Annotated in this window: 48 protein-coding genes (1 of these 48 cut by a window edge); 17 read left to right on the top strand and 31 right to left on the bottom strand. The window is 31.2% G+C overall.

The features are described 5' to 3' along the window. Nucleotides 1-471 precede the first annotated feature (471 nt). The 4 genes from HYG85_RS11170 to pgsA all read left to right on the top strand — a co-directional run bounded on the left by HYG85_RS11170 (nucleotide 472) and on the right by pgsA (nucleotide 3,255). Nucleotides 472-795, top strand: coding sequence for a PadR family transcriptional regulator (locus HYG85_RS11170; RefSeq protein WP_113673047.1), 324 nt, complete (start codon nucleotides 472-474; stop codon nucleotides 793-795). Then, nucleotides 788-1,408, top strand: a complete 621-nt coding sequence (locus tag HYG85_RS11165) for an HAAS signaling domain-containing protein (protein ID WP_212693510.1) — start codon at nucleotides 788-790, stop codon at nucleotides 1,406-1,408. The genes HYG85_RS11170 and HYG85_RS11165 overlap by 8 nt, the downstream gene beginning before the upstream one ends. Then, a complete protein-coding gene (locus HYG85_RS11160) occupies nucleotides 1,395-2,531 on the top strand; it encodes a DUF4097 family beta strand repeat-containing protein (RefSeq protein ID WP_212693509.1) in 1,137 nt (378 codons plus the stop codon). The genes HYG85_RS11165 and HYG85_RS11160 overlap by 14 nt, the downstream gene beginning before the upstream one ends. 181 nt (nucleotides 2,532-2,712) lie before the next feature. Continuing rightward, the gene (gene pgsA, locus HYG85_RS11155; RefSeq protein WP_113673044.1) at nucleotides 2,713-3,255 is read left to right on the top strand and encodes a CDP-diacylglycerol--glycerol-3-phosphate 3-phosphatidyltransferase; all 543 of its coding nucleotides are present in this window, start codon (nucleotides 2,713-2,715) and stop codon (nucleotides 3,253-3,255) included. Nucleotides 3,256-3,488: 233 nt separating this feature from the next. Here the strand turns inward: pgsA and HYG85_RS11150 are convergent, their stop codons facing one another. Next, nucleotides 3,489-4,637 (bottom strand): DUF6128 domain-containing protein, encoded by a 1,149-nt coding sequence (locus HYG85_RS11150; protein WP_212693508.1) that lies wholly within the window; start codon nucleotides 4,635-4,637, stop codon nucleotides 3,489-3,491. Between the two features lie 66 nt (nucleotides 4,638-4,703). Next, nucleotides 4,704-5,576 (bottom strand): 16S rRNA (adenine(1518)-N(6)/adenine(1519)-N(6))-dimethyltransferase RsmA, encoded by an 873-nt coding sequence (rsmA, locus tag HYG85_RS11145; RefSeq protein WP_212693742.1) that lies wholly within the window; start codon nucleotides 5,574-5,576, stop codon nucleotides 4,704-4,706. Nucleotides 5,577-6,083: 507 nt separating this feature from the next. Between rsmA and HYG85_RS11140 the strand changes: the two genes are divergently transcribed. Continuing rightward, nucleotides 6,084-6,245, top strand: coding sequence for a hypothetical protein (locus HYG85_RS11140; RefSeq protein WP_193774503.1), 162 nt, complete (start codon nucleotides 6,084-6,086; stop codon nucleotides 6,243-6,245). Nucleotides 6,246-6,294: 49 nt separating this feature from the next. Here the strand turns inward: HYG85_RS11140 and HYG85_RS11135 are convergent, their stop codons facing one another. From HYG85_RS11135 to HYG85_RS11125, 3 genes are all read right to left on the bottom strand, one after another. Continuing rightward, a complete protein-coding gene (locus HYG85_RS11135) occupies nucleotides 6,295-7,062 on the bottom strand; it encodes a TatD family hydrolase (RefSeq protein ID WP_212693507.1) in 768 nt (255 codons plus the stop codon). Between the two features lie 355 nt (nucleotides 7,063-7,417). Continuing rightward, on the bottom strand, nucleotides 7,418-9,349 hold the full coding sequence (gene metG / locus HYG85_RS11130) for a methionine--tRNA ligase (protein ID WP_212693506.1): 1,932 nt from the start codon (nucleotides 9,347-9,349) through the stop codon (nucleotides 7,418-7,420). A gap of 639 nt (nucleotides 9,350-9,988) precedes the next feature. After that, nucleotides 9,989-11,260, bottom strand: a complete 1,272-nt coding sequence (locus tag HYG85_RS11125; protein ID WP_212693505.1) for a glucose-6-phosphate isomerase — start codon at nucleotides 11,258-11,260, stop codon at nucleotides 9,989-9,991. Nucleotides 11,261-11,408: 148 nt separating this feature from the next. On the opposite strand from HYG85_RS11125, the gene HYG85_RS11120 reads away from it, so the two are divergent. Then, nucleotides 11,409-13,235, top strand: a complete 1,827-nt coding sequence (locus HYG85_RS11120) for a DUF885 domain-containing protein (RefSeq protein WP_212693504.1) — start codon at nucleotides 11,409-11,411, stop codon at nucleotides 13,233-13,235. A gap of 106 nt (nucleotides 13,236-13,341) precedes the next feature. Here HYG85_RS11120 and HYG85_RS11115 read toward each other — a convergent pair whose 3' ends face one another. The 3 genes from HYG85_RS11115 to HYG85_RS11105 all read right to left on the bottom strand — a co-directional run bounded on the left by HYG85_RS11115 (nucleotide 13,342) and on the right by HYG85_RS11105 (nucleotide 17,105). Beyond that, nucleotides 13,342-14,490: a class II fructose-bisphosphate aldolase gene (locus tag HYG85_RS11115; RefSeq protein ID WP_212693503.1), complete on the bottom strand. Its 1,149-nt coding sequence runs from the start codon at nucleotides 14,488-14,490 to the stop codon at nucleotides 13,342-13,344. A 140-nt stretch (nucleotides 14,491-14,630) separates the two neighbouring features. Further along, entirely contained in the window at nucleotides 14,631-16,073 is a 1,443-nt protein-coding gene (locus HYG85_RS11110; protein WP_212693502.1) for a lactate racemase domain-containing protein, read from the bottom strand. 120 nt (nucleotides 16,074-16,193) lie between these two features. Next, complete coding sequence (locus HYG85_RS11105) at nucleotides 16,194-17,105, bottom strand: triose-phosphate isomerase (protein ID WP_212693501.1); 912 nt, start codon at nucleotides 17,103-17,105, stop codon at nucleotides 16,194-16,196. Between the two features lie 175 nt (nucleotides 17,106-17,280). Here HYG85_RS11105 and HYG85_RS11100 point away from each other — a divergent pair, with 175 nt between their 5' ends. Then, the gene (locus HYG85_RS11100) at nucleotides 17,281-18,735 is read left to right on the top strand and encodes a DDE-type integrase/transposase/recombinase (protein WP_212693500.1); all 1,455 of its coding nucleotides are present in this window, start codon (nucleotides 17,281-17,283) and stop codon (nucleotides 18,733-18,735) included. 466 nt (nucleotides 18,736-19,201) lie between these two features. Here HYG85_RS11100 and HYG85_RS11095 read toward each other — a convergent pair whose 3' ends face one another. The 15 genes from HYG85_RS11095 to HYG85_RS11025 form a co-directional block, all read right to left on the bottom strand. Then, entirely contained in the window at nucleotides 19,202-20,383 is a 1,182-nt protein-coding gene (locus tag HYG85_RS11095) for a 6-phosphofructokinase (RefSeq protein ID WP_212693499.1), read from the bottom strand. Nucleotides 20,384-20,452: 69 nt separating this feature from the next. Beyond that, complete coding sequence (locus tag HYG85_RS11090) at nucleotides 20,453-21,508, bottom strand: LacI family DNA-binding transcriptional regulator (RefSeq protein WP_212693498.1); 1,056 nt, start codon at nucleotides 21,506-21,508, stop codon at nucleotides 20,453-20,455. Between the two features lie 457 nt (nucleotides 21,509-21,965). Continuing rightward, nucleotides 21,966-23,063 (bottom strand): type I phosphomannose isomerase catalytic subunit, encoded by a 1,098-nt coding sequence (locus HYG85_RS11085; protein WP_212693497.1) that lies wholly within the window; start codon nucleotides 23,061-23,063, stop codon nucleotides 21,966-21,968. 326 nt (nucleotides 23,064-23,389) lie between these two features. Next, a complete protein-coding gene (nagA, locus tag HYG85_RS11080; RefSeq protein WP_212693496.1) occupies nucleotides 23,390-24,535 on the bottom strand; it encodes an N-acetylglucosamine-6-phosphate deacetylase in 1,146 nt (381 codons plus the stop codon). A gap of 19 nt (nucleotides 24,536-24,554) precedes the next feature. Beyond that, a complete protein-coding gene (locus HYG85_RS11075; RefSeq protein WP_212693495.1) occupies nucleotides 24,555-25,613 on the bottom strand; it encodes an SIS domain-containing protein in 1,059 nt (352 codons plus the stop codon). 66 nt (nucleotides 25,614-25,679) lie between these two features. Then, nucleotides 25,680-26,507, bottom strand: coding sequence for a carbohydrate ABC transporter permease (locus HYG85_RS11070; protein ID WP_113673023.1), 828 nt, complete (start codon nucleotides 26,505-26,507; stop codon nucleotides 25,680-25,682). A gap of 11 nt (nucleotides 26,508-26,518) precedes the next feature. Further along, nucleotides 26,519-27,454 (bottom strand): carbohydrate ABC transporter permease, encoded by a 936-nt coding sequence (locus HYG85_RS11065; RefSeq protein ID WP_212693494.1) that lies wholly within the window; start codon nucleotides 27,452-27,454, stop codon nucleotides 26,519-26,521. A gap of 81 nt (nucleotides 27,455-27,535) precedes the next feature. Then, nucleotides 27,536-28,858: an ABC transporter substrate-binding protein gene (locus tag HYG85_RS11060; RefSeq protein ID WP_212693493.1), complete on the bottom strand. Its 1,323-nt coding sequence runs from the start codon at nucleotides 28,856-28,858 to the stop codon at nucleotides 27,536-27,538. A 171-nt stretch (nucleotides 28,859-29,029) separates the two neighbouring features. Then, nucleotides 29,030-30,049 carry a LacI family DNA-binding transcriptional regulator gene (locus HYG85_RS11055; RefSeq protein ID WP_212693492.1) on the bottom strand — a complete coding sequence of 340 codons (1,020 nt, stop codon included), beginning with the start codon at nucleotides 30,047-30,049 and terminating at the stop codon, nucleotides 29,030-29,032. 301 nt (nucleotides 30,050-30,350) lie between these two features. Further along, nucleotides 30,351-31,178 carry a 6-phosphogluconolactonase gene (locus HYG85_RS11050; protein ID WP_212693491.1) on the bottom strand — a complete coding sequence of 276 codons (828 nt, stop codon included), beginning with the start codon at nucleotides 31,176-31,178 and terminating at the stop codon, nucleotides 30,351-30,353. Between the two features lie 28 nt (nucleotides 31,179-31,206). Then, on the bottom strand, nucleotides 31,207-32,406 hold the full coding sequence (locus HYG85_RS11045; protein WP_212693490.1) for an ROK family transcriptional regulator: 1,200 nt from the start codon (nucleotides 32,404-32,406) through the stop codon (nucleotides 31,207-31,209). A gap of 313 nt (nucleotides 32,407-32,719) precedes the next feature. Beyond that, nucleotides 32,720-34,978 (bottom strand): glycoside hydrolase, encoded by a 2,259-nt coding sequence (locus HYG85_RS11040; protein WP_212693489.1) that lies wholly within the window; start codon nucleotides 34,976-34,978, stop codon nucleotides 32,720-32,722. A gap of 64 nt (nucleotides 34,979-35,042) precedes the next feature. Next, the gene (locus HYG85_RS11035; RefSeq protein WP_212693488.1) at nucleotides 35,043-35,876 is read right to left on the bottom strand and encodes a carbohydrate ABC transporter permease; all 834 of its coding nucleotides are present in this window, start codon (nucleotides 35,874-35,876) and stop codon (nucleotides 35,043-35,045) included. Nucleotide 35,877: 1 nt separating this feature from the next. Then, nucleotides 35,878-36,756: a carbohydrate ABC transporter permease gene (locus HYG85_RS11030; protein WP_212693487.1), complete on the bottom strand. Its 879-nt coding sequence runs from the start codon at nucleotides 36,754-36,756 to the stop codon at nucleotides 35,878-35,880. Between the two features lie 89 nt (nucleotides 36,757-36,845). Continuing rightward, the gene (locus HYG85_RS11025; protein ID WP_212693486.1) at nucleotides 36,846-38,159 is read right to left on the bottom strand and encodes an ABC transporter substrate-binding protein; all 1,314 of its coding nucleotides are present in this window, start codon (nucleotides 38,157-38,159) and stop codon (nucleotides 36,846-36,848) included. Nucleotides 38,160-38,433: 274 nt separating this feature from the next. On the opposite strand from HYG85_RS11025, the gene HYG85_RS11020 reads away from it, so the two are divergent. Beyond that, nucleotides 38,434-40,206 carry a sensor histidine kinase gene (locus tag HYG85_RS11020; RefSeq protein ID WP_212693485.1) on the top strand — a complete coding sequence of 591 codons (1,773 nt, stop codon included), beginning with the start codon at nucleotides 38,434-38,436 and terminating at the stop codon, nucleotides 40,204-40,206. Further along, nucleotides 40,199-41,800 carry a response regulator transcription factor gene (locus tag HYG85_RS11015; RefSeq protein ID WP_212693484.1) on the top strand — a complete coding sequence of 534 codons (1,602 nt, stop codon included), beginning with the start codon at nucleotides 40,199-40,201 and terminating at the stop codon, nucleotides 41,798-41,800. Before HYG85_RS11020 ends, HYG85_RS11015 begins: the two co-directional genes overlap by 8 nt. 98 nt (nucleotides 41,801-41,898) lie before the next feature. Here HYG85_RS11015 and HYG85_RS24765 read toward each other — a convergent pair whose 3' ends face one another. Both HYG85_RS24765 and HYG85_RS11005 read right to left on the bottom strand, forming a co-directional pair. Continuing rightward, complete coding sequence (locus HYG85_RS24765; RefSeq protein WP_212693483.1) at nucleotides 41,899-42,246, bottom strand: P-II family nitrogen regulator; 348 nt, start codon at nucleotides 42,244-42,246, stop codon at nucleotides 41,899-41,901. Between the two features lie 48 nt (nucleotides 42,247-42,294). After that, complete coding sequence (locus tag HYG85_RS11005; protein ID WP_244971311.1) at nucleotides 42,295-43,518, bottom strand: ammonium transporter; 1,224 nt, start codon at nucleotides 43,516-43,518, stop codon at nucleotides 42,295-42,297. A 1,058-nt stretch (nucleotides 43,519-44,576) separates the two neighbouring features. On the opposite strand from HYG85_RS11005, the gene typA reads away from it, so the two are divergent. Beyond that, nucleotides 44,577-46,397, top strand: coding sequence for a translational GTPase TypA (gene typA, locus HYG85_RS11000; protein WP_456300830.1), 1,821 nt, complete (start codon nucleotides 44,577-44,579; stop codon nucleotides 46,395-46,397). Nucleotides 46,398-46,919: 522 nt separating this feature from the next. Then, nucleotides 46,920-48,575, top strand: coding sequence for a phosphoenolpyruvate carboxykinase (ATP) (locus HYG85_RS10995; protein ID WP_212693482.1), 1,656 nt, complete (start codon nucleotides 46,920-46,922; stop codon nucleotides 48,573-48,575). A gap of 86 nt (nucleotides 48,576-48,661) precedes the next feature. On the opposite strand, the gene HYG85_RS10990 is transcribed toward HYG85_RS10995, so the two are convergent. Further along, a complete protein-coding gene (locus HYG85_RS10990) occupies nucleotides 48,662-49,144 on the bottom strand; it encodes a MarR family winged helix-turn-helix transcriptional regulator (protein WP_212693481.1) in 483 nt (160 codons plus the stop codon). A 337-nt stretch (nucleotides 49,145-49,481) separates the two neighbouring features. Between HYG85_RS10990 and HYG85_RS10985 the strand changes: the two genes are divergently transcribed. The 6 genes from HYG85_RS10985 (at nucleotide 49,482) to HYG85_RS10960 (ending at nucleotide 54,404) form a co-directional block, all read left to right on the top strand. Next, nucleotides 49,482-50,027 (top strand): RNA polymerase sigma factor, encoded by a 546-nt coding sequence (locus HYG85_RS10985; RefSeq protein WP_212693480.1) that lies wholly within the window; start codon nucleotides 49,482-49,484, stop codon nucleotides 50,025-50,027. Continuing rightward, entirely contained in the window at nucleotides 50,020-50,799 is a 780-nt protein-coding gene (locus HYG85_RS10980; protein ID WP_212693479.1) for a hypothetical protein, read from the top strand. Before HYG85_RS10985 ends, HYG85_RS10980 begins: the two co-directional genes overlap by 8 nt. Beyond that, nucleotides 50,789-51,658 (top strand): ATP-binding cassette domain-containing protein, encoded by an 870-nt coding sequence (locus tag HYG85_RS10975; protein ID WP_212693478.1) that lies wholly within the window; start codon nucleotides 50,789-50,791, stop codon nucleotides 51,656-51,658. Before HYG85_RS10980 ends, HYG85_RS10975 begins: the two co-directional genes overlap by 11 nt. Beyond that, nucleotides 51,659-52,774, top strand: coding sequence for a hypothetical protein (locus HYG85_RS10970; protein WP_212693477.1), 1,116 nt, complete (start codon nucleotides 51,659-51,661; stop codon nucleotides 52,772-52,774). It abuts the gene before it with no gap. A gap of 89 nt (nucleotides 52,775-52,863) precedes the next feature. Next, the gene (locus tag HYG85_RS10965; RefSeq protein WP_212693476.1) at nucleotides 52,864-53,862 is read left to right on the top strand and encodes a radical SAM/SPASM domain-containing protein; all 999 of its coding nucleotides are present in this window, start codon (nucleotides 52,864-52,866) and stop codon (nucleotides 53,860-53,862) included. Nucleotides 53,863-53,918: 56 nt separating this feature from the next. After that, complete coding sequence (locus tag HYG85_RS10960) at nucleotides 53,919-54,404, top strand: L,D-transpeptidase family protein (protein WP_212693475.1); 486 nt, start codon at nucleotides 53,919-53,921, stop codon at nucleotides 54,402-54,404. A gap of 8 nt (nucleotides 54,405-54,412) precedes the next feature. Here the strand turns inward: HYG85_RS10960 and HYG85_RS10955 are convergent, their stop codons facing one another. From HYG85_RS10955 to HYG85_RS10935, 5 genes are all read right to left on the bottom strand, one after another. Next, a complete protein-coding gene (locus HYG85_RS10955) occupies nucleotides 54,413-54,946 on the bottom strand; it encodes a spore maturation protein (protein ID WP_113673000.1) in 534 nt (177 codons plus the stop codon). Then, on the bottom strand, nucleotides 54,943-55,524 hold the full coding sequence (locus HYG85_RS10950) for a nucleoside recognition domain-containing protein (RefSeq protein ID WP_113672999.1): 582 nt from the start codon (nucleotides 55,522-55,524) through the stop codon (nucleotides 54,943-54,945). The genes HYG85_RS10955 and HYG85_RS10950 overlap by 4 nt, the downstream gene beginning before the upstream one ends. Nucleotides 55,525-55,613: 89 nt before the next feature. Next, nucleotides 55,614-56,243: a hypothetical protein gene (locus tag HYG85_RS10945; protein WP_212693474.1), complete on the bottom strand. Its 630-nt coding sequence runs from the start codon at nucleotides 56,241-56,243 to the stop codon at nucleotides 55,614-55,616. After that, a complete protein-coding gene (locus HYG85_RS10940; protein WP_212693473.1) occupies nucleotides 56,230-57,360 on the bottom strand; it encodes an ABC transporter permease in 1,131 nt (376 codons plus the stop codon). Before HYG85_RS10940 ends, HYG85_RS10945 begins: the two co-directional genes overlap by 14 nt. Continuing rightward, nucleotides 57,341-57,671, bottom strand: partial view of an ABC transporter ATP-binding protein gene (locus HYG85_RS10935; protein ID WP_212693472.1) — the final stretch only. The gene runs 545 nt beyond the window's last position; the window shows 331 of its 876 coding nt (coding positions 546-876); the start codon falls outside the window, past its right edge; it ends in the stop codon at nucleotides 57,341-57,343. Before HYG85_RS10935 ends, HYG85_RS10940 begins: the two co-directional genes overlap by 20 nt.

The raw sequence follows: 57,671 nt of genomic DNA, 5'->3' as shown, positions 1-57,671 counted from the left end.
CTCATTCATACCGACTCTGAAATTTTTATTTCCTAATATATACCAACACAAAAAGTTATCCAACGCGCTTCTAAGAAGAAAAGTGTTTTGTGATAATAACCAAGGTATAAGGAGCAAAATAGTATAAGTATATGTGAAGTAGTGAGGCAGGACGCCGAACCCAGCTTTTAATCTGACAGCCCTACTGGACTGTCAGAAATAATAATGGACTCGATGTGCATTATTATTTTATTGAGCTCAGGACGAGCAAGTAGCTGGCGAAACATATACATATACTATTTTGCAGAAACCACGTCAGAACAAAACACTTTTCTGACCTTCCAGCTATAAACACCTATAATACATAGCACACATGGAAGCTTTATTTAGTACCTTGCATTATTAGGTAGTGTGTGATATACTATAATCACAGCATTATACAAACTCGAAGTTATTACTTTTTGAGAGGTTAATGCCATGGGAGGTTAATATATGAATATACAGTTTAAGAAAGGCGTATTAGAGTTATGTGTATTATCTCTACTCTCAAGAGACGATTATTATGGTTATGAGTTAGTCAAAAAGATATCCAATAATGTAAGAATATCTGAAGGAACCATTTATCCTTTACTTAGAAGATTAACAAAAGAGAATTATTTTGAAACTTACCTCAAAGAATCTACAGAGGGACCACCCAGAAAATATTATACACTTACCAAAAAAGGCCATGAAGCCAAAGAGGAACTAAGTAATGAGTGGTATGATTTTGTTTCAAGAGTTAATTCTTTAATTGAGGAGGAAGATATAAGTGAATAAGAATGAGTATTTAAAAAAATTGGATATCCTGCTTGAATCTCTTCCATATGATGAACGTAGAGACATTATGTATGACTATGAAGAACACTTCAAATCGGGATTATCTGATGGAAAAACCGAAGAAGAGATATCTAAAGAACTTGGTAATCCAGAGACAATCGCAGCAGGGTACATTCCTAATTTACATACAAGAGAAAAGAATAATTATTCTACAAATACTACTAGAACTACTGACAATACAAGAAATGGAAGCCAGTATTCCATAGGCATACTGATTGGAATGATTTTTTTCAACTTAATAATGATAGGTCTCTATATAGCTTGTTGGGCTGTACTAGCATCATTTTTCATTGTTGGAATAGCATTAGTACTATCTAGCGTAGCTGTATTGATTGTTAGCGTTTTCCACTCACCTATGATGTATGTTTCAATACCTTATGATATAATAACTCATCCATTTTTAGGATTTCTATTATTCATATTTATAGCAAGTGCAGGAGGACTTATCATAATAGGAACCATCATGTTAATGAAACTCTATGCTAGTTTTACTACAAAATATATTGAATGGAACAAGCGAATTGTAAGGAGGGATAGCTATGAAAAAGCTTAAAAATATGGCTATAATATTATCAATAACATTAGTAGTATCTTTTTTTGGTATCATTGCATATGCTTCGACTAACAACATTAATACTATAGGGTATTTTGGATTTAATCCCTTTTATAGTAATAACAACAATCATGACGATACTACTGATAGTGATAAAAATGATTATGACTGGTTACAAAACTTGCCTTTTGTACCAAACCAAGTTAAAGATATAATTCAAGACTCCATAGACGAAAGTATACACGATTCTATGATTACTGATTATGATCATAGTATCTATAATAAGACAGAGGATACCATCGTAGATAATTTCCCTTGTGAAGACCTTGATAAAATATCTATAAACACAGATGTAGCAATAATTGTTTTTAAGAAAGAAGATAGAAAAGATATAAAAGTTGAGTATATCTACACAAAACCAAAAACTAATAGTTATTCTATCAACTATAATACAGATGTAAAGAATAATACTTTGGATATCACTCAAAGAATAGTTACCAAAAATTTCTTTGGGAGCATGAATAAGGGTAATTATACAAACGATATTACAGTCTATGTTCCTAATGATTTTGAAGTAGACACCTTATATATCAATAATAATCTTGGAGAAATTAATAATAGCGATTTTTTCTCTGATGTCAAAAACATTGAAATAATTTCCAGTTTAGGGAAAATAGATATTACTTTAGCTAATTACAAAGAATCAGTTATCCTTACTAGTTCAATGGGAAAAATAGATTATTATAATAATGCCAAGGTCGATAAATTGAATATGTCTTCTAGCAGTGGTGTTATATATATGGAATCCAATAACACTATTAAGAATTGTACTGTCAATGCAGATATGGGCGGTATCAACATCGTTTCAAACGGTAAAATAGATAATTGTGATCTGGAATCAGATATGGGCGCTATAACAGCATCTTTCAAACAAAAGTTAGATTCTCTTAATATTTCGTCTGATATGGGAAGTATTAAGGTAGATCTATATGATAATGATAATTCAATTATATCCACAAATGTATCTATGGGCAAAATAAAATCTGATTTCCCTACTTCTTCCAAAAAAGGAGACTATAATGTTGACTGTGATATGGGAGATATAACTATTAGAAAAAAATAGATTTAAAAGTGGCACATATTAATAAATAATCTTTATTGTATAGTAATAATATTCTTTTTTAATGTTAAGTTGCAAAAAAATTAATTAATATAGTTAAAACTATAGACGTGGATTTATCTTTTATATATAATAATCATATCGTATTAATTATGGATTATGCAATTAACAAGGGGGAATAACAATGAAGTATGTACCAAATATCCTAACCATAATTAGAATGTTCCTTGTGCCACTATTTCCTGTAGTTTTCTTTTCATCGGTGGAGAATGCACATATCTATGCTTTAATAATATTCTTGGTTGCTAGTCTTACTGATTTTCTTGATGGATATATTGCAAGAAAATACAATGTGGTTTCAGTTGTAGGAATAGTCTTGGACCCTTTAGCTGATAAACTTATGCTGGTAACTACACTAGGTTGTTTATATTATTCAAAATATGTACCTATTTGGGTATTGCTTATAATTTTAATTAAAGAGACTTGTTTAATTATATCAGGTATTATCTTATATTTTAGAAAAGAAAAGACCGTTATACCATCTAACAAATTTGGTAAACTTGCAACTGTAACATTTGCAGCTGCCATATTTTTAATAATTGTTTTACCGGATCATTTTATAAGTATTACAGTTATGTTCATAGCAATAATTTTGGAGTTGATTGCTCTTTCTAGCTATGTTAGTTATTATTTTAGGAATGTTAGAGCTAAGACTGCTACTAATTAAGGAATTTAATTATTTAATATAGCTCACAGTCGCATAGGTAGTACCTGGGAATATTTCGTCAGCCCGTTAAACGTCCGTGTTTAAAGGGCTGAGTTTTTTGTTTGTAAAAAAAATCCTACCACGGCGGTAGGATAAAAATATGTAAATTTATCATAAATAAAAGGGGGGATAGTTTTCATAATTATATTATCATTTTTATGTGTATTTTAGATGTCAATAGCATTACAATTTAATTACATTGGACAATCTATTTCTTTGACCCAATATCCGTATTCTCCTGATTTGGTTTTGGCTCCTGAACAGCATACAAAATCTTTGAATCCATAGAAATATGCGGCTACTTTATCTTTTGGATAGTATATGCCAGGTACTCCAAGTATGAAGTATGGTTTTCCTCTGTCACAATCCATATCTCTTCCAAGTATTAGATGCTTATATTTTCTATATGCATTGAGCAAAAATGTATTATTTGTAAGCAGCCAGGATTCAATAGGAAAATAGATAATGTCTGCAGGTTCAATACGAATCCACTCTTTATTAGAATACTTCCCCTCAAATGGTTTCATTTTTGGATATTCCTTAAATATATTATCATATATTTTAGTCAGTTCATTTTTATCAAAATGCTCTTTTATAATATCAAAAGTTTGGTTTCCTATATCATCAATTTCTATAGATTTGTCATTCTCTGATTCCTTATTATATACGTTGGTGTTAGTATTTTCTTGGGTTAATTTAGTATCGTCAATCTTAGGACCATTGTTATTCTCATTACTTTGCTTTTTTGTTTGAGAATCATCTATAATATTTGTTTTTATAATTTTCTCCGTTTTGGATTTATCAGTATCTGTTTTGTTAATATGGTTAGGTTCTGTTTCAATTACTTTATTTTCTTCAATCAGAATCTCTTTATTAATTTGTGATTTTTCTATTCTTGAGTGGTTATTGATTTTTCTATCTATATTTATATTCTTTTTCCAAGGATAATCTATTTCTTTTATATATCCTACTAAAGGAAATTTAAATTTGTTGTCATTTTCTTTACAGGTTATAGCTATAATCGAAATATCATTGATGGGTATATCTTTTTTCATTATATTATCAGTATCAGTATTTATATTTAAGCTGGCACAATTATTATTGTCTAATTCTATAACTCCTATAGGTATCATATGGCTACTGTTTTCAGTAGTTTTTACAAGACACGCTTTATAAATGTATTGATTTGATTTTATAAGTCCATTTACAGATAATTTTATTCTGCACTTATTACCTCTTGTTTCTATCTTACAATATCCATAAGATTTGTTCCCTACAGAAACATATCCTTTATCTTCTTGTTCAAACATTGTTACTTGCCGATTATATTTATTTGATTGCACATTAAAACCCCCCTTTATACATTTATATTTATGTTAGGGAGGTTTTAGTATAATTAATAATTCATTTTATTTAATTAGCTTGTATAATTCGTTTGCTAAATTAGAAAATTCCTCTAGGCTGAGAGTTTCCCCTCTTACATTAAGTTTTAATCCGATATTTTCTATAGCCTGTTTTAATTGATCTTTGTCAAACATACCATCTAAGTTATTATATAGTCCATTAATAAGAGTTTTTCTTCTTTGATTAAAAGATGCTCTAATGATCTTGAACAACAATTTGGCATCCTCAACATCTACTGGAGGTTGTTTATGTTTTGTTAGCTTGATTACAGCAGAACCAATTTTGGGTCTTGGCATAAAACAGTTAGGTGGTACATTGGCAACAATATAAGGTTCGCTATAATACCCTACAGCTAAAGATAGTGCTCCATAATCTTTAGTCCCAGGTTTTGCTTTCATTCTGTCTGCCACTTCTTTTTGTACCATTACTGTAATACTATCCACTGGAACATTACTTTCAAACAATCCCATTATTATAGGAGTTGTGATGTAATATGGAAGATTGGCAACGACTTTTATTGGTTTATTATCATTTTTTTCTTCTACCAGTTTTACTATATCCACTTTCAAGATATCTTCATTGATGATTGTAATATTATTATAGTCACTTAAAGTATCTTCTAGTATAGGTATAAGTTTTTTATCAATTTCTACAGCTATTACCTGTTTTGCATTTTCAGCTAATTGTTGAGTAAGGCTTCCTATACCTGGACCAATTTCTATTACTACATCTTCTTTGGTTATATTTGAAGATGTAATAATTTTATTAAGTACATGAGAATCTATCAGAAAGTTCTGTCCAAATTTTTTCTGAAATGCAAAGTCATATTTTTTTATTATTTCTATGGTTTTTTTAGGAGAAGCAATTGGTTCTGTAATAAAAATCACCTCTTTTATTATTTTATTTATATCATTATGGTAATAAATTAAGTATAACCCGATAATAAATTATTAATATATTAAATATTTGTCATATTTTACTAATTATGAATTTAATTTTATAGATAATTGTACATTATATTAAATTCCAATATTTTACATTTATAAACAATATATACGGGTAATTATTTGTATTCTATACTATATATTGTATAATGATGTCATTTAGTTTAAATCCTAAACAAAACATATAAAAATAATTAATTTTTCGAGTTTTTATAAAAATTTACATTTTTTTCTTTATATATTCGATTTATATGATAGAATATATATATAAACAAATTTATTTTTACATAATTAAATATTAACCACTATTCCTGTACTACTTCATAGTCTTATTCGCACATATTATTACCTATTATTACTTAATTATCAACGGGCTAGATTCAATTATCAAATTATTCAAATTCCTATTAATAAGATCAAAAGTTAAGTGAGGTGCCTTCTATGCAAAGTACTGAAATAATTTATCAAGTAAATGAAAATCTATCTAATATCATCAATCAAATTAATAGCAATCTTACTATTGATACTGATATAATAGAAATGTCTAAACAAATTGATTTACTATTAGAGGAATTAATGTCAGAGATAGAAAAAAGTAATTAGAAGATAGGTTAAGTCATAATACTTGATTATGGCTTAACCCTAAAACTATCTATTTTATTCTAAATAGTTTTTTTGCATTTTCATAAGTACTTTTTAATATTTCCTCGTAAGACATATTTTTTAACTCTGCAATTTGTTGGATAACATATTTTAGATTGCTGGAATCATTTCTTTTACCTCTATTAGGTACTGGTGCTAGATATGGTGAATCGGTTTCTATTAAAATGTTATCAATAGAAATTTCTTTTACTACTTCTTTTAACTTATTAGCGTTCTTAAAAGTAACAACACCGCCAACACCAATATAAAATCCCATTTTAACATATTCCCGTGCTAATTCGCTACTTCCTGAGTAACAATGTATTACTCCACCAATTTGTTTTGCATCAGTTGATTTAATTATATCCATTGTATCTTTTGCCGCGTCTCTGCTGTGTACTATTATAGGTAATTGTAATTCTTTTGCTGTTTCTATCTGCTCACTGAACCACAACTTCTGAAGCTCTTTTGAAGAATTTTCATAATAATAATCAAGCCCTATTTCTCCAACAGCTACAACTTTATCATAATCTGATAACTCTTTTATGGTCTTCAGATCTTCTTTTTTCATATTTTCTACATCATCTGGATGAACACCTACAGCAGCATATATATAATCATATTTTTTTGCTAATTCAACACATTTGTAAGCTGAATCAATATTGGCTGCAACATTGATTATATATTCTACACCTTCATCTGGCAGACGCTCCAATAAATCATCTCTATCAATATCAAATTTCTCATCATCATAATGTGCATGACTTTCAAATATCATTGTTCTCACCTCAATTTATATTACTATTAGTATAAAGTACTAATAAACTACTTAACGTTCGCTCCGTTAGTGTAGGTTAATATCCCGTCAGCTAATTAAAATGGTATTTCCTATAAAACAAGATAATTGGGTGTATATACATAATAATATAGTACATACACCCAACCTTAACCTAAGCCATTATCCGGCTAATTTATTCCTCAACTTTCCCACCTTTAATTTAATTCAGGTAAATTAAAGGTTATAGGTTTGGTTTACAGAATAAAAACATAGAAGAAACACCTATATTTTTATTCTGTAAAGCCTTTTAATTAGCTTACCTGCATAATATATCGAAGTGGGAAAGTTGAGTTAGTTACCTTACAACAGCTCCGCTATTGATGTCTCCATCAACAGTTGCTACAACTAAGTTCTTCTTAAGTGAAGCAGCTAATATCATACCTTCAGATAAGACACCTCTTAATTTGACTGGTTTCAGGTTAGTTACTACAATAACCTTTTTACCTATCATTTCACCAGGTGAGTAACTCTTTGCTATACCTGATACGATTTGTCTTACCTCACTACCTATTTTTATTTTAGATACTAATAATTTATCAGCACCTTCTACTTTATTACAATCAATTACTTCTCCTACTTTTAATTCTACTTTTGCAAAATCATCAATAGAGATGTAATCTTCTTCTTTTACTTCTTTTGGCTCTTCTTTACCAGCTTTTTGAGCTTCTTCTAAATCTTTTAACTCTTTAGTGATATCTATTCTTGGGAATATGATATTACCTTGATTAACTTTTATATCCTTAGATAGTTTACCCCATTTTTTAGTACTTTCCCAAGTCATGATACTTTCATCTGTTATTCCTAATTGTTCTCTCATCAGCTTTGGTGTATTAGGCATAAAAGGTTCAATAAGTATTGATATTATTCTAAGATTTTCTGCTAGGTGATAAAGAACATTTGCAAGTTCTGGTTTTTTATCTTCTTCTTTTGCCAATACCCATGGTCTTGTTTCATCAATGTATTTATTAGTTCTTCTTACTAAGTTCCATATTTCTACTAGGGCATCGCTAAAGAATAATTGTTCCATGACATCTTCTACTTTTTCCACAGTGTTAAGTGCCATTTCCTCTACTTCTTTGTCATATTCAGTAGCATCAAACTTAGTTAGGAATTCGTCACCAAAGTATTTTTTGATCATCGCTACTGTTCTAGATACCAAATTACCTAAATCATTAGCAAGGTCTGAATTAATTCTCTGGATAAGTGTTTCATTAGTAAAGTTACCATCTTGTCCAAAAGCTATTTCTCTCATTAAGAAATATCTAATTGAATCTGAACCATATCTATCTACTAATATCTTAGGATCTACTACATTACCTTTTGATTTTGACATTTTTCCGCCATTTATTACTAACCATCCATGACCAAATACTTGTTTTGGTAAAGGCTCACCAAGTGCCATCAACATAGCTGGCCATATTATTGTATGGAATCTTACGATTTCTTTTCCTACCAAGTGTACATCTACAGGCCAGTATTTTTTGTATTTTTCATCGTTGTCTGAGCTGTATCCTAGTGCTGATATATAGTTTGATAATGCATCCAACCATACATAAACTACATGTCCCTTGTCAAATTCTACAGGAATACCCCATTCAAATGATGTTCTAGAAACACATAAGTCTTCGAGTCCTGGTTTTAGAAAGTTATTAAGCATTTCATTTTGTCTTGTTTTTGGTTGAATAAATTCTTCGTGTGATTCTATATATTCAATTAGTTTGTCTTGATATTTTGAAAGTTTGAAGAAATATGCTTCTTCTTTAACTTTATCCACAGGTCTTCCACAGTCTGGGCATTTTCCATCTTCTAATTGTCTTTCAGTGAAAAACGATTCACATGGAGTACAGTACCATCCTTCGTATGAACCCTTGTATATATCACCTTTATCGTATAATTGCTTGAATATTTTTTGTACAGTTTCTTCGTGTTCTTTGTCTGTCGTTCTTATGAATTTATCATATGAAATATCCATAGTTTTCCACAGATCTTTTATCCAATCCACAATGTTATCCACATATTTTTTAGGAGTTATCCCCTGTTTGTTAGCAACTTTCTCTATTTTTTGTCCATGTTCATCTGTTCCAGTTAAAAACATGACATCATAACCACGCATTCGCTTGTACCTAGCCATAGTGTCGGCAGCCACAGTTGTATATGAATGACCTATATGCAACTTATCACTTGGATAGTATATTGGTGTTGTAATGTAAAATGGTTTTTTTGCCATTTGAATTTCCTCCGTTCGTTTTTCTTATGATTATTATCTACGTAATTAGAGTAATTATTTATGATTCATAAGTTTTTAACCTATTATATAGTAATAATCGTGCTTTTATCGTTATGATATATTATATAGTTTTAACAAAAAAAATGCAAAGTATTTTTTGTGTTGGGAAGTATAGCTTATTGTGTATGGTGATTTGTTTTATTGTATTATGATGGACTAACAGATGTATAGGGGTGTAATATGTTTGGGGGTAGTTTTTTATGTGAGTGGACTAACGGTTATATGGGGATGTAGTATAGGGTTCATTTTACTTCGCCTTACTCCAAGGATCGGTCTTCGTAAAATGAACCCTATACTACTTTCGCTGATGGTACGTTATATTACAATCTTCCCCGTTAAAGTAACAGCATTTTATCAACTTCACGTATTAAAACCGCTGTTTTTTACTCTATCAAGAGCGCCAAATATATTAATAACCATATATAGTGATAAGAAAAATTTTTACAGCTTGTTGTTATTCCTTTAAAACAGATAAGGACAACAAATGTAACGAGAGTGATTATCACTATATATGGTTTTCACATACAACCGTTGTTATTAAAAAACTTACTCTAATCCCCAAAAAATCCTACAAATTCCTTAAGCCTTCAAAGTCTTAAACATATTAGTCTTATAAGCTTCTACACCCGGCTGATTGAAAGGATTGACCCCTAATATAGTAGCTGACAAATAACACCCGAATTCAAAGAAATAGAATAGTTGACCCATATAGTAAGGTGTTAGCTTAGGTACATTCAGTACTAAAACAGGAACTCCACCTTCGTAGTGAGCTTTGACTGTAGCATCATATGCACTCTTGTTGAGGAAGCTGAAGTCCTTACCGTTTAGATAATTGAATTCATCTATGTCCTCATTTTCAAGGGGGATAGGATAACTTGATTCCATATCTTCTATGTTTATAAATGTTTCAAATAGTATTTTTTGTCCATCTTGAATGTATTGTCCAAGTGAATGGAGGTCTTCTGAGAATGAGCATGATGATGGATAGATACCTTTTCCGATTTTTCCTTCACTCTCACCGAATAATTGTACCCACCATTTGTTGAAGTATTCCATTAATGGTTCAAATATCCCTAATATCTCAATGTTGTATCCTTTTTCAAGGAGTATATTTCTTATTAGGGCATAGTTGATTACGTCATTGTTATTAAGGCTTGCAGTGTGGATTGATTTTTCCATTTCGCTTGCGCCAAATAGGAGTTGTCTTATATCTACACCTGATACTGCTATGGGAAGGAGACCTACGGGGGTTAGGACTGAGAATCTTCCTCCCACGTCAAGAGGGAAAGGAAGTAGAGTATATCCTTTCATCTTTCCTAGTTTTTCTAGTGAACTGCCATTCAATGAGCCTGTAGCTATTATTCTTTTGGCGGCTTCTTGTTCACCGTATGTTTTTTCTAGATATTGTCTAAGTACTCTAAATGTGATTCCAGGTTCTAGTGTAGCAAAATTCTTGGCTATTACATTAACGTAGACGGATTTGTTTTTTATTTTATCCATCATGTTATTAAGGTATGCTGGTGATAGGTTATTGCCTGCGTATAGGATATCTACTTTGCTGTCTCCCATGGCTTTTATGACTGCTCTAGCTCCTTGATTGGAACCGCCTACACCTATTAGTATAAAAACATCTGCATTTTCTCTAATTTCTGCTGCTTTGTCTTCTATTTTCTTTAACATATCTTCGTCATTGGAGTGATAGGTATTAATCCATCCCATGGAGTCAGAATCTGTTGCTTTTGATTTCATACAAGTTTCTAGCAATTGTTTGTTATCTTCAATTTTTCTTTGTAGTTCTTGATTGTTTATATATTTATCTACATTGGAATAATCTAAACATATTGATTTCATTTTAAAACCTCCTTATAATATGAAGCATGATATTTTCTATTGATACGTTATTTAATATGATTTAACTGAATATAATAGTTATAATGAACATAATTTAATAGTAATAAGCTAATAACAATTTAACAATCACCTTAAAGGGGAGAAACTAATGGGCAAAATTAATTTCAAAAAGAAGACTATAGTCAGTATCTTGAGTACTTTTTTATTGATTTCACTAATTCTTCAAGGTTGTACTAAAAAACCTAATGATGATATAACATATATACCTGACTTACCATCTGAAAAACAGATTACAAAAAATATTAAAATAGATGATAGCAGCAGGTTTGATACATTTCTTGATAATATGTTTAAAGAGTATATTACATCTTCACCACTGGAAATGTCTATGCTTATATCTTCTCCACAGGAATTTGGATTACAAGATACTTCTGATAAATTGGATGATTTCAGTGATGAAGCATTAAAAGCACAATATGATAATCTTCGTGATAATCTAAAAACCTTGAACACCTTCAATATCGCTGGATTAACTAAGGACCAACAGCTTTCTTATAAGATAATTAAATATTATTTGGAACTTAATATTGAAGGTGAGGAATATGTTGATTATTCCTATAATATTAAGCATACATTAGGTTTTCATATTGGTATACCACTTACTTTGTCCCAGATTCCTATTAAGAACAAAGCTGACGCTGATAATTTTATAGCACGTCTGAAACAATTTCCAACCTCAATAGCTGAGCTTATGAAAGGTGAACAGGCTAAAGCACAAAAAGGTTATATACAGCCCGAATACATTTCTAATAAAGTTATTGACCAATGCAAAGCTTTTATGACACCACCCGAAGAAAATTTTTTATATTTGGCTTTTTGTGATTATGTTAACCAGTCAACTGAAATATCAGATTCTGATAAAGAATCTCTCAAAGCTGAATGTTTAAAAACAATAAATGATTATGTTTATCCTGCATATACCAATCTAATCGAGGAACTAGAAAAGATTAAGTCCCAGACAATAATTACTTCTGGTGTTTATACTTTTCCAAAGGGTAGAGAGTATTATGCACATCTAATAAAATCTAATACAGGAACTAATATTACACCTGAAGACCTATTTGAGTGGGCTAATGACTCATTTATTGAATCATCAAAAGGAATACAATCCATACTTGAAAAATACCCTGACCTTACTGAAATAGATGATTTACAGCCTAAGCCCTTTAATAACTTTGAAGAGTTATACCAAAAATGCAAGGAACTAACCAATAAGAATTTTTATGATTATCATATTCCAAAAATCAATAGTAAAACTATCCCTAACTACTTAGAAAAAGACTTACCAAGTGCATTCTATCTACCTGTTAGTATTGATCTTAAAAAATACGGAAACATGTTTTTACAGACTTCTGCTTATAACAACCTTAACATCAATGATTTTCTTGTTGTTTGCCATGAGGGAATCCCTGGACATCATTTTCAGTTTTCTATCGCATATCAACAAGAAAATATACCTAACATAAGAAAAGCTATTGATTTCACTTGTTTTTCTGAAGGGTGGGCTTCTTATATTGAAGGTTTGGCTTTTGGTTTTATTGATTATGGTAACCCTCAGATAAATCAGTTGATGATATATAATCTTGATGCGTCATATGCACTTTTAACCTTGGTGGATCTATATATACATTACTATGGAGCTTCTAGAGAAGAGGTTATCAACACTTACTCTTTGTATTTTGGCGAACAAATGGAATCCATAGTAGATAGAGCCATTGCTAATCCTGGTGAAACCTTACATTATGCATATGGTAGGTATTTTATTAATAATCTAAAAGAAAAAGCTCTAGAAGCCCTTGGTGATGATTTTGACATAAAAGAATTCCATGATGTCATATTAATAAATGGTGAAATTCCACTTTATCTTTTAGAGGAAAATGTGTCCGAATATATCAATAAAAAATCTAAAAGCTAACATGTCGTTATTAAAATAGAGCTGTCTAAGTTAACCATATACGGTTGATAGGCAGCTCTATCTATTGTATTAAATCAATGCCCTTATAATATATTCTATTGACTTATTAACTCTTATATCTTTTAATCATTTCTTCTAATGATACATTTTCGATTTTTGGAGCATATCCTACTGAACCAAAATTGACAATTAATGTTCCTACTACTTCTTTTACACCACGTCTAATACAATCTGTAATATCAGAAACATCACTATCTGGTTCATTTCCAGTTAATACCGTATCCATAATAGGTGTTAAGTAAACTCTAGGATCGAATGCACTCTTATTATTATCCATAATAGTCCAGATACCACCTATGGAATCGCTCTTTTGTTTACTTGGATTATTTAAGAAATATTCTCTTATATTACGAGTAACTGCTAGTCTTATATCTGTATCAACGTTTATTTTACCAATACCCAAAGGTATTACTGACATTAATTCCTTTACAGAGATACCATATGCATTTTGAATATCTCCATCTAAGTTATTGATCTCTTCTACTATGTATCTAGGAACTGTTGATGAACCGTGTGATACTAGAGCTCCGAAGATTCCTTCATGTCTTAAGTTCTCCATAGAAGCTATAGCTATTTCTTTTCTAAGTTTTGCATTCTTTCCTTTTGAAGCTCCGTGCATAGTTCCATAGGAAATAGCTAGACAGTCAACACCTGTTTTTCTAAAGAAATCGCACACTTTCATTGGATTAGTATAAGTTGATGTTTCAGAGAATACATGGTCTTCAACTCCTGCAAGTACTCCTAATTCACCTTCAACAGAAACTCCTTTTGGATGAGCATATTTAACAACTTCTCTAGTAAGTTCTACATTCTTATCATAAGGTAAATGTGAACCATCAATCATAACTGAAGTAAATCCATTATCAATAGCTGCTTTTACAGAATCAAAATCTTTACCATGGTCAAGATGGATGACGATAGGTATTTTAGAATGCTCTCCGATTTTTCTGACTGCATCTGCTATTCTTTTTGCACCTATTTTTTTATCTTCTAATGTTGCATTCATAAAGTCTTTTCTTCCGCCCATAAATCCGTTAGCTAAATCTGCTGCTTGTAGAATTGCTCCTGAACGAAACATTTCATGAACTTCTATAACTGCTTCTGCTTGAGCTACAGCATTGACGTTAAACGCTCCATGAGCAAATTTATATTTATTTGAAGCTTCCAACAAAGGTCTCAAAGGTACTATTGGCATAATTATGTCCTCCTAATTATATTTTTTCTATATGAAATTATAATGTTATATTCTACACTCTTAATATTTATTTTAAGGAGCTGACCAAGATATAACTCTTCTTGGTAATAAACAGCTCCTTATCATTTTAATTATCTATTCTATAAAACTTCGTCTTTCATCATTAAGTGAACACCAGCTGTTCTGAAAGTCTTAGGTAAAGCTAAGATATTAGGGTTATCTCCAACATATTTCTTAGCATCTTTTAATGCATCTTCAAAAGTAGCACGTGTCTTCATACCCATACCTCTTGCAAAACCTGGTTCATAAGCTCCTACTGCATATACAGCTGAACAGTTTTTCTCAGCAATATGTCCACATGATATCATTGAGAATGCATGATATGGATGATAACCATAGTTAAATCTATATTTATCAATATATTCTTTGTTGTTAGATAAGTACTCTCCATATTTTTCTACGTCTGGTAAAGTGTTATTATAATCTTTTTGGAATAGTTCATATACTTCTCTATATGAAGGGAACTCTTCATCATGGAAATAACCATTACAGATTGTTGAACATATGACTACACAGTTATCACTTAATATTCGCTTATGACGAATGATGTTAGCAGCGATAGCTTGCATTATTAATATTGGGTTGGTTCCATGACCATTACCATAGTGGAAGTTTTGAGGCATACCAAAAACTACTACATCATATTTTTTCTCAGCCCAAGGGATAAATGTACGTTTATCAGCCTCGTCCCAAGATAATGGCTGAATTGATTCTCCATATCCTGAGAAAACAGCTATTTGTCTTTGATAAGTATCTAGTACTGCATCACAACAGAAGAATTTTTTACCCATTTTATCTTCCATGTATTGGCTGATCTGGTCAAATTTTTGTCTCATTAAACTTGTTTTTGTAACAGGTGTGAAGTCATCTCTATGCATAACTCTTGGAATATGATGGGCACCTATACATTTCCAGTGAGTTATTCCTGTAGCACTATGCTTATATCCTCCTGAATATCCTCCATAAGGATTACCAAGTGTATGTCCGATAAGAACTGCTAAATCTGACTCATAAACATCTTTGTTCATGATTACTCTATCACCATATTCATTGTAACCTAGGTCTACAAGATTATCCCAATCTTCACTATCATGGTTAACTATTTGATGAGTATAATAAAAATCGTTGAATACTTTTTCACCTAAAATATTTTTAATTTCTTCTTTTCTATTCTTTCTATGAAGTCCATTACTACAGATTAATTTGATGTCTTTCTTCTCTACTCCAGCTTTTAAACACTCTTCAATGATGATTGGAATAGAAACTTTTCTATGTGAATTATCTTGGAATCCACCTTTTACTCTATCTGGGAAAATAATTGTTACTTTTGAACCTTTTTTAACTTGTTTAGAAATAGGCTCAAGATCTATTGGATTAAGAATAGATTGTCGTGTTACCTCTTCCAATTTTTCAGCTGGTATAATCTCAGGGTCTGCTACTGTTTCTCCTGGAATAAAAACATCAGTATTATCTGGTAAATTCGCTTCCATTAATCCTTGTCCATATTCAAATTGTAATTTCATTTGGTTACCTCCGTCTTTTTATTATTTATCCTAATATAAACTTACTGTCAAATTAAACAGAAAGATTTATTGATATTTATAGCTTTTACTCATTATTATTACTAAAATTATGTAAACTTATTAACAATATTTCATAATTATATTTTTTAATCCTTCTGGCTCAAATGCAACAGGCTGAACGAATTTTGTAAGTGCAACTAGACCACCATTGATTGTATCGATACTTGCAATCATAGCTGCATTCTCTTCCTTCAATCCTCCACCATATACTACAGGTATATCATATCCAAATTCTTTCTTAACATAATCCTTGATACACTCTGAAACAAATGCTATATACTCTTTTCCTGGTGGTGTCTTACCTGGTCCAATCGCCCATATAGGTTCATAACCAATAACAATTTTATTATCCTTCATTACATCAGTTGTATTATCAAGACATAACTGTAATTGCTCTTCTAAGACTTCTTTGATACGAGGTTTCTGCTCTTCAAAAGACCCTTCTCCTCTTTCCTCTGCTGTTTCTCCAATACATAATAAAACATTGATATCTTGCTTTAACGCACACATAACTTCATCATTTATCATTGAATTAACCGCAAAAGAAGCTTTCTTACTATCATAATCCTTATCAAATCTCTCAATAATACCAAGCTTATCTTTTCTTTCCTCAGAGTGTCCAATTATAGACCAGCTAAGTCCCATACTCTTAGCTGCAGCTGCTGGCAAATTAGTAGTAAAAGCACCAAAATTACCACCTTTAGCAACATCCTCTCTATAAACACCCTCACTTCCCAAAGAGATATTAGCTCTAACCTCTTCATCATAACTATTCAACTTCTCTATCGCAGGAATCAAAAGAGATTCTGGCAATAAATAAGTAACTGTAATATCATCTAATGTACCAAGATTATTCCTAATACTCTCAGCAATAACCCACTCAATCCATTCCTTGGAACTTTCCTTAGGACAAATACCACCCTTAGAAACAGGAACATCAAACCTCTTAAGATTCACAAATATTTCTTTCATAAATTTCCCTCTTTTCCTTTTTTGGTAGTGTAAAGTTTAACACTACACTATTTGTTTAAATTCTTTATTTATCAAGGGTTTCACAGTTTTTTGCAATAAAATAACAATGACCCCCTATTTTCAGTTATAATTGAAGTTCCAACACACCAAAAATTCCTGAAAGGATGTCATTGCTATGCCTTCAATTATAACTTATTTACTTAATATAATTCAATACCAAAATCAACAAATTTACTGGTTGATACTTTTCATCTCAAAATATATTCCTCTTGGTCAATGGGCTCATGATGATATCCACTCACCTAAGTATCAAAAATTCAAAACGGATATCCTTCCTACCATCGTCCCTTTTATCAAACAAGACTGGCAGTTCCTTATTGCTTATTACGAATGGAAAGATGATAAAAAGTTTAAACCTGTTCAACGTCGTAACGGCAAGACCGTCTCTGTAGATGTTACTTGCCCTGTTTGTGGTGCTCCTCATCATTATCTTTACGACAACAATGGTGGTAACGGCCAATACCAATGCAAAGTTTGCGGTAAAACTTTTCTTACTGGTGAACGTGCGGCTAAGAAACTCAAACTTAAATGTCCTTACTGCGGTCATTCACTTTCACCTGTAAAAAATCGCAAGTTTTTCACCATCCACAAGTGTATTAACCAAAAGTGCTCTTACTATCTTCACAACTTAAATTCTGTCGACAAAGAAACGATTTCCAACAATGAAAAGTTTAAGCATAAACTTCATTACCTTTACCGTGAATTTAACATGGATTTCTTCAAAGTTGATATGAACGCTATTGACAAATATGCTTCAACTCTTAGGTTTCGCAAAAACAATGCTCACATCATGTCTCTTTGCTTAACATTTCATGTTAACCTTGGTCTTTCTTTGCGAAAAACATCTCAGGCACTTTATAATCTCTATGGCATCAAAGTCTCTCATACCATGATTGCCAACTATTGTAAAACCGCTGCCGTTACTATCAAACCCTTTGTCGATAACTTTGATTATAAGAAATCTGATACTTTTATTGCTGATGAAACTTATATCAAAGTTAAAGGTATCAAAGGCTATATTTGGTTTATCATGGATGCTGTTTCTAGGTCGGTTATCGGTTATCAGGTCTCGGATAATCGTTCTGTTGGTCCATGTATTCTTGCCATGCGAATGGCTTTTAAGAATATCTTATCTATCTCCAAAAACTTTAAATTTATAGCTGATGGCTACAGTGCTTATCCTTTAGCCGCTCAGCAATTCGCCCTTAAAGATGAGAATCCTTTATCCTTTGATATCACTCAAGTTATTGGTTTAACCAATGATGATGCCGTTTCCACTAAATTCCGACCATTTAAGCAGATGGTAGAGCGGTTGAATCGAACCTTTAAGGCTACCTATCGATGTTCCTGTGGCTATGATAATTTCGAAGGTGCCAACTATGCCGTTTCACTTTGGGTTGCTTACTACAATTTTCTCAGACCTCATTCGTCCAAGAATTTTAATGTTTTAAACTCAGTAGACATGATTCAGAACGCTGAAAACATGCCCGGTAAGTGGCAAATCTTACTTCATCTTGGTCAACAAACCATTCTAAAACTTCAAGAAGACGCCTATTCTAACTGTTCTTAGATTCGATCCAGAGGCAACTTCACAGTCGTCAAAATCTTGATTTTGATTTACCCTTGATGGCATAAAAAAGCAATGCTACAATGCACTCATTCGACGTGATAAGTCTAACTGTTCTTGAGTTTTCTCCGTCGGCATGGTCTATTTGCATTGCTTTTTTATGCTGTCAAGGGCGACGTCTGTCTGCCAAAAATACATATTTTGAAATTTTCAAGGTTCTTTTCTCATTGTGTTCTCAACACTGAGTTTTCATAGGCTACTTTACACTACCCCTTTTTTATTGACTTCTAAAATCAAGTATTAAACGTATTCTCCATCTATTTACTACTAATCTAAATAAAACTTAAAATACTTACGTACTAATCGGTCGAAGGGTAAAGTGTTACAATCACGCAGACCGACCGCTTCTCAGGGTAAGGCAAGTGATTGTAACACTTTACCCTGACCCTAACACCTCATTAATACACCTTCATATCTTCTTACTAACTTCCTTATTCCTCTCAAAATAAGCATAATCAGGAATATCTCCACCAATCAAAGGCTTACAATACTTAATAAAAGAATCTGTAACATCAATTCCACTCTCATGAATAAACTCTTTTGGCATCACTTTTTCATCCATCATTACCTTTTCAATAGGTATTAAAGTATATTCACATTCATATGGCTCATTACTAACTCTATCAATACCAACCATCATACCTGTATTACCAGCTAAAGCCGCCCTTACAGCTTCTCTACCTGCTTCTATAGCTTCAACTCTATCAACTGAAGACTGTAAAGTAGCACTGGCACGTCCTACAATACCAGGTTTTTCACTTCTTGCTTTTATACCTAACTTTTTAATAACCAATTCAGCAAGATAAGAACCTACATCTCCAAAATATGTTGCTCTTTCTGTTTTGAAAATAGGTGGAACAATAGGTTTACCCTGTTCATCTTTCAATCCTTCACTAGCTACTACAACTACGCCACCTAATCTATTATATAATTCCTCAACTTTAGCTAAGAATTCATCCTCTTTGAAAGGAACTTCCGGTAACAAAATCATATGAGGTGCATCATCTTTATTTTTTCTAGCAAGTGCTGAAGCCGCAGTTATCCATCCAACATTTCTTCCCATAGCTTCCACAATGGAAACATGTATCGGCATAGCTCTAACATCTTGTGCTACTTCTGACACAGCTGTAGCAATGTATTTTGCCATACTTCCGAATCCAGGGCTGTGATCTGTAACTGCTAAATCATTGTCAATAGTCTTAGGTATGCCCATTACACATATATCATGTTCTTTGGCTGCTTTGGCTAGATTACCACAAGCATCCATAGTTCCATTACCACCATTAAACAATACATATTTAATATCATGTTTTTTAAGAATTTCAACCATCTGGTTATATTCATTTTCATATAATGGTGTTCTTGATGTACCAATGGCTGTAGCAGGTGTTGTTTTCAGCAATTCAATTTTTTCTTGTGGTTCTTTATTGAAATCAACAAAATCTTCGTTTAAGAATCCTGCTGTACCACCTAGTGCTCCGTATATAGCTTCTATTTCTTCATTTTTCTTGGCTTCCATAATAGCACCATATAAAGAAGCGTTTATTACTACTGTAGGTCCGCCGCCATGGACGATTAGCATATTGCTCATTTGATGTTTCCTCCTTTTGTACCAAACGTTTGGATATATGATAAAAATTATGAGAGCTATATGGTATCATTAATTTATAGCTCTACAACTTTCTCTTTCAATAATTGTAAAAGGTACGTTGACACGTACAGGTAAAGTATGACCATTCTCAATCTTATCTATAAGCATTTTGACTGCAAATTTTCCTAATTCAACTTTTGGTACCTTTATGGTTGTTAATCCTGGTGTTACATATTCTGATAGTTCAATATCGTCAAGTCCTATTATTGAGATATCTTCTGGTACTTTTATATTGTTCTTATGAAGTGCTTTCATTGCTCCAATAGCAACTAGGTCATTAGCACAGAAAATTGCTGTTGGAAGCTTATCTTTTCCTAACCTTTTAATCATGTTGTCCATTCCAGTAAATCCATCAGCTGTAGATAGTTCTACATCTTGGATATACTCTTTTTTTACAGGTATTTCTTGTTTATTCATTGTATCCAGATAACCTTCGTATCTATGCTCATTTACTACATTTTCTAATTCTTTTGTTGAACCGATAAAACCAATCTCTCTATGATTCAAACTAATTAAATATTCTACTGCTGCCATTGCTCCTTTATAACCGTCACATATAACTTCATCAAACCCTGCATCAACATAGTTGACTCCTGTATAAACGATATTCTTGATATTCTGTTTCAAGAAGTTAAGAACATCTTCGCTGAATCTTCCAAGTATAACGGCTCCATCAACTGGATTGGATGTCAAGTTATTGTATAATGATGAAAATGACATGTCACAGGATGAAAATGAGTATCCGAGTATATATCCCCTTTTTGATACTTCGTCCTGTATACCTCTGGCTATTTGTGAGAAGAAAGGATCGTTATATGTGTCTTTGGTTGATGTAAAGATACAACCGATAGCTCGTGTATTAGTGTTTTCTATTATGCTTTCTTGTCCTTTAATCAAATTTCTTGCGTTTTGATTAGGTACATAGCCTAGTTCTCTTACTATTTTCCAAACTTTATCCTGAGTTTCTTTACTTGCTGGTTTATTAGTATCGTTATTGATAACTCTGGATACAGTAGATATTGAAACTTGTGCTTTTTTAGCAATCTCTTTCAATGTTACGGACATTTGTAATTCCCCAATTCTTTTTGTAAAAACTAATCCAATCGTTTGGATTAAGTTTATTATATCATTGGAGTTTTTTGTTGTCAATTAAATTAAATGATAGTCATTTAAATAGGTTGATTAATATTTTATGTTGGTAGTAAGTTTGGATATAATCATGGTGGTAAGTCAGAAAAATTGTTTTGTTCTGACGAGATATTTGCAATATAGTATATGTATATGTTCCGCCAGCAAATTACTCGTCCTGAGTAAATAGCTGGGTTCGGCGTCCATGCCTCACTACTCCACATATACATATACTATATTGCTTGTAGTCTTGTGGTATAGGTTACAAAACATTTTTTCTTCTTACGTACATGATTTTTGGCTAACACAAATAGGCGATTATGAGCTACTCACTGACGAAGGGAGTATAGGGGTATGTGAAGTCGCGTAACATACCCCTTTACTTCCTGACCGTCTACGAGGGAGGTAAACAAACCACTAATTCCAAAGGCTCATCTAACTCATTGACCCATGTGAGGACTTTAGCCTCGTAAGGCAAGAACAATTCATCTCCTTGATTTAATTCTACTTCTTCCCCATTACATAATAGCTTTCCTTTACCTTTTAGGACTGTTACAACAGCAAAGTTATTGGCTTTATTGAATGATAGAGTTTTTTTGACCACTATTTTTTCCATAGTAAATAGTGGAGTATCTTTTTCAGATATAAGGCTTATAACGGTAGCGTCATCATTGTCTAATAGGATACTAGGTTCTAGTTTATATTTTTGTGCTGTCTTTTCATGGCTTAATCCTTGGAAATTAAAGCAATCAAACATTTTATGGAAGCCTAATCCTTGATGGCAGGAAAAGGCATCTATTTCACGACCATCTGGGGCAGTTTTTTCTACTCTTATTGTATAATCTGTGGGCTCTTGTATTTCTATAAGGAAGCAACCAGAACCGATAGCATGAGGAACTCCTCCTTCTATTAGAAATACGTCTCCTTCTTTTGCTGGGAATTTGTGCATAGAGTTTTCTAGGGCTTTTATGTCCTGAGTCTCAAACAGTTTTATATATTCTTCTTTTTTGATACCTTCTTTGAAGCCAATAAGTATATAAGGGTCTTCACCATCAATATTTCGTCCACCTATGATATACCATGCTTCTGTTTTGCCGAAGGGTGAGTTGAATAATTTTTTTGCAGTTTCTTTATTTGGATGTATTTGGATTATTAGTCTAGAATAGGCATCTAGTGCTTTTACTAGTATAGCTAAGCTTGTACCATATTTTTTGTAATGGTTTGCGCCAAGGAAATCTTGTGGTGATGACTCTATTACTTCTTTTAAGGTAACAGTATTGCCTTCTATCATTAATTTACTCAGACCTTCTTTATCATTGATTTCTTGGCTTCTTATATTAATCAATGAAGCTATCCATCTTTCTCCATAATGATTATCTTTGGGGTTATCATTCCCTTCCCATTCATCAATGGATTTTCCGCCTATAAAGGGTCTGTATACTCGGTTGCTCATTAACTTGAGGGGTATTTTTGATAATTTTTTATAATCCATAGGTTTCCTCCTTATTCAAATAGACACTCCAATTAATCCATTCTATCTAACATCTGTTCATTAAGTTGTTCCAAGGCTCTGATGTTATTTTCGCTTATCTACATCTATGGAATCTTTATGGAGCAGATTCTTGATTCTCCTAGAGTGTCAGGTTTTATATTTGAATTGTACCAAATAAAACAAATAAATAAAATAATAGATTTTAATATAAATATTATAAAAAATTAATTGGGCAATTAAAAACAGCTTCATTTCCACAAAGCAAGAAATCAAACTGTTTATATACAAGTTACAATCATAACTGTATTCATATTACTCTATATTATTTATTTTCCACTATTATTGTATACTACTCTACCTTCAACAATAGTATAAATGACATCATAATTCTTATCCATAATTACAATATCAGCATCTTTATCTATATCCAAAGAACCTTTATCATTATCTATATTAAGCATCTTGGCAGGATTGATTGTTATCATTTTTATACATTCTTCTATAGGTAATCTAGTGAACTCCATTAGATTTTTTAATGCTTTATTCATTGTCAATGTACTGCCTGCCCGCGAATCTCCATGTACTAATCTAGCATCTCCATCTACAACAATAATATCATTAACTCCCAATTTGTATTTACCATCTGGCAATCCAGCAGCCATAACACTATCTGTTATTCCTATTACTTTGTCTATACCTTTTGTTTTGATCATCAATCTTACTATTGCAGGATGCAAATGAAGTCCATCAACTATAGCTTCACAATAAGCATCACTTTCCAATGAGGCACCAAGAATTGATGGATAATGCTGATGTAACTGTCTCATACCATTGAATGTATGTGTAATACGATTAGCTCCTTCTTCTATACACATCATACAATCCTCATAGGTAGCTCCAGTATGTCCTAGAGAAACTACTACCTCTTTGGATACAGCATATCTTATCAAACCAAGAACTCCTGGATTTTCTGCTGCTACAGTAATTGTTTTAATATTATCATTAGACTTCTTTTCATACTCCATAAACTTTTCTATGGAAGAATCAACAATCAGATCATCAGGCATTGCACCCTTGAATTCATGGGATAAAAATGGTCCTTCAAGATGTATACCTAATATTTTGGAACCACTTTGTTCTTCCATGACATTTCCTATGATTTCAACTACTTCACATGTCTTCTCATGGGTATCAGTAAGAAGTGTGGGAAGATACCCTGTGACTCCTTTTGAAGCAAAAAATCCAGAAAGCTCTTTTAGTTCTTTTTCATCAGCAAGGTTAGTGTCTATACCATTTCCTCCATGGGTGTGAACATCAATGAATCCTGGTAATACATACATTTCCTCTGCATCAATTATTTGATTATCATGGACACCTTCTACATTGAAATCTTTTATTTTACCATCTTTAATGAATATATTTTTTGTTATGATTTTTCCTTTTACTAAAACATTTCCATTTTTAATAATCATTTGGAATCGTCTCCACTTTTTATTTTAATATGATTGCTTGAGATAAATTCCTTGGACTATCCAGATCTAATCCTTTACTAATAGCACAATAATATCCTAGAAGCTGTCCAGATATTGCAACTAATGGTGTAATCAGATCAGCATTATATCCACAATCTAACTCAATATAGTAATCGGCACATTTCTTGGTTTTATTAGTTAGTTTATCTCCAATAATAAATATTCTACCGCCATACTCTTTCATTTCTTCCATTAATGCAACTTCTAATTCTTCACACTCTTCTGTAATATATTGAGTTATTAATGTTTTATCATCTACTAGAGCCATTGGTCCATGTCTATATTCTAAGCTGTAGTAAGCTTCTGAATTAGATATAGCCATTTCTTTTATTTTATTCATTGACTCGTTGGCTATACCATATAAGCTGCCTTGACCAAGAGTTATGTATAGATTGATATCATTATTCTCTTTAATTATTTGTTTACATATGTCATTGATATTATCCATAACCTTACTACAATTTTCTGGCATACTGACTAACTTGTTCACCAACTCTTCTTTTCCTGCAACTGTCAAAGCAAGGATCTGATTCATGAATACCATACTTGTGAAAGATTTTGTCATTACGATACTTTTTTCTTTTGCCTTTGGTGATAGGATATAATAATCATTATACTCTTTACTGTTCTCGTCACAAGTTACTGCTAAAGTCTTAACATTATCTAATAGTCTTACTTTATTTATTGCCATCTTCACTTCTGTTGTATCACTTCTTCTTGTAATAGGTATAACAAGGCTTCTTTTACCTTTTACATATAATTCTGGTGTTAGATATAACTCTGAACAAGGTACAGCTTTTGCTGTTATATCATTGTATTTAGAAAATATAGTAGCTGAAGTCTGTGCTAAATATAAGGAAGTACCACAACCAGTAAAAATGACTTCATCTGGATTAACTTCACAAAATGCTTTCTTGATTGTTGCTGTTATAGTATCTAGAGTCTCAACAACTCCCCTGAACGCTTCTCCTTGTTGGAATATTTCCTTGATTGTGTGTTGCCCTAATTGTTTTTCCATGTTTTTCCTCCTTGAAAATTAAATATTATATGTACATAACTATATATATTGAACTTAACATGTGGCTTAGCCCTTGACAGAACCAGCAGTCAATCCTTGTATCATATATTTTTGCAGGAATATAAATAAAATAAGTAATGGTATACTTGCCATAACAGAAACAGTCATAACATTGCCCCAGTCATAAGAAAGCTCACCAAGATATCTCATTGATATACCATTTGATAAAGTACGGATTTTGTCATCTGTAATAAGTGTTAAACAATATAGATAATCATCCCAAGCTATAAGAAATGTATATAAACCTATTGCTAGAATTCCTGGGCTGCATAATGGTAGAATAACCTTGAATAATGTTGATAATCTTCCACAACCATCTATATATGCCGCCTCTTCCAATGCTCTAGGAATGTCATCAAAAAATCCTTTCATCAGCCACATGCAAAATGGTACATTGGCAGCTGTTAATGTGAGTATTACCGCAGTTCTTGTATTAAGTAATCCAACATTCTTGAATGTAGAATAAAGAGCAGTGATAATACCTACTACAGGGAATATTGAAACTGATAAAAATGCCATTATCAGAATCTGACTTCCTTTGAATTTGAATCTTGAAAAAGAATATCCTGCTAGAATAGATATAATAATCGTAAATAATGTTGTCAATCCAGCAGTTATGAAGTTGTTAAAATAATAAGTCATGAATAACTTATCTTTAAATATATTTAAATAATTACTTATAGTTGGCTTATGAGGTATCCACTCTGGTGGTATTTTATATATTGCAATATTATCCTTGAATGAAGTTACAAACATCCATAATATGGGACCAACCAAAAATACTAATAATATCACTAAAATTGTATAAGATCTCGCTTTCGGCTTACTATTCATATTTTCACTCCTTAATCTCTTGCTGTTTTGAAGGCTTTGTTATAAACAGCCGAGAAAACTATTAAAATTATCAACCATATAGTTGAAACAGCTGCCCCTTTACCGAAGTTCAGATTTACAAAGGAATTCTTGTATGTCATTATTGCAAGGGTAGTTGTCTTATTAACTGGTCCTCCCCCTGTCATTATCCAGAACAATGGGAATTGCTTGAAGTTGGTGATTATAGAAATTAGTAGTGTGGATTTAATTACATTACTTAACATTGGTAAAGTCACCTTGAAAAAACATTGTCTGGAATTAGCTCCATCTATAGTAGCCGCTTCATATAAATCGCTAGGTATTCCCTGCATACCAGCCAATAACATAATAGTGATGAATGGTATTTGTCTCCATACTGATGCAGTGACTACACTGTAGAGAGCGTATTTCATACTAGCAACCCAATTAATCGGGTCAGAGATTATATTTAGTTTCATCAAAAGATAATTAAGTACACCATATTGTGGCTGGAATATCCACATCCATAATAGACCTGTAACAATGGTTGGTATAATCCAAGGTAAAAGCACAACACTTCTCAGAACTGCTCTACCTTTAACGTCTTTATTAAGTATATTGGATAATATTAAACCTATAACAAATATCAAAGCTACTGTAATTATCATGAATTTGAAAGTTGTTCCTATGGCAGTGAATATTTCTCCTTCTTGGAATAACTCCTTGTAATTAAGAAAATCATTCCAATAATAATCTGCATTAGCTTTTAGTTTATAATTAAAGAAACTCATAATGACTGATTTGGCTATAGGAAAAAACGTTGTGAAGCCTACTACTATTATTGCAGGCAACAATAACATAATGGCGAATATACGATCGTGTTTTTCCCTACCCAATTTCTTAAAAAATCTACGAGTAGATTTTTTATTGCCCTCACTTGCTGCTTTCATATCAATTAGTCACTTCCTTTGCTAGAATATTTATAACCTGTTAATTTATGGGGCTGTATAGCCCCATAATCATCACTTCTCCTATTTTAGAACTTGCTTCAACTTGTCATCCAATTTCTTGACAACATCTTCAGGGCTTTCATTTCCAATAGTAACCCTTTGTGCTGCGGAAGTTATTTCAAGTAATGCATTCTCCATGTCAGAATGTTGTTTTGCAAGTGCTATTACTTGTGTCATACTATCCTTGACTGGATCAATGAAATTATCATTAAGGTTAAGTGATTCATTAACTGATTTTCTAGCAACTATAAAAGGTAATGTTGTATTATAATACTCTTCTAGAACTTCTTTTGAAGTGATATACTTAACAAATTCAGCAGCCTCTTTTTTATGTTTTGAGTCTTTCATTATATGTAATTCATGTGCAGCTAGTAGACTTGCTCCATCTGTTGCATCTGTTGCTGGTATCATGGCTACTGCAAGACTGTCTTTTATCTCTGGATTGATTCCTACGACACCACTTGTTCCCCATACTTGGTCAAAATACATTCCTAATCTACCGATAGCCATTAAGTTTCTTAGATCCTTTAATTTAGCAGCTTCAGGATTAAGACCTTTTTCTTGTACTTCTTTATAGAATTTTAGAGCATCCAGATTACCTTTTGTATCAACTTCCACTTCACCTTTATCGTTATATATGTTTCCTCCAAAAGTCAACATTGTACTTAATACGTTTTCACCACTGACAGGTACAGAAGCCGTTGAAGAACCTAGACCAAATACCTTATTTCCATCTTTATCTTTAAGCTCTGATATTTTTTCAGCATATTTTATCATTTCTGCATATGTTTTTGGTGGTGCATTAGGATCTAACCCTGCTTGTTCAAATAAATCTTTATTGTAGACTAAAAGAAAAGTACTACATATCCAAGGTGCCCCATATAATTTACCACCATCTGACATTGCTTTTCTAACACCATCATAGATATCATTAACATATTCTGCTCCTAATAAATCATCAAGAGGCTCAATGAATCCAGAATTAAGATATGAACTGAAAGCAGAAGACTCCCCGTGTACAACATCAGGAGCATCACCTGAATTAGCTTTGATTAATATTTGTTGCTTAAGATCCCCATAAGGATAACTGACAAACTCTACTTTTACATCTGTTTTTGCTTCAAAATCCTGTGCCATTTTAGTATAAAATTTCTCCGTTGCTTTTTCTAAAAGGCCATATGTTGCAAATTGAATAGTTACTTGTTCATTAGAACTTGAATCATTTCCCCCATTATCACTCTCTTTAGCTTTATCATTATCTTTATTTCCACATGCAGCTAAAGAAAACACCATAACAAAAATCAAAATACCCATAGTCATTGTTTTAAAAAACTTTTTAGACATATTAACACTCCTTTTAGTTATAATTTTAAAATTTATAATGATAGACATATTACTTGAATATATCTCACCACTTCAAAGAAAGCGTAAAAATATTTATTTTGTTTCTAATGAATCTGTTATGTAAAATAATATATACACTCGTATGTACACACCCCAAAAAAATATATAATTCTACTGTGTCATAGATTTTGTGGTATTACCTATAATTAGATCAGTATCTATATCTATGTCTTTTACTACTTTTCCTTCTATCTTATCAATTAATAATTCCAATGCTGCCCTGCTTATTTTTTTTCTTGGAATTTCAACAGTAGTTAATCTAGGAACCATATATTTTGCTATAGTCGTATCGTTATATCCTATAATCGATACATCTTCTGGTACTTGCAGATTAAGGGATTTGACTGCACTCATTACAATATAAGCATGCATATCGTCATTCACCAAAATCGCAGTAGGTCTATCCTTAGATTGAAATAACTTATAACTTTTTTCAAAAACATCCTTGTAACCATTTGCACCTTGAATAATATAATCTTTGTTAAGCACCATGTTATACTTCTCATGAATCTCAGCATAACCTTTTACTCTTAGGTCATTATAATCTATGGTATCCTGCTCTTTCAGACTTGAATCAACAAAAGCAATTTTTGTATGACCTTCCTTAACTAGATGCTCCATCGCTTTTAGAGTTCCACCATAAATATCTATATTAACAAATGTGATATCTTTTGAAATATTCTCGTGTATCCTATTTCCAAACAAAATAGTAGGAATACCAATATCAGGAAACTTATTGATTAATTCTCCTTCTAATATATCAGTACTTATTATAGCCCCATCAAACTGTCTGCTGATTAACTTATTAATATATTGTTCGTCTCTTCTAGTGTTACAAAAAGAGATTATATAGCCTCTTTCATTGGCTATGTCTTCCATATCCATAACAATCTTAGCAAAGTGTTCATTACTTATATCATCACAAATAAATGCTATATGATAGCTTTTTTTGCATTTCAATCCTAATGCAACGGTATTAGGGTGATAACCTAACTCTTTTATTGCTTGTAGAACTCTTTCTCTTTTATCTTTACTAACATATCTATTATTATTAGTAACATAAGAAACAATAGTTGGTGTTACTCCTGCTCTATCTGCTACATCTTTTCTCGTAACTCTTTTACCACTCATATAAATCGCCCCACTTACCAATACATCAATATATCCTATTTTTTATTTTTACATATGTATTTTTTGTATATTTTTTATAAAATTCTAAGGTTTTGCTTATGTTAAAATGATTATATCACAAATTTTATAGTTTGTACACACGAATGTATATATTTTTTTAACATCTTCTATTGTTTTTTAATAAATCCTTATAATAAGCCATTTTAGTAGTCATATAAAAAACCATATATAATATTAAAGTTATAAATCCTTTATAAGAATTTGTATAACCCTCTATCATATATGGTCTATCTATCAATTACTAATATGGTTTCCTTGCTACATATCTAGAAATAGTTATCTTGGCATCATCATGTTCCTGCAAGAAACTAACTGGGAACTTAGCTGTTACATCACCATAGATAGCTCGTCTTACAACTGCTCTATGCCAATCTCTAAACATATACAAACGTATCTTTTTTGCACTAAGAATCTCTTTCATACCAATAGTTATACACCATTTTGGCAATGACTGTATAGCTCCACCTAATGCACCGGCAGCATTAATGGTTCTAGTTTCCCTTGATATCTTAAGAATTCTAGTACCTATATTACGAAATTCCTGATCTATTATATTTTCACTTTCTTCTGGTGGCTCATTAAAAGCAACATGTCCATTGATACCTACTCCACCAAAACATATATCAACTCCACCAAGCTCCTGAATCTTCTCATAGATTTCCTTTTCTTTTCCTGGTTCAGGGAAGAATCTATGGTCCTCAGGTACATTCAACTCTTCATCAATCTTACCATATAATTCTCTGTACATGAAACCTTTAAAGCTAAGAGGATTGTCCATATCAATCATGGTCATGTCATCATTAAGATATTCATCCATATTGAATATGTATAGGTTATTAAGATTCAGACGATATTTATTTACAATCCTAACAAACCTTTTATACTGACCTACTGGTCCTACTGGACATATAAATACAGTATTTTTACCTTTTTCATTATTTTCTTTTATAGCATCAAACATAGCCCAAGCCATATCATGATACATATCGTCCTCTGTATCCATTATCTCCAATGGAATCTTACTGTTTTCCCCTAATTTGTCTTCTCCAATTGTGTAATAATCCTTCATTGTAAAGCCTCCTTGTGATTTTTTTACTTTAAAATATGTCTTTATAAACTAATGTACCAGCTGAAACTCCATCTACTATGTCAGCATCTTGTCTATGTACAAATAATGTATCTTCACCTACCAAATTGAACAGCTGATCTTTTGCATATAATTCAATTCTATCTGTTATATTGTCTCTGTATCTAAAAAACTCGCCTGAAAGAATAACCATATCAGGATTAAGTATATTGATTATATTAGATACACCAAGACCTAGTGTTTTTTCAGCCTTATCCAAAACATTGCTACATAATTTATCATTATTAGAAGCACACTTGTTTATTAATTCAAATGTAATTTGGTCATAATCTTCTCCGATATAATCTGTTATTATACTCTTCGTACCTCTAACCAATTCATCTTCCACTTCTGTTTCTATGGCTTCTGTACCACAATATGCCTCCAAACAGCCTTTTTTACCGCATGTACAGAGTCTGCCATCTTGTTCTATTTTTTGATGCCCTATCTCACCTGCAACACTATTTTTACCCCTTAGTATGTTTTCTTCAACAATGATCCCACTTCCTACACCTTGATTGCACATGATGTAAATGATGTTTCTATATCCTTTGCCATAACCATACCAATATTCACCTAGAACAGAGATATTAGCGTTATTATCAATATAAACAGGCAACTTGAAAATTTCCTCAAGGTACTCCTTAAGATTAATCTGTCTTGGTTCTTTATTTATGTTGAAATCCATTAGTATCCCTGTCTTGTAATCAACAGTACATGGAACACCAATTCCAATTCCTAATATTTTATCTTCATCAAGTCCAGATTGGGAAATCAATTTTTCTATTACTGTTTTTACATTATCAAGGAGTTCTTTTTCTTCTTTTATGTATCTTACGCTTTCTTCTTTTCTAGCAATTATATTTCTATTAATATCAAGAAGCGATCCTTTTATGAGGGTTCTAGTGATATCCAAACCTATACAGTAAAAAGCTTTTGGATTCACCTTCAAGAGAATGGGTTTTCTACCTACTGTCGTATTATCAGTTCCAGCTTCACCTGTTTCAAGTAGAATGTCACTTTTAATCAGTTCATCTACTATCCTAGTCACTGTTGGCTTAGATAATGCTGTATTATTCCATACATCAGTTCTTGATACAGGTTCATTTTCTCTAATATAATTAAGGAGAACCTTTCTATTTCCATCAATAGATTTATTATTTATCTTCAATATATCACCCTCCTTTATTTCACTACGAAACTATTATTTATGAATATATCAATTATAACTATAAGCTACTTATTTCATAGTCAGATATTTAACTTTATATAATCAAAATATCATAATACAATATACTTGTCAAGGTATTTGGCTCATAATGAAACTAATTATAATTAAAGTATCATTGATTCAACTAAAAATGATTCAACCTTATATGCTTAAGCATTAAAACCATTGTAAAAAAAGGTTAGCTCATCAACACTTTAATCAATAAAATGTTATGGAACTAACCTTATTCCTGTTTTGGTTTACATAATACTATTTACTTTAAGTAATCTCCTTCGTATCTATTCTTTATAATATTGAAATTGCCATTATGAGCATCTAATGTAAGATTGATGATACCATCTAGATTACTAATATCTTCATAATCATAATGCCAAGTTCCATCAATCTTGAAATCAATATGTACAGTTACGTTTTCAATGTCTCTATCATCCAGATTGGTTATTTCTATAACAGCTGGTCCGTTTTTACTTGAATTCAATTTCAAGAAATCTCCAGCCCAATGAGTTAATGCATTATTTCCTCCATTAGCCTTTAGATAAGTTTGTTTTGTATTATCAAAAGTATCTAGATATTCATAATCATAATGTTTCTTTCCATCAATATAGAAATCAATTCCAAGTTTTACATCTGTTATCTCCCTATCATCTGTTTTAGAGATATTTATTTGTTCCCCTCTATAATCAATTCCCCTAGCACAATTTATCCCTACACCACAACCCTGTGAAAATGGGTTTTTATCTCCTGTTACTCTAACCTTAATCTTATGTGTCCCAGGCGCTAACCTTTTACTGCTGAATATATAAGTATCCTCTTTGCTGACTTCTGAGAATAGATCAATCCATATTTCTGCTCCATCATCTACTGAAACACCTACCATACCATAATCTCTGCCCTTGTTTCCATATAACTTGACTCCAGTTCCTTCAAAAGTAAACTCTGCATAACTATCTCTTACATCACTTATATGATTACCGTTTTCATTATTCCAGTTTCCTACATAATTGAACTCATTGATATCTATTCCAACAATATTATTATCTACTTCTTTTACTTGCCCCAATGGTATGTAATCTATATTTGATACAACATATGTAGTTATTGATTTAGCTTTTGCAATAGCTGTCAATTGTTTGTTTGATATGAATGCATCTTCAATATGAGCTAGATTTTCCTGTGAAGATGTTCGATGTACAACTGCATACTCATCCATCTCATTGAATTTTGATAGATCATAATTATAATTAATATCACTATCAGTATTATTCAGCATCAATATAACAAGCTTCTTACTATCTTCATCATATGCTCCAATAGCATCCTTGCTGCCTATATCTATTAATTTATAGCCTGCTCTGATGAATTTGGAAAATTGACCATATGTATAATATTGTTTTTTGATCCAATATTTATATGATGTATCTTTATAATTAGCATGAATGAATCCCCATGCATCATCTCTATCTTCTTCATTTTCTACTGGCTGCCAATAAAGCCAAGCATCTGGTTTCATCTCTCTCAAATCATTAATGATTATTTCAGCAAGTTTAGTACCATTCTCAATATTATTATGATCATTACCGTCACCACAGCCAAACTCAGACATCCATAGTCGTTTGCCTTCCTGTTCCACAAAAGCATTGACGCCTCTTCTATTATCTCCACTATATGAATGAACATTCAATTGGGAAAGATAACTTTTTGTAATATCTTCATAATAATCATAATGGTCATCTAATTTGTCTATACTCCATACGTCCATAGCTGTTAATTGAGTATCCAATCCATTTTCTTCAATCTTGTCATGCAATGATTTCAATATATCATTTTGTGTATCCCATATTATCATACCTTCTTGAGGACGTCCTTTCATCCAAAACCCATCTGGTTCATTAAAAGGTTCCAATGAGCGAAAATCTATACCCCAGTAATCTCTGGCATGTTTAACTACTTGAACTAGATACTCAGCAAATGCGTCTGTATACTCTGGTTTGAAATTAGGTAGGGATAAGACATTACCTGCTGTACAACCAGATTTTGTCATCCAGTATGGTGCTGAATTAGCAAAAGCTTCAAATATATTGACACCTTTATTCTTAGCTATTTGAAGCATATCCCTCTGCCCTTCATCACCATTCCAGTTCCATACCCCTTCTTCTGGTTCATAACCCTCCATCTCTGCATTAAGAAAACAACCTGAATTCATATGATCGTGAGTAGGATTATCTCCTGCTCCTATATTGAAACGGACAATATTCATATCCAAACCATTATCACCAAAAAGAAGCTCTCCTATCTCATCACGCTTATCCTCTGGCCAATTTCCAATAGTATTGCCCCACCATGCAAGATTAATCCCCCAACCTTCCAGTGTTTGAAATTGTATGTTAGGATCTATTTTTACTACTGATACATCCTGAGCATGAACCTCTTCCACTGGTATTACTATCCCACTTAATGTTAAGACTACAGTTAAAACACAAATTATTGATGTTATCTTCCTAATCTTTTTCATAATATACCTTCTCCTTATTATATTAATAAAAATGATATCACTTTTTAAAAACATCGATTCAATTTTAACCTTTAACAGCTCCAGCTACAATGCCTTTCACTATATACTTCTGCATAGCAAAATAAAATATCAATATAGGAATCATAGCAAGTATAAACGCTGCAAATGCCAGATTCATCTGGGTATTGTATTTGCCATAGAAATAGAATTGCGTTAATGGTAATGTTCTTATCTTAGTATCCTGAAGGAATAATAATGGAAGGAAAAAATCATTCCAGATCCACATAGTATCAAGTACCAAAATAGTCATGGTAATAGGTTTCAATAATGGAAAGACAACTTTAAAAAATATTTGAGGTGTAGAAGCACCATCTATAGTAGCCGCTTCTTCCAACTCTTTTGGAATACCTTTTACAAATCCTGTATAGAGAAATACAGCTAAATGTACACCTAAACATATGTATATAAGAATAATACCCCATCTGTTGTTTACCAATCCAAATTTTCTCCCCATCTTATACAAAGGTATCATAATAACTTGAAAAGGCACCATCATACCTGATACAAACAATACATAAATGAAATTATAGAATTTCTTGTTACTTCTTGCTATAGCATATCCTGCCATAGAAGTAGCCAATACAATAAAAACAAGAGAAACAGAAGTAACAATAAAACTATTCTTGAAAGCTAAAGAGAAATTAGTGATTTTCCATGCATTAATAAAATTATCTAATCTAAATACTTTAGGTAAGCCATAAAATGACTGAAATGTTTCCCTAGGCGTCTTAAAAGCCATCAATACAGTTATATAAAAAGGCCAGATAGTAACTATCGCCAATATTATAGTTATAATACGTGGTAATATCTTAGATAGATGGATTCTTTTTCCTTCCATATTACATCTCCACCTCTCTTTTCCTAAAGAATTTCAGTTGTAGCATAGCCATAATAATCAATATCAATAAGAATATAAAAGACATAGAAGAACCATAGCCAGCTTGATTATTGGTAAATGTAGTTTCCCAAAGATATGTACTAAGAACATCTGTACAATGTCCTGGTCCTCCCGATGTTGTAACAAAAACCAGATCAAATACCATCATAGCCTGTTTTACTACAAGGACAAAATTTATTGTAATAGCTGGTCCCAGCATAGGAAGAGTAATCTTGAAAAATGATTGTAGATGATTAGCTCCATCAACTTTTGCACTCTCATATATATCTTCAGGTATACTCTGGAGTCCTGCTATATAAATAACCATTGTAGTCCCGGTACATAACCACAATTGTATAATTATTAATGCAATCATTGCCATGTCAGGATTTCCTAGTGGACTAGAAGTGAACTTCAGGTTAAGCATATCATATAATGCAGGTATCCCATCACTATACACATATGTCCATATGAATCCAGCCAATACAACACTTAGCACTGCTGGCATAAAAAAAATGGTTCTGAAAAAATTATTTACCCTAGAACTTTTGTTCAATAACACAGCCAACAAAAGTCCAAATACATTTTGAAATATCGCTACTCCAAGAGTGAATTTCAAAGTATTGAGTAACGCATTATAAAACAATTCATCCTGAAAAAGAGTTATATAATTTTTGAACCCTACAAAATCATAACTCTTCTGAATACCATCCCAATTCGTTAATGTAAGTATAAAACCTTGAATCACAGGTATTATAATAGATATTGTAAATAGAAATAGTGAAGGAAGAATAAATATGAAAAACCAACGTTGTCTGCTACTTTTTTTGGATGTTCCCATTATATCACCACCTGTATGAATAGAAGGGGCTACCTCAATTATAATATATCTTGTGTACCCCCTTCTTTTATGTTCAACTAATTATTTTTCTAATTATTTAATGTTCTCTGCATAAATTTGTCTTGAGCCTCTAATACTTCATCAACAGTTTTACGATCTATAAGATATTCGATTATATACTTGGTAATCTGTCCATCCCAATTTCCTGATAGTTGAGAAAGATAAGGCTGTGCATCATATATTTGACCATTATTGAAATAAGGTTCTATATCAGCAAGACATGGTGCAAAACTTAGACTTGAATCTTTTACAGCACTAATGGTCTTGATATTATCTGTCCATATCTTAGCAGCTTCCTTAGTTGTCATGAACTCAAGGAATTTCATTGCTTCATCAAGATGAGTTGATTCAGCTCCAGCAGCTATGACAAAATCACCTGTCGCCTCAAGTTTAACATCACTAGGATCTTCTGTTGCTGGATAAGGGAAGATACCTAAATCATTATTAAAGAATTCAGGATTCCTTTTTTCTATTTCAGGTAATATCCATAATCCTTGGAATATCATTGCTGCATCTCCTGCTGCAAACATATCAAGAGCTTTATTATAATCAACTCCCAATGGATCATCATTTCCATATGTATAGAAATCTTTACACTGTGCAATAACTGTTTTCCACTCAGGAGTATCTGCAAATGTTGTTTTACCATCTAAATAATTTTTACCCCATTCTGGCTGTCCTTGTAGATATAACACGTCAACAGCTGCTCTTGATTGGAACATTGATAGAGGCCATTCATCCTTATATCCAAGAGCAAAACCAGCAGTTCCTTCTTCTTTCAACTGTTTTGCTATACTCATTAACTCACTGTATGTTTTTGGAATCTCAAATCCTTTATCTTTAAAAATCTTTTTATTATAAAATACAGCTATAGGACTATTGTCAACAGGTACAGCATAATTCTTACCATCAGTGGCACTAGCTTTTACAGCCACATCTTGAATATTATCCATAAAAGTTTTATCTGTAAGATCTGCCAGATAACCTGCTTTTCCATATTTATTAAGAAGGTCTCCTTCTTTTAGACAAATGATATCGATTATTTCATTACTTGCGAATTTTGTTTTTAATATAGTATCGTAATTACCCCATTCCAATAAGTCTACATTTATTTCAATATTAGGGTACTCTTCGTTAAAAACTTCTATTATTTTATTAATCCCTTCTGTTGCTTCTGCTTTGAAATGAGTCATTTTCAAAGTTACTTTTGGTTGTTCTTCTTTATTAGAAGTTGTATCACCTTTTTGGGATGTAACTGATTCATCATTTTTTTTACCACACCCGATACAAGATGTAACCATAACCATAATAATTAATATTAGAACTAAAATCTTCTTTTTCATAATACTAACACCCTCCTATTTTTACATGCTTAGATTATTCTATTAAGATACATATATCATATTTTTTATATATTAATACTTCACTATAGAATTCTGCCTTGCAAGACAATTATATTATAATACAAAACCATAATTTTAATAATAAAATATATTGTGTTAGAAATGTTCAGTTTTTTGTGGAGATTTTCTTGTACTTATTTCTATATTTACAAACAAACTTCTATAACCTATAATAACTAATATGAATCCAGAAATCATTAGGGGAAGTGATTTAATGTTCAAACTCAACATTAAGACAAAAATTGCAATAGTCACTCTAACAATTTCAGTAGTATCCATACTTGCTATAAGTGTTTTATTCTATACCTCATATAAGAATTCCCTAATAAAGTCTACAGTTGATTCCAATAGCCAATTCACCAAATATATATCTGACTATCTTAATATTTATTTCAAGAAACTTCAATATACTGCCGTAGAACTCTATAATGAAACAGAATCTGTAAAACTTAAGATTATCAAAGATGGCTATTCGGATAATATTAATCAAAAATATAATCAAAGACAATCTCTAATGAACTACTTCACATTTATACAGAACCAAAGGAAAAGTATAGTTAAAACAGTAATCCTATCAGAGAATAAAACCATTGTTGAAACATGGAATCGAAATAATATATATACAAAAATTCACCTGGACCCTATTATAGAGAAATACGTTTATAATAATAATGATGATTCATTATTTTCTTCCTATAGCGCTACAGAAATAGATAAACAATTAATGGTGTACAAAAAAAATATATACGATCTATTCACCCATGAAAAATTGGGTACAATACTTTATTTTATAGACTATAATAAATTTGATTGGGAAAGGTATAATCTTCAGGATAATACTTTTTTCGTAGTTAATAAATATAATGAGATAATTTATCATCCCAACAGGGAACAGCTTGGTAAAAATGTTGATGACAATATAATAAGCTTATATTCCATTAACGAAAAAGGCTACTCTCTTCAACACAATGATAATCAGCTTATCAATTATAATAATCTTTTAGAACAATCAGATTTGAAACTTATAAATATTACAATAATGAATGAGTTAAAAAAGAACAAAACCATGGCTATGTTAACCACTATACTTGTAGTCATAACAGCTATTATTCTCAGTTCAGTTGCTTCATCATTCTTTGCTCTAAAAATTACCAAGCCAATTAAAAACTTATGTAATACTATGAAAAAGGTTGAAAAAGGTAACTTTAATATTAAAATCCCAGAAACCCAAAGAGAAGATGAAATAGCTATATTAAATAAAAGTTTCAACTATATGACTCTGAAAATAAAAGAAATGATTCAGTTTCAGTACCAACTTGAAGTCAAAAACAGGGAAGCCCAGCTAATGGTTTTACAATCCCAGATAAATCCTCATTTCTTATATAATACATTACAGACAATCAGCGGAAAAGCAATTCTTAATAATGATTATGAAATAAGTACCATGTGTAAAGCATTAAGTGATATATTTAGATACAGCATCCAGAGCGAACCCAAAGAAACAACTATCAAAGATGAACTTTTTCACATAAGCAACTATCTTTATATTCAACAAATAAGATTTGATAACACTATAGAAATAAATATAGATATAGACGAAGAATTCAAAAGCTGTTTAGTACCCCGTTTTATATTACAACCTATTGTTGAAAATGCCATAGTACATGGAATAGAGAAACATCCAATAGATAAAGAAATCATCTCCATCAATATTGAACAACATAATAATACACTTTCAATAATAATTGAAGACAACGGTCCTGGTATAGAAGACACCAAATTATGTAGAATCAAAAGATCCATTGATAGAGAACCCATGGAAACCAGCTCAGGTCTTACTGGAAGATCAAGTATTGGGCTTAGAAATGTAAACACCAGACTTAAAATCTTTTATGGTAAACAATATGGCATAAATATACATAACAAAAATACAGGACTTAAGATTATTATGACTATGCCATACAATAAGGAGGTTACTCATGTATAGAATAATGCTGGTAGACGATGAAATATGGATTAGAAAGTCTTTGACAAAGATGATAAAAGATACTTTATTACCTCTAAACGTAGTATGCGAAGCTAAAAACGCAAAAGAAGCATTATCCCTTATAGACACTTATAATCCAGAAATAATCATTACTGACATGAAAATGCCTGAATCAGATGGCATCCTGTTAATGGATAAAATATATTCCAATTATAAATATATCAAAATAATAGTTGTAAGTGGTTATTCCGAATATGATTACATGAAAAAAGCAATATCAATCAATGCTGTTGATTACCTATTAAAACCTATAACCATTGAAGATCTAAGTTTTACATTAAAAAAAGTGATTTCACTGATTGAAGAAGAAAAACAAATAACAACCAATAAAGAACTTATTCAATCCAATAATAGAATAAATAGAGAAATGTTCTTTCAGAATCTAGTATCTTCTAGAATAGTAAATATAAAAGATATTGAATTAGAATCCAAAAGATTAGATATACCTATGACTTTTAATTCTTACAGCTTAATCCTATGCGCCTTCAAAAATCTATACAAAGCTGCTAAAGATAATTATTATGGAAATATAGAACTGCTAATACACGATGTTGAAATAATGTTACAAAAATACCTTAACAATAATGTCTCTGGATATGTATTTAAAACTGATGATAGAACGAGAATATGTATACTATTTCATTCATCCGATTATACTTCAATAAAAGATGCCTTAAATACATTTAGCTCATATATAAATAATAATATGGACATAAAGTTAATAGCTGGAATAAGTCTACCTTTTACCCAATTAACTAATCTCAATACTGCTTATAACCAAGCTACAGAAGCACTATATCATAATACAGTCAACTTACCAGTATTATATTGCTTATTCAACAATATAGACAAGACCAAAAAAGATATAAATATATGTAATGAAGAAATTAAAATATTGTCTAGAGCCATAATAAGTAAAAATATATCTGAGATTAAAAATAACTTCTCCAAAATCATTAATATGGTTTCAAGAAATAACAATATTACCCTACGGGATTTACACAAATTACACCTAAATCTAATTGTATCCATAAAAGAAGCTCTTATCAAGATACAAATACTAAGCCTAGACAAGATAACTCCATACCTTAATATAGAAAATACATATAAAATAATTAGTTTCACACAATTCCAAGAGTGCAATATAAATATTTGTAATAAGATTGTAGAAGCTATAACCAATGATAAATCCACAGATATAACAGAGATGAAGGAAAATATAGAAACCTATATAAATGAACATTACAACGAGGATATAAGTCTAGTGGATATAGCATTCCAATATCACTTTGAACCTACATATTTCAGCAAACTATTCAAATCCTCCATGAAAGTTGGCTTCACAGAATATTTAATATCCAAAAGAATTGAGAATGCTTGTAAATACTTAATATCCACTAATTTGAAAATAAACGATATATCCATTATGGTAGGCTATGAGAATCCTAGATATTTTAGTCAGATATTCAGGAAATTCACTGGGTATACCCCTAGCCAGTATAGAGTTAATGGCTCTAATCAGCAAACTTCATAATTATCATACATAATAAATATATTAAGCTTAAGCCTTATAATTACAAAGACTTAAGCTCTTAAAATAAACCCACCTAATTTAAATTTACTTTTTATTACCTAGAGTGCCCTAACACCCTCTTCACCCGTTCTAATCTTTATCACGTTCTCAACAGGATATAAAAATATCTTTCCGTCCCCGATCTGTCCTGTTTTCAAAACCTTTTTTGCCGTTGCAATAACCATATCAACAGGCACTTCACATACTACCATCTCCACCTTTACCTTTGGAAGAAGATTTATAGTAAGGGGTATACCTCTATATGTCTCGGTAATTCCCTTTTGCATACCACAGCCTAAAACTTGTGTTACAGTCATACCTGTAATACCAATATCATGAAGAGCTTCTTTTAATTCTTCAAACTTAGAACTTCTAGTTATAATATCGATCTTAGTCATCTTATCCATATATAATCCTCCCTTTTAATATAAACCTATAAATATTTATCTATATGATTATAAATTTATATAAGCTGAAATCCCATGTTCTATATTATCTAGACCATTGATTTCTGTTTGCTCCCTAACACGTAAACCAACAAAAAACCTAATAAACCAAAAAGTCACAAAAGCCAAAGTTATTGCAGTTATTCCGCATACCATTACCCCAATTAATTGAGAGCTAAGTACCTTAAGCCCTCCTCCATATAATAAACCTCCATTAGTTGAAAAAATACCTATAGCTAAAGTCCCAAATGTTCCACAGACCCCATGAACTGATATAGCTCCTACAGGATCATCAATTTTTAACTTTGAATCCACAAACTCCACAGATAAAATCATTATAATACCACTCAATAAACCTACTACTACAGCACCAACATAAGATATTTCATTAGCTCCTGCCGTTATACCAACCAATCCTGCCAAAGCACCATTCAGAGTAAGAGGCGCATCAGGATTCTTATACTTCAAACAACAAAATACCAAACTTGATAAAGTTGCCGCAGCTCCACTAAGTAAAGTAGTTACTGCACTATGTATCGTAACTGACGAGGTAATATCTAACGTACTCCCTGGATTAAATCCAAACCATCCAAACCAAAGAATCAAAACTCCCAATGCCCCTAGAGGTATGTTATGACCCGGTATAGCAACAGGCTTATTCTTTCTATACTTCCCTGTTCTAGGTCCAACCATATAGGCACCAATCAATGCACAAAAACCTCCTACCGCATGAACCGCTGTTCCACCTGCAAAATCTCTGAACCCAAATTGTTCAGCCAAAAATCCTCCTCCCCATATCCAATGACCTATCAATGGATATATAAAAGTAGTAGCCACCAAACAGAAAATTATATAAGAAGTAAATTTTGTTCTTTCTGCCATAGCTCCTGATACAATAGTTGCACATGTAGCTGCAAATATAGCTTGAAAGAAAAAGAATACATCAAAGGATATTCCATTTAATTCTTCAGGTTTTCCAATCAACATAAGCATATCCGTACCAATAACTCCCCCAAAATCTGTACCATACATAATTGAATAACCCACAAAAAAATAGCACATAACTCCTATTGAAACCGTTACAAAATTCTTCATAATAATATTTACTGCATTTTTTGATTGAGTGAATCCAACCTCTACCATTGCAAAACCTGCGTGCATCAAAAAAACAAAAACGCTGGCTATCAGTACCCACATCGAATTGATTATAAATGCTGTATTCATTTTACTCATCCATCCCTTCTAGTATATATTTAACAGCTTGTTCCTCCAAAAGATTTTCAAAATTAGCAAATTATACTTCTTTATAATTTAGGCTACGGTCGCTCCGATAGTATAGGAGAATATTCCGTCAGCCAATTAAACGTCCGTGTTAATTAAATAAGAATGTACATTGAGTCCATTCTTATTTCTGACAGTCCAGTAGGGCTGTCAGATTAAAGGCTGAGTTCGCCGTCCATGGCTCACTGCTCCATATTCCCCTATACTATCTACACTCGTTATTTCTATCATATCTACATTTGCCTTACACAGTATAACGATATGATTTATCTAACGTAATAAATTTAAACAAGAACGTAGTTCCTATAAAAAATAAATAAAAAAAGCCCATACGTCATTTTTGACGTATGGACTTCATTGTCCACTCATTTATCTAATATCTATTAGAGTTTCTATGTAGAATCCACCCTTGAATTCATGTTGAAAATTATACACTATACTTGAATTTCTGTCAATATTATTTTACAAATTTATTTTAATAACAATTCAATCAATTGAACTTGCTTCTACCTTTTCTTGCATATTTACGATATTCTATAGTATCATCCCCTATAAAATCCTATCTAAAAATTCTCTATCTCATATTTCTTTCTATTGAATACTAGGAACTGAATGGTATATATAGTTAGTTTTACGAAGACCGTTCCTTGGAGTAAGGCGAAGTAAAACTAACTATATATACCAACGCAGCCATCAATATACCCTCCCTCATAATAAATCCCCCCTATTACCAACTACCTTAACTCCAACATACTCCCCCATATTTATTAACTTTCCCCCTCTTTAAAAACATATATTTTGAAATTTCTGGACATATTACCTCTAATTATCTACCATCTTTCCAAAATGTTCCTCAATCTCTACTTGATTATTTCCCCAATAACGTATAAACTATATAGTTGGTGCATTAAATGATTCTTAAAAAACCTTAAATGAAATATCATTTAATTTATTATATATAGCTAGAAATATTTAACATACCAGAAGACATTAAAATTAGAAAGCAGGGTATAAATATGTCAGAACAAAAAATTATAAATATAGCAGTAATAGCCCACGTAGATGCAGGTAAATCAACTTTGGTAGATGCGTTCTTAACTCAAAGTGGTATCTTTCGTGAAAACCAAGAGATTGTTGACCAAGTAATGGATAGCAACGACCTTGAAAGAGAACGTGGAATAACAATATATTCCAAAAACTGTTCAATAAACTATAAAGACTATAAAATCAATATTGTAGATACACCAGGACACTCCGACTTCTCATCAGAAGTAGAAAGAATCATTAAAACAGTTGACACAGTAATACTATTAGTTGACTCAAGTGAAGGTCCTATGCCTCAAACTAGATTTGTTCTTCAAAAATCACTTGAACACAACTTAAACCCAATACTATTCATTAATAAAATTGATAAAAAAGATCAAAGAGCTGAAGAAGTTGTAGACATGACTTTTGACTTATTCGCAGAACTTGATGCTAACGACGAACAACTTGATTTTCCAATAATATACGGTACAGCAAGAGAAGGTATAGCTAAATATTCTATGGATGATGACTATACAGATCTTACTCCACTATTTGAAACGATTGTTAAACATACAAAACCTTATCCAGACAAAAACAATGAATCATTACAATTACAAATATCTGCTCTAGCATATGATGATTATATTGGTAGATTAGGTATTGGTAGAGTTTCAAGAGGTGTAATAAAAGAAGGTCAGCAGGTAGCTATATGTAAAAGAGATGGAACAACTGAAAAAGGTAAGATTTCCAAACTATTTACCTATGAAGGACTTAATCAAGTATCTAAGAAAGAATTAAAAAGTGGTGATATAGCTGTTATAGCAGGTATTTCTAATCTATCTATCGGTGAAACATTCTGTGATCCAGAAAATGTTGAACCTATGGAACTTATAAAAATAGAAGAACCTACATTGTCAATGAATTTCCTAGTTAACAATTCACCATTTGCAGGACAATCCGGTAAATATGTTACAACTAGACATATTAAAGACAGATTAGATAAAGAATTAGAAATTAACGTTGGTCTAAAAGTAGATGAATTAGGTGGTATTGATGGATATAAAGTATCTGGTAGAGGAGAACTTCATCTTTCTATTCTAATTGAAAATATGAGAAGAGAAGGTTACGAATTAAGTGTTTCAAAACCTGAAGTTCTTATGCATAGAGAAGAGGGTAAATTACTAGAACCAGTAGAAAGAGTTATAGTTAATATCCCAGATGAATATTCTGGAACAGCCATAAGCAAACTTAACCTTAGAAAAGGTAGAATGGAAACTATGCTTTCAGAAAATGGTTATACACGTATGGAATTTATTGTTCCAACAAGAGGATTACTTGGATTCAGGAGTGAACTAATCACTGATTCTAGAGGAGAAGCTACAATAATACGTTCATTTGAAGCATATGAACCTCACAAAGGTGAAATACCTTGTAGAAGTAATGGTGTATTGATTTCTGGAGAAAGAGGTGTAGCTATGCCTTATTCCCTTAATAACCTAACTCAAAGAGGAACAATGATTATACATGCAACTACAGAAGTATATGAAGGTATGATTATAGGTATTAACTCTAGAAAAGAAGATATGACAGTTAATCCATGTAAAAACAAAAAATTAACTAATACTCGTTCATCAGGTGCAGATGATGCAGTTAAATTATCACCACCAAAAATATTCAGCTTAGAAGAAGCATTAGAATTCATTGATAATGATGAGTTAGTAGAAATAACACCAGATAGTATTAGATTAAGAAAGAAATATCTAACAGAAAGCGAAAGAACTAAATTCATAAATAGAAATAAATAACTTACAAAAAATTACGTATACTAAAACTGATATAACATTGTAATACTAAAAGCTACTAATCTAATAGTAGCTTTTTTATTTTGGAGTTGTATATTATCAAAATGATTTTATGCTTCTTATAATAAAAAGTAATATATTTTTAATTAATACACAAACTTAAAATAGATACAAACTTTTATATATATCTAGAAGTTTTTTATGACATTTTTTTATTTTTTATTTTCAAGATTGACAAAATTACTAGAAAACACTTAAAAAAATGAAATCCTTTAAAAATCCTAACAAAAACTCAATAATTAATTATGCAAATCTTGGTTGACATTTGCAAAACGTAATATTATAATTAACATGGGGAAGATTTGAAAGTATTATAGGATAAAGAAATTAACTTCTTTATATAAAAATTTTAAATTAATATAAAGTATAACTTTTTACTATAATCACCGATAATAAATTAATCACTGTGTGATAAATTTATATATATACTATTACAAATTAATATACATGAAGGAGGAATACCTAATGGCAACAAAAAGAACTTATAGTTGGGATCAAATTAAAAAAGATAATCCTATCTTTTCACAAATTCGTACTACAATCGAGACACCTTTTTATGGAAACAACGTAGTTGACGTTAATTCTCTTAAGGAAGCTTACAAATTAGCGAAAAATTCTCCAGGAACAATTGTAACTGATATTCCTGTATACAAACCAGGAAAACTTGGTCTTGACGAAGATGCAAAAGTATTATTATTCAATGATGGTGCTGTAAAAGGACGTTGTGCAGCTGCAAGAAGAATCATTGGTGAACCAAATGTAGATCAAGAAGAATACGCTACAAAAATAAGAGAAGCAGTATACAATACTAGATACCGTAAAATGTACCATGCTCAAGCTTATGTTGGCTTAGATGCAGACTTTATGGTAAAGGCTCACTTATTAATTCCAGAAGGTTTCGAAAACATAATGTATTCTTGGTTACTAAATTTCCAATACTTAAATGAAGAGTACAATAATCTTTATGAAAAATCAAAAGTAATTGAAAATGAAGGAGATATCTATATTTTCTCTGATCCAGATTGGGCACATGAAGATCATCCACTTGGGCTTACTTTCTTTGATCCAACACATAACTGTGCTGCTTTACTTGGTATGAGATACTTCGGAGAACACAAAAAAGGTACTCTAACACTTGGATGGGGAACAGCTAACAGACATGGATACGCTGCTTGCCACGGTGGACAAAAACGTTATAACTTATCTAACGGAGATAAATTCGTTGCAGGTGTATTTGGATTATCAGGTTCAGGAAAATCTACTATTACACATGCAAAACATAATGACAAATATGATATCACAGTACTTCATGATGATGCATTCATTATTTCAACTGAAAACAGTTCATCAGTAGCACTTGAACCATCATATTTCGACAAGACTCAAGATTATCCAATGGATAACGACGACAACAAATTCTTAATCACTGTTCAAAACAATGGTGTAACAATTGATAATGATGGAAAGATCGTTCTTGTAACAGAAGATATAAGAAACGGAAACGGACGTGCTGTTAAATCAAAATTATGGTCACCTAACCGTGAAAATAAATTTGCTGAACCAGTTAATGCTATCTTCTGGTTAATGAAAGACCCTACACTTCCACCAATCATGAAATTAGACGGAGCTTCATTAGCTTCTGTAATGGGTGCAACATTAGCAACTAAGAGAACATCAGCTGAAAGATTAGCTGAAGGTGTAGACCCTAATGCGTTAGTAGTAGAACCATATGCTAACCCATTCAGAACTTATCCTCTTGCTGATGACTACAACAAATTCAAGCAATTATTCAGTGATAACGATGTAGATTGTTACATCTTGAATACTGGATTCTTCATGGGCAAAAAAGTTACACCTGCAATTACTTTAGGTTCATTAGAAGCTATTATTGAAGGTACTGCTAAATTTGTACCATGGGCTCCATTCAGTGACATTGAAATCATGGAAATTGAAGGATTTATTCCAGATATGAAAGATTCTGAATATGTTGACCAATTAAAAGCTAGAATGATTGACAGAGTTAACTTCGTTAAATCTACTGAAACTGATAAAGGCGGATTTAATAAGTTACCAGCTGAAGCTCTAGAAGCTTTACAAAAAATCGTTAACGAATTAAAATAATAACTATTAATAATAAAATGATTTTCACCGATCATAAAACAATGCAATTCACCAATAAAGGCTACCCTAACAGGTAGCCTTTTAAATTATTTACTATTCTTTTTAGTTTTTTTATATTTAACTTTCTTGGACTTCATTCTCTGGAAATAATCATTTATCCCACCTACACCCTTTAAGAAAACTTCCATTTCCTTTTCATCAAGTAGTGCTATAATATCTTCTATCATATTTTTGTGGAACAATGCATGGTGATTATATACTTTCAATCCCAAATCGGATAATGAGATAAGAACGACTCTTCTGTCCTTTGTACTTCTGTTTCTATTGACATAACCTTTTTTTACAAGATTATTGATTGCGATGGTTAATGTCCCTACAGTAATTTCTAAATCTTTGGCAACAGATGACATATTTCTACCATTTCCAAGTCCTATGGCTTCAATAATATGCATATCTGTAATGGAAATATTACTAAACTCATCAGTTATAAGTGCTTTCTCTTCAATTGTCATAATTTCATTAAACAAATTCACTAGCAAATCATTTAAAGTTTCATAAGTATTTTCCATATCTCACCTAACCTTGTACCATAATATAATCGAAGTATATAATAAATACCAAGTATTGTCAAACCTGTATTTAAAGAACTTCATTAAAAACTATTTTTTATCTTTTTTTTACATATAATAACTTTATATGTTTTACCTTTTTATTATACTGCCCTAAAATATACCATTTAACCCTAGTGGTTAAAGACTTTTATAACAAATAAAAATTAATGTTTAAAACTCAGTGGTATATATATTATTATTAATGTGATTATATTGGTAATAATTAACATTAAAAAAATATATTTTTTTTAAATCTTTTTTACTTACATCTACGTTTATTATAAGGGTGAGAAAAATGAATACTGATGAAATACTGATAAAAAAAATTATATCTGGTGATGAAGAAGCATTGAATCTACTAGTAAAAAAATATTATGAACTAGTTTATGGATTCGTATACAGAAAAATAGGCAATTACCATATGTCTTATGATATCACTCAGGAAATTTTTATAAAAATGATTAAATCCATAAAAAAATACAAACACAAAAATAATTTTATCAATTGGTTATTAAAAATAGCTGTTAATCATTGCAATGATTTCTATAGAAGCAATAAGAATAAGGAGCATGTACCTATAGATAATTTCTACAGCTTAGAATCGGATAGTAATCCCCACAAGGAATGGCTTCAAAAAATAGATGGTGAAGTCATAAGAAAACTCGTATTAACCTTACCTGACTACCAAAGAGATGTAATTATACTCCGCTTTTACAACCAATTGAAATTCAAGGAAATAGCAGATATTACTAAATGCAGTGAATCAACTGCTAAATCAAGATATCGGCAGGGACTTGCCAGATTAAAATTATTAATAAAGGAGGATAAACATTTTGAATGATAAATCTACTGATAAATTAGAAAATCTGATTCTAGAATCTATAGAAGAATCAGTAATCAATTACCCAGATGATATAAGGATAGATGACACAATAAATACTCTAAAACAATATATGCCAAATAAATTAGAGAAACAGAAAAATAAAGAAAAGATTCCTTTATTACAAAAGTTAAGAAAAGATATATCCCTAGTAAGTCCATTTTATTGGCTGCTAAGCTTTACCATTTATATTATAGGGATGTCATTGACATTGATATCTAAAACTCCTTATATAACCATTAGTTTTTTCTCACCCATACCATTTATCATTATGTTTTTTGAAGATATCAAAAGTAGAGAGAATAATGTATTGGAGATGGAACTTGCCTGTAAATATTCTCCACAAGTAATTATTCTAAATAAAATAATTACAATTATATTTTATAACCTTTTAGTTATGTCAAGCATTTCTTTAATTATATATAATGTAATACCGGATACAACATTTTTCAACCTATTGATAACATGGTTGACACCTATGTTGGTTGTAAGCAATATTACCCTATATATGATAAAAAAAATCAGAACCAGTTTTGCATTATCAGCTATCTTACTAATTTGGCTGGCATTCATCATGTGGATTATAAATACACCTACTGTAGTTGATAAACTCTATACATTAAATACTTTTATTTACATTGGGATCATTATAATAACTACAGTACTTCTTATAATACAGCTAAGAGACTATATAAAAGAGAATTCAGAGAGGAGTGTACTTTTTGGAGCTTAAAATCGAAGGTATAACTAAAGATTATAAAAACAATACAGCATTAGATAATTTCCATTGTCAGCTTAGGTCAGGTATATATGGATTAGTCGGTCCTAATGGTGCTGGAAAAACTACACTGCTAAGAATTCTAGCAACAATAATAAAACCTACTAAGGGACGAATACTGATTGATGGTCAGGACATCACACTCAACGAAGAAGATTATAGATCTATAATAGGATACCTTCCTCAAAAATTGGGTTTTTACAGAGATTATACCGTCACTAGATTTCTCACCTATATAAGTAATTTAAAAGGTGTTGATAAAAATCTATCAAGGGATAAAATCAATAATCTTCTAAGACTCTTGAACCTTAGTGAATACAAAGACAAAAAAATTAAAACTTTATCAGAAGGAATAAAACAGAGAATAGGTATTGCGCAAGCTTTACTGAACAACCCTAGAATACTTATATTTGATGAACCAACTTTGAATCTTGACCCAAAAGAAAGAATTAATTTCAAAAATCTAATATCCAGGCTCTCATCAGATAAGATAATTATTATATCAACACATATAATTTCTGATATTGAATGTTTATCAAAAGAAATAATATTAATAAAAAAAGGTGAAAAGATAATACAAGATACACCTATAGAAATACTAAAACCTATTGAAAATAAAGTATGGGAAGCAACCATTGATGAAAAATCTTTACTAGAGTTACAAAATAATTATCTAGTGACTGATATTAAGAATAATGGTACTGATATTAGGATACGGATTATATCAGACACAAAACCTGATGTAGACTTTTATTTAACAAATCCAGTACTAGATGATTTATATATGTATTATTTTGGAAAGGAGAATGATTAATTGTTTATACTAACTAAATATGAACTAGGCAAAATTTTTCAGAAAAAAATTATTTATGTGGCTTTATTTTTATTTCTTATCTTAAGCAGTATAAATATATATAACTCTTTTCAGATATATGATTATGATCTATATTTAATTCCAAAAGATTTACAGAAACCTATAACTGAAAATATATTTGAGAATAAAATCAAAAATATAAATGAAGGATATATATATGGAGAGTTAACTGATTCAGAGAAAAAATCGGTAAACCTGTACACTGCTATAAGTGATGCTAAAAATAATTATGATTCATTAATTATTGAGAAAAATTCTATATTGGAACAATTGAATACTATAACAAATAAATCTACATTCAATTACAGAAATACCAAGTTACAATATGAAATGTTCAACAAGATCCCTAGACCTTATATTTTTAATGAACAAGGCTGGTATGAGGTAGTAAATTATATTAATCAAAATGGAATGCTCTATGTGTGTATTTTAATAATTTTAGGGATCTCTACAGCTATTACCTCAGAATATAGCACTTACATGGACTCTATAATCAAAAGCAGTAAAAAGGGGAAAAAACAGTTTATAACCGCTAAAATATATGCTTCCATCATATATACAGTGATTATTTCACTTATATTTGCGGCATTCAACAGCATTCCATATTTAATGTCTCTAGATAACTATGGTTATAATGTACCAATACAAAATATATACGATTTTATACATTCACCTTATTTATTAACTATTGGTCAATATCTATTAGTTCAATTTTTAGTACATCTAGCAGGCGCAATAATATTTTCATTGATTGTATTACTTGTATCCGCATTATGTAGGTCAATGCTTACATCCATATTCTTATCAAGTTCCATATGGGCTTTACCATTAGTCATTGAACAGTATACATATGTAGAGGATAAAACTCCAGGTATAATTGACTTTTCTCTTACTAATATAATTAAAGCTGCACCTTTGTTCAGAACTTATAAGACCTATAATATTTTAGGTTATCCTGTTTTATATCCTTATTTGTTAATAGGTATTTATATTATACTTGTACCAGTAATTTTATACTTAGTTTATTATTTCTTTAAAAACAAACATGTACAGTGACTAGAAAAATAGGGGAGTATTTTTCATATAATGACTGATAATAATAAACTTATAATCCACTAGATTTTTTTGATGAAGGGAGAAATATCATGATAATAAATCCATATAAAAATGGTGTCGGTAAGATTAAATCTTACTTAGAAAAAAAATGTCCTAAGGCTTTGGAGAAACATATACTACCAAGAAGTGTATTTGTTTTTGATCGCCTCTTTACCCATAAAAGTAAAAAATTAGCAAGAAAATATCTTTCTATGAAGGAATTTCCTGTCTTTCAAACTATTGAGGTTGAAACAATCAATAGATGTAATGGCAGCTGTGCTTTTTGCCCTGTCAATAAGAACAATGACCCTAGACCATTTAAAATAATGGATGAATCACTTTTAACTTCTATTCTTACACAGTTACAGGAAATCAATTATTCTGGTAGTTTTGGATTATATTCTAATAACGAACCATTATTAGATAAACGGTTGATTGATTTATTAAAACGCTCAAGAGAAGCTTTACCTAATGCAGAGCTATTTCTATTCACTAATGGTTCATTACTGACTATCGAAAAATTTATAGAGATCAGGAAATATCTAGATAAATTGATAATAGATAATTACAATGACCAATTAGAAGCCAATGAGAAAGTTAAAATAATTGATGACTACAATGAGAAGAACCCATCTGACTGTAAAATCTTCATCTATCTTAGAAAAGAAAATGAAGTATTGACCAATAGAGGTGGACAAGCAAATAATCGTACAAGTAATAAGTTCAAGCTGAAATCATCCTGTATGTATCCTTTTGAACAAGTAGTTGTACGCCCTGATGGCAAATTAAGTCTATGTTGTAATGATGCAACTGGTAAAATTACTATGGGAGATCTAACAAAAGAAAGACTTATAGATATTTGGAGAGGTGAAAAATATCAAAACCTCAGAAAAATGATGTTAAAGGATAGAAGTCTTCATCAAATGTGTAAAAATTGTGATGTAGTAACACCAAAATTTGCTTCTGGCTCAACTTTCCATATAAAAAATATCTTTAAGATGCTGGCAAACAAAAATACCGCCCCTAAAAATAAACGCTTACACACATAACACAATCTCACTACTTATAACATAATATTTATTATAATTATTTATAAGGTGATTCAATGAAATATACTATTAAATCAGGTGATACATTAGCAAAGATAAGTTATCAATATAAAACTCCTTTAAAAAGTATTATTTATGCTAATAACATAACTAATCCCGATACTCTAAACGTTGGAGATATCATAATTATTCCAGATGAAAAGGATAATCCATTTTCCATTGAGATTGTATTAAAAAATAGAATACTAAAATTATTAAGTAATGATAAAGTTATCAAACACTATCCAGTAGCAATTGGTAAACCATCTACCCCAACTCCAAAAGGTTCTTGGACAATAATAAAAAAGGGATTATGGGGCGACCAATTCGGCGGCTATTTCATGCAACTAAGTGTTCCTTGGGGTATTTATGGAATTCATGGAACTAATAAACCCTGGTCTGTTGGTACAAGAGCTAGTAATGGTTGTATACGTATGTACTCTAATCAGGCAGCAGAACTTTATTCAATTATTCCTCTAAATACCCCTGTTTTAATATATTAAGATACAACTTAACTACCAAAAACACTATAAGTTATTATTACTGATGCAATTATACCAGCTAGACTAACCAGTAAAGCCCCTGTCAATGTATATCTAGTCTTCTTGATTTTAACTGTCATAAAATATATTGATAAAGTATAAAAAACAGTTTCTGTACAACCCATCATAACAGATGTCATTCTACCAATAAGAGAATCAGGACCATATGTCTTGAATAGGTCAAGAATTAAACCTGTAGTAGCTGAAGATGATACTGTTCGCATCAATGCTATTGGTACCAATTCAGAAGGAAAATGTACCTTACTTGTTATTGGAGTCAAAACACTGGTAAGCACATCCAGAAACCCTGATGCTCTAAGTATACCTACAGCCACCATAAGTCCAATCAATGTAGGCATAATTTGCAGAACAATCTTAAAACCTTCCTTGGCTCCAATTATAAACGTATCATATACTTTGACATTATTCAATAACCCATAACCTATAATAAGAACAAATACAAGTGGAATCATAAAATCCGAGATCATAAGGACAAATTTCATTTTCTACTCACCTTCATCATTATTTTTGCAAATATAACTCCTACCAATGTAGATACAATGGTTGCTAATATGGAAGGTCCAATGATTTCTGCTGGATTCTCTGAACCATATTGGGCACGATAAGCCAATATGTTAACTGATATCAATTGAACAGAAGATATATTTATAATTAAAAATGTACACATTGCTGTACTAGCTGTACTCTTATCCTTATTTAACTTCTGCAATTCTTCCATCGCTTTCAAGCCTGGAGGTGTAGCTCCCCAACCTAGTCCAAGCATATTAGCTATAATATTAGTAGCTATATATCTCTGTGCTGGATGATTATCAGGTACCTTTGGAAATAGAAATCTGAGTATAGGTCTCATCTTTTTTGTTAAGCCTTTTATTAGTCCCGCCTTTTCGGCAATTTTCATAAGTCCAGTCCACATAGCTACTACTCCAACCAACATAATACATAAGCTAACAGCTTCTTTTGATGATTCTATAGCTGCTTCTGTTACTTCACCCATTTTCCCATTGAATGCACCGAATATTACTCCTATCAATATCATAAATGCCCATAAATAATTAAGCATACCTTACTCCATATACAATCTTTTACCTATTTATATGCAATAAAAGTATGCTTTATTTCAATATACACCTAAATTAATTTCTTATTATTTTATAGTTTTTTGTACAGATATATAAAGAATAAGATTAACATAACTACCGAGGCGATTAACAAATTAATCTTAATGCCAAAATCATTATTTAACATGCTAAATAGATATAAACCCCCTGTATATCTACCAAATGTAAACATATCAAGCATATAATAGACAAAAGGTATAATATACCCTACTGATCTCTGACCTGTAAGATAAGCTGAAGTCATACCTATAACCCCTAGATAAAGTGCCGTTATAAAACTGCCATTGACACAACAATTAATATCAACCTTAGCACCAAAAGCTATCTCAATGCCAAATACAATCAGTATAACCAAATACATACTAATCATATAGGAAATAACCCGTGATATAACAATTATACAATGTGGTACTTTTCTTATATAGGTTAATTCATACACTCTAATCTCTTTTTCAAATCCAGCCAAATGAGTGAATAATAATACTCCTAATGGTGTCAATAAATATTCTCCAAGATGAATTGATGAGAAATTAAGAGTTTGTGACACATTTAATGCAAAGATAATTATGATAGTATATGAAACACAGAATAATAATATCCCTTTGGGAAGAGTCTTTAAATTAAAGCTTAATATCCCTGCTGTATGTTTAATTTTTCCCACAGATATTACCTCTTTTCTTCTCAAATAGCCATATGGCTCCAACCAACAATACTATAGAAATAAATGTTATAACTATTCTATTAAAGATGATATCATTAGCCACCTTTTGATATTCAGATAATGTAGATACAGAATTATATCGAATCATATATTTACTAACATTATATTGGCTGCTGCTAAATGGTACACTGTAATTCCAATAAATAAATTGAACTATTATAGGTAATATACCATTTCCAAAAGCAACCTGTAATATATATGCCAATGAGGTTACAATCATTATTGTTGGCAAAATCCAGGTTATTGATATCTTAATGAAAGCAAAATAATCAATCTTATCATAATGATTTGCGAAATCTATAGTTGAATAACCTGCTAATATCAATACCACAATCATCATCAATAAAACATTTCCTATATATTTACTTACAACATATTTGATTGAAGATATTTTTTTTGTATAAATAATCTCATAAGCTTTATATTTTCTATCTCTAATCAAGGAGAAAGCTGCTATAAAAACAGAAAAGAATCCTACAGCAATTCCTATGTAATCAGCAAATAACCTTGCATAAGAACCTGTAACTTTTTCTGATTTCCTTATCTCTTCTTTCCTCTTAAGAGTTTCTTCATATAATACTTTCTTTGCTGCTAGATTTTTGATCTTATCATCTTCATACATGTTTATATGTCCAAGCTCATTATGAACCTGTTGTAATATATTGTGATATTCTTGCTCTGATATATCTTCCTCTTCTATTTGTTTTTTTATTATTGATACTAACTCTAACTGTTCATCATTCAATTCTTCTATCTCAACTACAGACAGTTCTGATAAAACCACAAAGCTTTTATTTTTCGTATCATTCTCTAATAGGTTATGTAACCTATCCAATCTTTGATTAAAACCTATATTAGACTCATCTTCTAGATTGCTTTTATAATAGACACTACCTTCTACTAATAAATCTCCTGGAGAATTAGAATATACTTCTTCCATATTGATATCTCCAACAAATTGTGTTATGTAAAATAAAACTACGAAAACACAGAAAATACCAAAGGTAATACTTTTCAATTGATATTTAATTTCTTTATTAACCAATTTCCAGAACATTTTCATCTACCTCCTGCATCAAACTCATGTAAGCATCTTCTAAAGTAGGATTAACAGGTTCAGCACCTTTTGGTTTAATCTCGGAGATAATTTTCAGGCTCGCCCTATCTTCTTCTAATACAGTTGAAACAACTAAATAATCCTTTTTTATATCATCTAACTTATCAATATCAATAGGAAGTTTCCAAACCTTATTTTTACCAATCTTGATGAAATCACTAACTTTCCCACTATATTTGATATTACCTTCTTTTATTACTGTTAGACTTCTACAGCTTAAAGCTATATCTTCAACGATATGGGTAGATAAT

Origin of the sequence: Vallitalea guaymasensis (genome assembly GCF_018141425.1) — a bacterium.
Classification (GTDB): Bacteria; Bacillota; Clostridia; order Lachnospirales; family Vallitaleaceae; genus Vallitalea; species Vallitalea guaymasensis.
This window is presented reverse-complemented; position numbering and strand designations above follow the sequence as displayed.

Coding starts and splice junctions, on each gene's coding strand:
- HYG85_RS10950 (WP_113672999.1), bottom strand. CDS start 55,524: ATGCTTAATTATTTATGGGCATTTATGATATTGATAGGAGTAATATTC.
- HYG85_RS11085 (WP_212693497.1), bottom strand. CDS start 23,063: ATGGATTATAAAAAATTATCAAAAATACCCCTCAAGTTAATGAGCAAC.
- HYG85_RS11060 (WP_212693493.1), bottom strand. CDS start 28,858: ATGTCTAAAAAGTTTTTTAAAACAATGACTATGGGTATTTTGATTTTT.
- HYG85_RS11110 (WP_212693502.1), bottom strand. CDS start 16,073: ATGAAATTACAATTTGAATATGGACAAGGATTAATGGAAGCGAATTTA.
- HYG85_RS11005 (WP_244971311.1), bottom strand. CDS start 43,518: ATGAGTAAAATGAATACAGCATTTATAATCAATTCGATGTGGGTACTG.
- HYG85_RS11050 (WP_212693491.1), bottom strand. CDS start 31,178: ATGAAGGATTATTACACAATTGGAGAAGACAAATTAGGGGAAAACAGT.
- nagA (WP_212693496.1), bottom strand. CDS start 24,535: ATGATTATTAAAAATGGAAATGTTTTAGTAAAAGGAAAAATCATAACA.
- HYG85_RS11070 (WP_113673023.1), bottom strand. CDS start 26,507: ATGAATAGTAAGCCGAAAGCGAGATCTTATACAATTTTAGTGATATTA.
- HYG85_RS11030 (WP_212693487.1), bottom strand. CDS start 36,756: ATGGGAACATCCAAAAAAAGTAGCAGACAACGTTGGTTTTTCATATTT.
- HYG85_RS10960 (WP_212693475.1), top strand. CDS start 53,919: ATGAAATATACTATTAAATCAGGTGATACATTAGCAAAGATAAGTTAT.
- pgsA (WP_113673044.1), top strand. CDS start 2,713: ATGAAGTATGTACCAAATATCCTAACCATAATTAGAATGTTCCTTGTG.
- HYG85_RS11015 (WP_212693484.1), top strand. CDS start 40,199: ATGTATAGAATAATGCTGGTAGACGATGAAATATGGATTAGAAAGTCT.
- HYG85_RS10940 (WP_212693473.1), bottom strand. CDS start 57,360: ATGTTCTGGAAATTGGTTAATAAAGAAATTAAATATCAATTGAAAAGT.
- HYG85_RS10990 (WP_212693481.1), bottom strand. CDS start 49,144: ATGGAAAATACTTATGAAACTTTAAATGATTTGCTAGTGAATTTGTTT.
- HYG85_RS11135 (WP_212693507.1), bottom strand. CDS start 7,062: ATGATATTTGAAAGTCATGCACATTATGATGATGAGAAATTTGATATT.
- HYG85_RS11075 (WP_212693495.1), bottom strand. CDS start 25,613: ATGGAAAAACAATTAGGGCAACACACAATCAAGGAAATATTCCAACAA.
- HYG85_RS11055 (WP_212693492.1), bottom strand. CDS start 30,049: ATGAGTGGTAAAAGAGTTACGAGAAAAGATGTAGCAGATAGAGCAGGA.
- HYG85_RS10995 (WP_212693482.1), top strand. CDS start 46,920: ATGGCAACAAAAAGAACTTATAGTTGGGATCAAATTAAAAAAGATAAT.
- HYG85_RS11170 (WP_113673047.1), top strand. CDS start 472: ATGAATATACAGTTTAAGAAAGGCGTATTAGAGTTATGTGTATTATCT.
- HYG85_RS10985 (WP_212693480.1), top strand. CDS start 49,482: ATGAATACTGATGAAATACTGATAAAAAAAATTATATCTGGTGATGAA.
- HYG85_RS11100 (WP_212693500.1), top strand. CDS start 17,281: ATGCCTTCAATTATAACTTATTTACTTAATATAATTCAATACCAAAAT.
- HYG85_RS11035 (WP_212693488.1), bottom strand. CDS start 35,876: ATGGAAGGAAAAAGAATCCATCTATCTAAGATATTACCACGTATTATA.
- HYG85_RS11090 (WP_212693498.1), bottom strand. CDS start 21,508: ATGTCCGTAACATTGAAAGAGATTGCTAAAAAAGCACAAGTTTCAATA.
- HYG85_RS11065 (WP_212693494.1), bottom strand. CDS start 27,454: ATGAAAGCAGCAAGTGAGGGCAATAAAAAATCTACTCGTAGATTTTTT.
- HYG85_RS11025 (WP_212693486.1), bottom strand. CDS start 38,159: ATGAAAAAGAAGATTTTAGTTCTAATATTAATTATTATGGTTATGGTT.
- metG (WP_212693506.1), bottom strand. CDS start 9,349: ATGGCAAAAAAACCATTTTACATTACAACACCAATATACTATCCAAGT.
- HYG85_RS10965 (WP_212693476.1), top strand. CDS start 52,864: ATGATAATAAATCCATATAAAAATGGTGTCGGTAAGATTAAATCTTAC.
- HYG85_RS11140 (WP_193774503.1), top strand. CDS start 6,084: ATGCAAAGTACTGAAATAATTTATCAAGTAAATGAAAATCTATCTAAT.
- HYG85_RS11160 (WP_212693509.1), top strand. CDS start 1,395: ATGAAAAAGCTTAAAAATATGGCTATAATATTATCAATAACATTAGTA.
- HYG85_RS11020 (WP_212693485.1), top strand. CDS start 38,434: ATGTTCAAACTCAACATTAAGACAAAAATTGCAATAGTCACTCTAACA.
- HYG85_RS11105 (WP_212693501.1), bottom strand. CDS start 17,105: ATGAAAGAAATATTTGTGAATCTTAAGAGGTTTGATGTTCCTGTTTCT.
- HYG85_RS11115 (WP_212693503.1), bottom strand. CDS start 14,490: ATGCCAATAGTACCTTTGAGACCTTTGTTGGAAGCTTCAAATAAATAT.
- HYG85_RS11120 (WP_212693504.1), top strand. CDS start 11,409: ATGGGCAAAATTAATTTCAAAAAGAAGACTATAGTCAGTATCTTGAGT.
- HYG85_RS24765 (WP_212693483.1), bottom strand. CDS start 42,246: ATGGATAAGATGACTAAGATCGATATTATAACTAGAAGTTCTAAGTTT.
- HYG85_RS11125 (WP_212693505.1), bottom strand. CDS start 11,260: ATGAAATCAATATGTTTAGATTATTCCAATGTAGATAAATATATAAAC.
- HYG85_RS11095 (WP_212693499.1), bottom strand. CDS start 20,383: ATGAGCAATATGCTAATCGTCCATGGCGGCGGACCTACAGTAGTAATA.
- HYG85_RS10955 (WP_113673000.1), bottom strand. CDS start 54,946: ATGAAATTTGTCCTTATGATCTCGGATTTTATGATTCCACTTGTATTT.
- HYG85_RS11040 (WP_212693489.1), bottom strand. CDS start 34,978: ATGAAAAAGATTAGGAAGATAACATCAATAATTTGTGTTTTAACTGTA.